Below are 56,401 nucleotides of genomic sequence, written 5' to 3'. Positions count from 1 at the left end.
CGCTTTTACTATTAAATGACCACTTATCCAGTAGCGCCTGACCGTCATAAACCATCATGCCGCTTTGAGCAACGCCTGACTTGAACAATAGTGTGGCAACATATGCTATCACGCCAATAATCATCGATCGCGTCAATACAGACTTTGAGTCAGAACCAATGACAAAGCGATATTTGGAAAATGGCGTTTCAGGGCAGTCTTCCAGACCTGACGTCGTTCCAAAGTATAACCGAGCCCCCAGCACACTTGATTCCGCGTAGCCAACCTCAGATCTTTCAAACGCTATGCCCAGCACGTTCTCAATCTGCGTAACTAAACTCTTCTCATCGATGCTCGACCAGATGTTGAAGTAGAATTCGACATCCACCATCCCTCTTCACCTTGCTTTTCAATGATCTTTGCTGACAAATAGGGTTCCGTCAGATATACAACCTAAAGCCAATACGCCCACTCATTGACATGAGACTTCTCTCACTTTTATAACCTAGTCGCCTCTATCCACTACGAATGGATAGGTTTCCGCCTGCGTCCCCTGATTATAATACCCCCTAGCCTACATCCAACTACGCCAAGGAAACGCTATGAGTGACGCGTCTTTAGTTGCGCAATTGCAACGTATTTTTGATGATGAGATTCCTCTTACCCGTGCGATGGCGTTACGCGTCGATCAGTATGACGGACAGGCGCTGGCGCTGTCGGCGCCGCTGGAGAACAACATTAACGATAAGGCGACTGCGTTCGGCGGCAGTCTGTATTCCATGTGCGTACTGTCCGGCTGGGGTCTGCTGACTCTGACCCTGAAGTCTCATGACCTCAAGGGCGATATTGTGATTCAGGACAGCCAGATTCAATTTCTCAAGCCGCTGCGATCAGAGCGTTTAGCCGTGCGCTGCGCCTTCGCGGAGCCGCAGCAGGTGGATGAGTTCGTCAGCATTTACCAGCAACGGGGCAAAGCGCGTCGGGAGCTGGTGGCGGAGATTCTTGCGGACGGCGAAACAGCGGTACGCTTCACCGGACGTTATGTGGCGCTGAAGGCGGATTGAGGCGGCGCGGAGCCATGTCCAAACGCCCAACGATCACCGATCTCGCCCAAGCCGCAGGGGTCAGCCCGGCCACCGTGGACCGGGTGCTGAATAACCGCTCCAAAGTGCGAGAAGCGACGGCGCAACGAGTGCTGCTGGCGGCTGAGGATATTGGCTACCACGCCTCCGGATTACTGAAAAAACGCTTTCAGGAAACCAAACCCCGCAAAACCATCACACTGCTGCTGCAACGCAGCGCCGAAGCCTTTTATCAGGCGCTGGGAACCGCGCTGGTCAACGCCGCCGCGCGGCAGCGGGATTATCAGATCCAGGCCCATTTGATTTTCATGGACGAAGTCGCCCCCGCCTACATCGCAGGACAACTGCGGCAGGTAGCGGAAGCATCGGACGCGGTGGCGCTGGTGGCGTTAGACCATCGCTCGATCAACCAGGTCATCGAGCAACTGGCCGCCCGGGGCAAACCCGTCATCACCCTGCTGTCGCAACTCTCCACTCAGGCCTGCGCCGGGCATCTCGGTCTGGATAGCCGCAAAGTGGGACGCAGCGCCGCCTGGGCGATTTCACGATTGGCGAAGAAAGAGGGAGAGGTTGGGATACTGCTGGGCAGCCATCGCTACCTGAATCAGGAAATATCCGAGATCAGCTTTATCAGCTACTTTCGCGAGCTGGGCCGCAATTTCCGTCTGCTTGATCCAATCCTCAATCTCGACGAAGACCGCCTCGCCGCCGAGGCCACCGCTAATGTGCTGGCGTCGCATCCTGATCTGGTGGCGCTGTACAGCGCCGGCGGCGGCATGGCGGGGATGATCTCCGCACTACGCAGCGAAGCTCCTGACCGCGATTTGGTGGTGGTCTGCAATGAGCTGACGCCCAGCACCCGAGAGGCCCTTAACGAAGGGTTGGTGGACATGGTGATCGCCACGCCGGTGGAACGTTTGGCCGCTGAAACCCTGGCCTTGTTCGTGCGCGCTTTCAACGCCAAAGGCGAACAACGCTTTGCGCCGGTCCTGCTGGCCCCGGAGCTCCATATTCTGGAAAACATTTAGCGCCGCCAGAATCAAAAGAAAAGCCAAAAGAAAAAGCCCGCACGCTTTTCGCGTCGGGCTTTTTCATGGCCGTATCCTAATCGTTGCGACGGGTCAGCTGGTCTTCTTGCGTTTGTTCTGCCGGTGCTGATCCACCACCACCGCGCACACGATAATGGCGCCTTTGATGATGTCCTGATAATAGGCGTCCACTCTCAGGAAAGTGAATCCGGACAGCATGACGCCCAGTATCAACGCGCCGATAACCGTCCCGGTGATGCGTCCGCGTCCGCCGGACAACGACACCCCGCCGATTACCGCCGCCGCGATAGCGTCCAATTCGTACATCAATCCCATGCCCGCCTGCGCGGTTTTGATGCGTGCGATCGCCACCATCGCCGCCAGTCCCGCCAGCAGGCCCGCAATCATGTAGACCTTGATCAGGTGCGCGTCGATGTTGATGCCGGAAACCCGCGCCGCCTGGGGATTAGCGCCGATGGCGTAAGTGAACTTGCCGAAACGGGTGTAGCGCATCACCACATGGAAAAACGCCGCGACCAGGAGAAACACCACTACCGGCGCCCAGCGTCCCAGGCCACTGCCTAGCATGGTGAAGCTTTCAGTGAAACCGGAAACCGGGCTGCCGTCTGTGTACCAGCGCGCAATGCCGCGAGCCGACACCATCATGCCCAGAGTGGCGATGAAAGGAGGAATTTTGGTTTTGGTAATCAGCCAGCCGTTGATGAAGCCGGCCAGTGCGCCAATCGTCAACCCTACCGCCAGAGGCACGACAAAAGGCATGTCCACCAGCGCGGGATAAATAATCTTGGGCCAGTTGCTGTCCTGGGCGAAAGTCGCAGCAATCATGGCGGTCATCGCCACCACCGAACCGGAAGACAGATCAATGCCGCCGGTAATAATGACCTGGGTGACGCCGACGGCGATGATGCCAATCACCGACACCTGAAGAATAATAATCTGCAGACGGCTCATGTTGGCCAGAAAGCTCTGCCCGACGATGAACCAGCCAAGCACCTCAAACAAGGCGGCGATGCCGAAAAGCACCATCAAAATGCTCAGTTCAGGGGGCATGCGTTTCTTTGACGCGGGAGTCAGGCGTCCGTTATCCGTCGACATGGGACCACTCGTTGTTGTCGTTGCCATTTCAACCTCTCTCAATATTAGTCACTAGCGGTTTACTGCGCCGCCAGATCCATAATCTTCACTTGATCCGCTTCCGCCCGGTCCAGAATGCCGGTGACGCGCCCTTCATGCATAACCACGACCCGATCGCTCATGCCGAGTATTTCCGGCAGCTCGGAGGAAATCATCACCACCGCCACGCCTTTGTGGGCCAGCTGGGTGATCAGGCTGTGTATTTCGGCTTTGGCGCCGACGTCGATGCCCCGCGTAGGCTCATCCAGAATCAGAATTTTCGGATGGGTCAACAGCCAGCGGCCGATCAGCACCTTCTGCTGATTGCCTCCTGACAGGTTCTCGATCACTTCGTCCATGCCCGGCGTTTTCACCCGCAACTTATTGCAGATCTCCACCGCCTCTTTCGCCAGTTCCGCTTCCGCCACGAAGCCTTTCTTGACGAAGTTCTGATGCAGCACCGCCGACTGAATGTTTTCCTGAATGGTCAAAGGCAGAAAGCAGCCCGTCTCCTTACGGTCTTCCGTGAGAAACGCCATGCCATGCTGAATCGCTTCGTTGGGAGATTTAATCTGCACGAACTCGCCGTTGATCTGAATCGCGCCGCCGTCGGCGGGGGCGACGCCAAATAAGGCTTCGGCGACGTTGGAACGGCCAGAGCCAACCAGTCCCGCGAAGCCGACGATCTCGCCCGCGCGTACGTCAAAGGAGACGTTACGGAATACGCCTTCGCGGCTCAGGTTCTTCACCGACAACACCACATCGCCGATAGACACTTCCTCTTTGGGAAACATCTGCGACACTTCCCGCCCCACCATCATGCGAATGATGTCGTCGCGAGTGACGTTGGAGGACAGATGCGTGCCGATGTACTGGCCGTCGCGAAACACCGAAAACTCATCGGCGATTTCGAACAGCTCATTCATCTTATGGGTGATGTAAACGATGCCAATGCCCTTGGCGCGCAGATCGCGAATAATGTCAAAAAGGTGGGCGACTTCGGTCTCGGTGATCGCCGACGTCGGCTCGTCCATGATCAGCACGTCGGAATTGAAAGACACCGCTTTGGCGATCTCCACCATCTGCCGGTTGGCGACCGACAGCTCGCTGATTTCCGCTTCTGGATCAAGATTAATGTTAAGACGGTCGAACAGCGCCTGAGTGCGTCGACGCATCTCATCATGATCGATCAAGCCAAAGCGGCCCTTGGGTTCGCGGCGAATCCAGATGTTTTCCGCCACGGTCATGGGATTCATCAGCAACAGCTCCTGATGAATCATGGCGATGCCGGCTTCCTGTGCGTCCAGCGGCTTTTCCAGCCGCACCGGTTCGCCGCGCAGCAACACTTGTCCTTTGTCGGGCTGATAAATGCCGGCGATAATCTTCATCAGCGTCGACTTGCCCGCGCCGTTCTCCCCCATCAACGCATGCACCGTCCCGGGACGAATCCTGAGGGAGACATTGTCCAGAGCCACCACGCCGGGAAACTCTTTACGGACATTGGCTACTTCGAGCACGTATTCGTAATTGCGATGTTGGGGAATTGCGCTGTTCACAGACACCGCCTCCACTACTGATGCGCTAGTCATAACGCAATCCCTCCGCATTGCCTAAGGTGGAAAATCGACTTACTTGCTCAGGTATTTATCCAGATTAGCCGGCGTCACCAGCTCAAAAGGCACCCAGACTTTTTGATCTACATTTTCACCTTTGGCGAGACGAACGGCGGCGTCAACCGCGCCCGCGCCCTGGCCTTTGGCGCTCTGGAACACCGTGACGTCCAGATCGCCCGACTTCATGGCGGCCAGCGCATCAGGGGTGGCGTCGATGCCAGCGACGACAACGGAGTCCATCTTGCGTCCCGACGCTTTCAACGCCTGGATGGCGCCGATCGCCATTTCATCGTTGTTGGAGATGACCGCGTCAAACTCCAGCCCGGCGGATAGCCAGTTGGTCATCAGATCATTGCCTTTCAGACGCGACCACTCCGCGGTTTGCTCCGCAACGACCTTTATGCCGGAACACTCTTTGCGCTTGATAACGTCATGAATATCCTTTGTGCGCTGGATCGCGGCCTGGTTGGAAAGCTCTCCCATCATGACCACCACATTACCCTTGCCGCCCAACAGACGACACACTTCTTCCGTCTGCAAGGTGCCGGACACTTCTTCATTGGAAGCGACAAACGCCTGATTGTCCGGAAGCTGGTTAACGTTGATAGGTTGACGGTTGACATAAATGAGGGGGATGCCGGCGGCTTCCGCGTCGCTGCTCATGGACACGGTGGCGTCGGTATCGACAGGGTTGACGATGATGGCGTCCACGCCTGACGCAATAAAGTTCTGAATCTGATTGAGTTGCGTGCCGACTTCGTTCTTACCGTCCTCAATCTGTACATCTACGCTTTTATCCTTAGCGGCGGTTTCAATGCCGTTACGCAAAGCGGTCAGGAAGTTATCATCGAATACAGCCATGGATACGCCAATTTTAAGATCAGCGGCCGCAACGGAGCCGGCAAACATGGCTGACGCCAAGACACTCAAGGCTAACTTTTTCATCTTATAATTATCCTCTTTGATTTCGAGTACCCGTTGCACTCACTTTTTTATTGTTGGTTCCGGTTTGAATCACATCGGCGCAACGCGTATTGTGGTCATTTTCTGTGCGTCCGCATAGGCCACAGATCTAACCGCCGCCGTTTCGCCTCAGTGCAGTTCCGACTCCTTGATATCGAGATTTTTATTCCAGATATTTATACGATGGAACATATATTCCAATTTGCACCCGCTGCCCCAATTTGTCAACCCTTTTTCCGCACCCCTGAGCGTTTTCCCTCAGCCCCCGCCGTATAAAGGCCGCGGCGACGGCTCGCTATAAACGGAATATTTATTTCATCGCAGTTTCATATGGACTGACTTTCCTCTAAAACGGCCTGCCGCCGAGCGCTCACAACCTGCAACACTCTCCCATTGATGTAATCACCTCAGGATTCGCCCTGCCTTTTTTCAAAAATGATGTTTTTTGAGGTGATTTGATGTCTCAGTGATGGGATTGATTGACGCCCAGACGAGGGACGATTTAATTTTTTCGCACAAGTCCTGAGCGCCGCCGACCTGCAAGGTCACGCGCAAGTTAAGGACCACAGTAACGTCAATAGTGACGTCCCCGACGCACACAGATAACAACAACAGGGTAAACCGACTATGTCCCATCCCTCTCCCGATTTGCTTCGTTTCGCGTTGAATCACATGGTATGCCCATCCCTCACGCCGCTTGCGTTGCTGGACGCCGCCGCGTCCCTAAGTGTCGACGCCGTTGAACTGCGCAACGATATAGGCGACAACAGCCTCACCAACCTTGAACAGGCTAAAGCCGTTAACGCCAAGGCCGCGGCAATGGGCATTGAGGTTCTTAGCGTCAACGCCCTCTACCCTTTCAATATCTGGAATGACGAACGCGTCGCACAAGCGAAGGAGCTGGCGCACCTGGCCGCCGCCTGCGGCGCCAAAGCGCTGGTATTGTGCCCCTTAAACGATGGAACCCAGGTAGAACCCAGCGCCAGCAAAGACAAAGAACTTCGCCAAGCGCTGCAGGCGTTAAAGGAAATACTGGAGCCACATGGCCTTCAAGGCTACGTCGAGCCGCTTGGGTTCCCCGTTTCCTCTCTGCGTTTTAAGCAGGAAGCATTGGCGGCCATTGACGCCATAGATGGGGCGGATTGCTTTCAGTTGCTCCATGACACCTTCCATCATCGCGGCGCGGGCGAGCAGCGCCTGTATCCCCAACGCACCGGACTGATCCACATATCCGGCGTTGAAGATCCCGCGCTCAACTTCACCGACATGCTGGACGGCGACCGCGTACTGGTCGGCTCCAAAGACAGGCTGGGCAATGTCGAGCAGCTTCAACAAATGCTGGTCGCCGGCTATCGCGGTCCCATCTCCTTCGAACCCTTTTCCGAAACCGTGTGGAGTCTTGCGGACCCGCTCAACGCCGTGAAAGAGAGCATGGCGTACATCCGGCAGGCGCTCGCCCAATAACGCTTCCGACAGGACTTTTACATCACCGAACACAAGAGGCGTCCTGATGAAAATAGCCCTTGATCCTTACATGCATCGTCATTTACCGCTGCCTGCCATATGTCGTCTGACCCGGGAGTTGGGATACGACTATATCGAACTGTCGCCGCGGGCGGATTTCCTGCAATGGTGGACACGCCCCCGGGTTTACCCGGAGCGAGCGCAATCATTCAAAAAAGCCATGCGCGACCACGGCGTCGCGTTGGCCTCCCTGCAGCCCATGTACCGCTGGTCCAGTCCTTACCCGGATGAATGGGAAGTCGCCATGGACAACTGGAAGCGAACCATTCAGATAGCGGTGGAGATGGACTGCGATCTGCTCATTTCCGAATTCGGCCGCGGCGGCTCTCCTGAACGCTCCGCCGCCGATCACATCGGCCTGCACACGCCGGAAGCCTGTGAGAACGCCTTCTGGCGCGCCATGTCGATAAATACTGGCATTAACGGCTACAAAGCTACAAAGAGGATAATGCAATCATGTCTCTTAGAATCGGAATTATCGGCGCCGGCGCCATAGGAACGGATCACGCCCGCCGCATCACAAATACATTAAGCGGCGCGCAGGTAGTCGCCGTCACCGACGTCAATCCTGAGCAGGCCCACGCCCTGATAGACGGGCTCAAGTTAAAGGCTCAGGTATATCGCGACGGCCATGAGTTGATTCACGCCGAGCATGTCGATGCTGTCCTCGTCACTTCCTGGGGACCGACTCATGAAGAGTTTGTGCTCTCAGCGATCGCCGCAGGAAAATACGTCTTCTGTGAAAAACCGCTTGCCACCACCGCAGACGGATGCCGTCATATCGTGGACGCAGAGATCAACGCCGGTAAACGGCTGGTCCAGGTTGGCTTTATGCGTCCCTATGACAGCGGCTATCGACAGTTGAAACAGGCCATCGACGCTGGCGAAATCGGCGCGCCTTTGATGATTCACTGCGCTCATCGCAATCCCTCCGTCCCGGAATCTTACGTTACGCCCATGGCGATACATGACACCCTCATTCATGAACTGGATGTGCTGCGCTGGCTGCTGGATGACGACTACGTCAGCGCGCAGGTCGTGTTTCCCCGCAAAACCCGGCACGCTCACAGTAAAGTGGCCGATCCCCAGATCGTGCTGCTGGAGACTCGCAAAGGCGTGCGCATTGATGTGGAGATTTTCGTAAATTGCCGTTATGGCTATGACATTCAATGCGCGGTGGTCGGTGAGGAAGGCATCGCCAATCTGCCGGAGCCGCAGAGCCTGCTGATGCGTAAAGACGCCATGCATTACACCCAGGTGCTGACAGACTGGAAACAGCTCTTTATCGACGCCTACGACAGCGAGCTGCAAGTCTTTATCAAGGATATCCAGAACGGCGCGCTCAGCGGCCCTTCCGCCTGGGATGGATTCGCCGCCGCCGTCGCCGCAGACGCCTGCATCACGGCTCAAGACAGCGGGCGTATTGAAACCATTGAAATGCCTACTCGTCCCGCTTTCTACGCCTGACGTCACTCTTACCCGGCATAGCGCCTTGGGCCCGGTTGGGCTCAAGGCCTCGCCCTATTGGAATATTTATTCCACAGAGCGTTAGAAATCCTCCCTGTTCCACCTACTTCACCGATAAAAGTTCATCTCCACGATGCTGAGGGAGATCGCCTTACTTAAGTTTTGCGCCGCTTGCGCCAGGGCTTACGGCCCATTCTCCTCGTAAAAAAGAAAGTATTTTCCATCTATTGTCATTATGGAATTTTTATTCTATTCTTTTGAGAAAATGAAATGTCGGCGATGTCTGCGTCAGTACGGAGACAGGCCGGGGGAATTCGATGTATGGTTATGGGAGCCGCAGTTCCCGGCCACGGGAGATAAACAATAATATGAGTACAGACAAAACTCTGGACCTGATCTGCCTCGGCAGAGCCGCCGTCGACATTTACGGCGAACAAATCGGCAGCCGACTGGAAGACATGAGCAGCTTCGCCAAATACCTCGGCGGCTCCTCCGGCAACATCGCATATGGAACCGCCCGCCTGGGCCTGAAATCCGCCATGCTGACCCGCGTCGGCGACGAACACATGGGTCGTTTCGTGCGTGAAGAACTGGCGCGGGCCGGCGTCGATGTCAGCCATGTGGTCACCGACAAAGAACGTCTGACCGGTCTGGTGCTTCTCGGCATCAAAGATAAAGACACCTTTCCACTGATTTTCTATCGCAACGACTGCGCCGACATGGCGGTGGACAGCGGTGACTTCACCCCCGAATTTATCGCTTCCTCCAAGGCTCTGTTGATCACCGGCACCCACTTCTCCACGGATCAGACTTACTTCGCCAGCATGACGGCGCTGGAATATGCAAAAGCCGCCGGCGCCAGGCGGATTCTCGATATCGATTACCGCCCGGTGCTGTGGGGCCTGACCAGCCTCGGCGATGGCGAAACCCGCTTTATTTCCAGCGAAGGCGTCACCCGGCATTTGCAAAGCATCCTGCCCCACTTCGACTTGATTGTGGGCACCGAGGAAGAAGTGCACATCGCCGGCGGCAGCACGGACACTATCACCGCCCTGCAGGCGATTCGCGCGCTGACCGGCGCCACCATCGTCCTGAAACTGGGCGCCCAGGGCTGCACCGTGCTTGACGGCGAAATTCCCGCCAGCGCGGAGGCCTTCGAGGTGCATTCCGGCGTGCGCGTGGACGTGCTCAATGTGCTCGGCGCCGGCGACGCCTTCATGAGCGGTTTTCTGCGCGGCTGGCTGCGCGGCGAATCCTATGAGCGCTGCTGCGCCTACGCCAACGCCTGCGGCGCTCTGGTGGTGTCCCGGCACGGCTGCGCCCCGGCTATTCCCAGCGAGGAAGAGCTGGATGACTATATGGCGCGGGCGCAATCCATTCCCCGTCCGGATCTGGACGAACGGCTGAACTATCTGCATCGGGTCACCACCCAGCGCAACAGCGCCCAGTGGAGCGACCTGTGCATTCTGGCTTTTGATCATCGCAAGCAACTGTTCGACATGGCCCGGGAAGAAGGCGCAGACCTGTCCCGCATCAAGCAGCTAAAACGCTTGCTGGTAAAAGCGACGGAGTTGGGGGCCAAAGGCATTGGCGACAGTCAGGTCGGCGTCCTGGTTGACGACACCTATGGACAGGACGCGCTCAATGACGTCAGTGGACGCGGCTGGTGGATTGGTCGCCCGGTGGAGTTTCCCAGCTCACGCCCCTTGGAATTGGAAGGCGGCCGCAGCGTGAGCGCGCGCCTGAAAACCTGGCCCAAAGAGCATATCGTCAAATGCCTGGTGTTCTACCACCCGGAAGACTGCATCGACCTGCGCATGGCGCAGGAGCGTCAGGTGCGCGAACTGTACAAAGCCTGCTGCGACTCCGGTCATGAAATGCTGCTGGAGCTGATTCCGCCTCGTGACCAGGACGTTACCGACAATGTTTATATCGACGCCATGGCCCGCTTCTACAACCTGGGCGTCAAACCGGACTGGTGGAAACTGCCGCCGCAATCGCCCGCCAACTGGCGCCGCATCAGCGACCTGATCGCACAACGCTCTCCCCATTGCCGCGGCGTGGTGATGCTGGGTCTGGACGCGCCGGCGGAAGAACTGAAAAAAGGCTTTATGGACAGCGCCGGCTTCGATATCTGCAAAGGTTTCGCCGTAGGTCGCACAATTTTCAGCGTCCCCAGCCGCAAGTGGCTGCGCGGCGAATTCAACGACCAGGAGCTGATCGACGCAGTCGCCGTCAATTACCTGGAGCTGGTCGCCTGCTGGAAGCAACGCAACAGCCTGCAGCCCTAGACGATTACCTTATTAATCAGGCAGACAAATAGCTTCCTTCTATTTGTCTGCAACGACAGGAACTGCACAGGTCAGGTCCTGTCTCCCGTGAAACAGACAGAGATGGCGAACGGACCAAGATCCGGATCAGCAAAGACGAGAGGCTAAGCCGAATGAAAACAATAAGACTGACCATGGCGCAGGCGGTGATAAAATATATGATCGCGCAAAAGGTCGACGTGGATGGCGAAATCAAACCTTTATTCGCAGGGATGTGGGCGATCTTCGGCCATGGCAACGTCGCCGGTCTGGGGGAAGCGCTGCATCATGTGCGCGACGCGCTTCCCACCTATCGCGCCCACAATGAACAGGGCATGGCCCACGCTGCGATCGCCTACGCCAAGACGCAGAATCGTCGTCAGATGATGGCCTGCACTGCATCCGCCGGACCCGGCTCGGTGAATATGGTGACCGCCGCCGCCGTGGCGCATGTCAATCGCATTCCTGTGCTGTTCCTGCCCGGCGACACCTTCGCCACCCGCATTCCCGACCCGGTGCTGCAACAGGTGGAGAACTTCCACGACTACACCCTGACTTCCAACGATTGCTTCAAACCGGTGAGCCGTTTCTTCGATCGCATCACTCGCCCTGAACAATTACTGGCGTCGTTGCCGCAGGCCTTGCGTGTCTTAACCGACCCTGTCGAGTGCGGACCGGTGACGCTGGCGCTGCCGCAGGATGTGCAGACCATGGCGTTTGATTACCCGGAAAGTTTCTTTGCGGAGAAAATCCACCGCCTGCGTCGTCAGGCGCCGGACGCCACAGAGCTGGCTGACGCCATCGCCATGATCAAAGCCTCGAAAAAGCCGTTGCTGGTCGCCGGCGGCGGCGTGCATTACTCCGGCGCGCTGGCGGAGCTGGACAGCCTGGCCTGCACTTATGCATTGCCTGTAGGGGAGACCCAGGCGGGCAAAGGCGCCCTGCCCTGGGATCATCGTCAAAACATCGGTTCGCTGGGCGTCACCGGCGCCGCCTCCACCAATGCGCTCGCTGCGGAGGCGGATCTGATCATCGCCGTCGGCACGCGTCTGGGCGATTTCGCCTCCGGTTCCCGCGCGATCATTGACCCCGACGCCAGATTGCTAAGCATCAATGTCGCCTCTTTTGACGCCGTCAAACACAAGGGGCAGCCCCTGGTGGGCGACGCCAGACTGACGCTGGCGCAATTGCAGGATGCTCTGGGCGACTGGCGCCCCGACGGAGAGTGGATTGAAAAGGCAGAACGCTTACGCGCGCAGTGGCATAAGTCCGTGGACAACGCCACCGCCGATCATCAGGAGGCCCTGCCTACGGACGCAGAAGTGGTCGGCGCGGTCAATCGCGCTGCGGGAGAAAAAGACATTGTGGTTTGCGCCGCTGGCGGTCTGCCGGGGGATCTGCAAAAGCTCTGGCGCACCCGCTATGACAGAGGCTATCACCTGGAGTACGGCTATTCCTGCATGGGTTATGAGCTGGCGGGAGGGGTCGGAGCCAAAATGGCGAAGCCGGATTCGGAAGTGTTCGTCATGGTCGGCGACGGCTCTTATCTGATGCTCAATTCCGAAATCGCCACCTCAGTCATGTTGGGGCAGAAAATCATCATTGTGGTGCTGGATAACCGTGGCTTTGGATGTATTCATCGTCTGCAACAAGCCTGCGGCGGTCCCGGTTTCAATAACCTGCTGGACGATTGCCTTACCACTGACGGCGGCGCACCCAAAATCGACTTCGCCGCCCACGGCGCCGCGCTGGGCGCCAAATCGGAAAGCGTGCGCAATATCAAGGAGCTGGAGGCCGCCCTGGAGCGCGCCAAGGCGTCCGACATCAGTTATCTGATCGCTATCGACACCGATCCCCTGAAAGTCACTGAAGACGGCGGGGCCTGGTGGGACGTGGCGGTCGCGGAAGTATCCGAACGTCCGCAGGTCGAAGAGGCCCGCCGCCGTTACGAGAGCTTCAAAGCTCGTCAGTTCAAAAATCTGTAATCACTTTTGGCGGAATATCTGGAGACTTCTCATGAGCGTACGTATCGGCATCAACCCTCTGACCTGGACTAACGACGACCTGCCCTCCCTGGGCGGCGACACGCCGCTGGAAGTGTGCCTCAGCGAAGGCAAACAGGCGGGCTTCGCCGGCTTTGAGCTGGGCCACAAGTTCCCGCGCACGCCGGAAGCGCTGGGACCGATTCTGGACCATCACGGACTGCGTCTGGTGTCCGGCTGGTTCAGCGGCCAACTGCTGGAGCGCAGCGTGGAAGCGGAAATCGCCGCCATTCAGGATCACCTGCATCTGCTGAAATCCCTTGGCGCTACGGCGATGGTGTATTGCGAGGTCACAGGCTGCGTGCATGGCGATCAAAGCACGCCAGTGTCTCACCGTCCACGTCTGGCGGAAGACCAGTGGGAAACCTTCGGCGCCAAGCTGACGCAAGTGGCGGATTACTGTCTGGAGCAAGGCGTTAAAATCGCCTATCACCATCACATGGGCACCGTGGTGGAAACCGAAGAAGAGATCGACGCGCTGATGGCCAACACCGGCGACTCCGTGGGCCTGCTGCTCGACACCGGGCATCTTACCTACGCAGGCGGCGATCCCATTGCGGTGCAGCAACGCCACGCGGATCGCATCAACCATGTGCACTGCAAAGACATTCGCATGCAAGTGCTGGCGGACGCCAAAAACCGGGATCTGAGTTTTCTGGATGCGGTGCTCAACGGCGTGTTCACGGTTCCCGGCGATGGCGGCGTTGACTATGCGACCCTGTTCAAAGGCCTGCAAGCCAGCGGCTATAAAGGCTGGCTGGTGGTGGAAGCGGAACAGGACCCCGCCGTCGCCCATCCGCTGACCTACGCCACGCTGGGCGCCAACAACCTGAAGCGGCTATGCGCCGAGGCGGGCATTACGCTATCGGAATAACCGCCACTATCCCCTATTAATCAGGCAGACAAATAGCAAAATCCGGCCCGGCATGGGCCCTGCATCTCCGATGACGCGCGCCTCTGCGCAGGCGCGCCGCAGCAAATGAAAAAGGTATTCGACATGCAAACTCTTGGTAACTTCATCAACGGCGTTCGTTGCGACAGCGCCTCGGGCCGCGTCGGTCCGGTTTTTAACCCCGCCACCGGCGAGCAACGCCTGAACGTCGCCCTGTCCAGCGCTGACGAAACCCGCGCTGCCATCGCGGCGGCGGAAACCGCGTTCGCCAGCTGGAAGGAAGTCACGCCGCTGCGCCGCGCTCGCGTCATGTTCAAATTCAAGGAGCTGATGGAGAAGCACGCTGACGAACTGGCGGAGTTAATCACGCTGGAGCACGGTAAAGTATTCTCCGACGCCCAGGGCGAACTGGTGCGGGGCCTGGAAGTCGTCGAATTCGCCTGCGGTATTCCGCACCTGCAAAAAGGCGAGCACAGTCTCAATGTGGGCCGTGGCGTCGACAGCTACAGCCTGATGCAGCCTTTAGGGGTTTGCGCCGGCATCTCTCCATTCAACTTTCCGGCCATGGTGCCCATGTGGATGTTCCCGGTGGCGATCGCCTGCGGCAATACCTTTGTGATGAAGCCATCGGAAAAAGACCCGTCAGTTCCATTGCGTCTGGCTGAACTGCTGAAAGAAGCCGGCCTGCCCGACGGCGTTTTTAACGTGGTGAACGGCGACAAAGAAGCCGTCGACGTGCTGCTGACCGACGAGCGCGTGCAGGCGGTCAGCTTCGTCGGCTCCACGCCTATCGCCGAATACATCTACGCCACCGCGTCCGCGCATGGCAAGCGGGTGCAGGCTCTCGGCGGCGCTAAAAACCACATGGTGGTCATGCCGGACGCCGATCCTGAACAGGTCGTCGGCTCATTAGTAGGCGCCGCCTACGGTTCCGCAGGGGAGCGCTGCATGGCGATCTCCGTCGCGGTCTGTGTGGGCGATGAGGTGGCGGACACTCTGGTCAGCCGCCTGCAAAGCGAAATCGATAGCATGCGCGTCGGTCCCGGTCTGGGCCTGCCGGAAGAAGCCCACATGGGACCGCTGGTGTCGAAAGAACACGCCGCCAAGGTGCGCAGTTATATTGGTTCGGGCATCGAAGAGGGCGCCGCGCTGATTCGCGATGGCCGCGACTTCGTCTGCGCCAGCAATGAGAAAGGATATTTCGTCGGCCCCACGCTGTTCGATCATGTGAAGCCGAACATGCGCATCTACAAAGAGGAAATCTTCGGACCGGTATTGTGTGTAGTGCGCGTCGACAGCTACGCGGAGGCCATTCGCCTGATCAATGAACACGAATACGGCAACGGCACCGCGATCTTCACCCGCGACGGCGACACCGCCCGTCAGTTCTGCGAAGAAATCCAGGTCGGCATGGTCGGCGTCAACGTCCCCATCCCCGTCCCCATGGCCTTCCACAGCTTCGGCGGTTGGAAACGCTCCCTGTTCGGCCCCCTACACATGCACGGCCCGGACGGCGTACGCTTCTACACACGCATGAAAACCATCACCAGCCGCTGGCCAACAGGCCTCCGCGCCGGCGCCGAGTTTTCCATGCCGACGATGAAGTAGACGCTTCCTGGCGGGTATAAGTTTTAAGTATCCCGGACTGGCCAACCATTCCGGGATACTGCAAACTATCCGTCCCGTCGACGTTTACCCGAAACGTCGCGTCAACTCACCACCCGGAATACAGAGACAACGCCCATGCAGCAACGAGATTTGGAATTCTTCCGCCCCGTATGGAGACGCGTAGCAATTACAGTGTTCTGCTTGTTCTGGGCGACGCTGGAATGGGCTACCGGCGAGCCTCTGTGGGGCATGATCGCCAGCGGCGCAGCGCTTTACTGCTATTGGCAGTTGTTTTATACATTTGATGCGAACACAGCCGAGAAACAAGGAAATAAAACGGACGCTAATGACTGAGCCGTCCGCCTCCATTCTGCTTACCCTCTTCCGCTACCTCTCTGCTTGTTAATGCAACTTCATCACCGCCGTCGTTACCAAACGATATATCAGGTGTAGTTAGCATTAGCTCATTTCACGCCCTCAAACCCCTTAACGAAGGTTTGGAATATGAATCCCAAGCAGAGAATCAATGCACTTTTAAAAGAGTTTTCTCAAATAAATGATCTCCCAGAGTTTCAACTTAACGAAGAAAATGTCTGTGGATTTCAGTATGTCAGCGACACAGTCATAACGCTGTTCCTTCCCGACGATCAGAATCAACTGGTATTTCTAAGCGACTTAGTTTCCCTGGATGAGCTTAGCTCTAATGCGTTAATTAAAGTCCTTGAGTACAGCTTCCCTGGCCTACGAACCAAAGGCGCGGCGATCAGCGTCAACCCGGAGGAGCGCTCATTGGCGTTGAGCTTTGTACAGGAAATAGAGGGGCTGACCGCCATACTGTTTTCCAACATACTCAAAAACTTCATTGAAACCGCCGTGCACTTCCGCGCCGTGATAGCCGACTATCAACATGAAGCGCCAACCGGGCAGGCTCCAGCCCCTAGGCCCAAAGCGCCATCTCCTAACCCCATGCACATGATCAGAGGCTAGAGAACCATGCAAACCAGCGGCGTTAACCAACAGAGCGGCGTTCATCACATCGATACCGCTGCAACCCAACAGTCGTCATCAACTTCGCAAAACCATCCGCGAACCATGAGTCTTGGCCAGGAAACGACCCAGCAGACTGGAACCTCCATGGCCTCCACCTCCTCCACACCGCTTACCAACAGCAGCCGCCTTACCGGAAGCACACCCAGTGACGTTCCTCTAGTCCGCATCAATATGGACGACGCCAACGCACATAATAATGCAAGAGCAGAAGCGCATGGTTTGCAGGAGAGCGCCGGGAGCAAGAAATATGAAGGGCTCAATACCACAAACCAGGCGTTAAGGTGGATCTCCACCCTGGCGCTGGAAAATACCAAAGGCGCAGTGGAAGTCCAGGCGACGGTTCATGAAGGCAAGCTGCTTATCAGTTGCAATAAAAATACAGCCGGGTTGCTTGAAGGGTTGAAAGCGTCTTTTCAAGACCTTGACAAGATAACGGGCAATGAACGCAACGACCGTCACCGACAAAACATCTCAAACCAATTACTTGATGACAGTGGCTTCGCCAAATTTAAGAGCGCAGCCGCCACGCAGACTGAAAAGGTGTCCGCCAATGACTTGGGACGTCAAATGTCGGACGCGGAGGCAGGGCGAGTTAAGCAGCAGGTAGGACCCATTCTCGATACCATTCAAAATGCAGCCAAGGCGCTACAAAGCGGCGATGATAGCCAGATCAAGCAATATGTGAAAGTGGTCGATAGCCAAGTGCATCCAGATAAAAACAAGTCTCTGGTTGACGGCGGCACTAAAAAGAACGATGAAGGCAAAGCCTGTATGCACGCAGAGCAATCTCTTTACGACTATCTCGCCAAGAATTTGCCTTCAGATAAAAGTGAAGGGCCGCTGTTGATCCCCGTAGCGGGGGTAAAACGCCCCTGCGCCGTGTGCGATCATGTTGAACGCTCCGCCGCCTCATTGCAGGATTCGCCTTTCGGGGAAAGCGGAGAGCTTTACCTGCACCGCGCCAGCAACCGACCGGGCGTCGTGTTTCCAGGTATTCAAGGCATTTCCGAAGGCGCACTGGGAAGCAAAAGTAACGTCGACACCACAGTAAATAACCTGCTGAACGGCCAGATTAACGCGCAATCTCACCAGGTTATAAATGGGTCGACCGATACAGACTCAGAGCACAACAGCAGCGACTCTGAGAGTGAACACAAAGCGAATCACTAATCAGGCAGACAAATAGCACATTCGGGAAGCGTTCTTCGAACCGCTTCCCGAGAAAAATACCGACAGCCGTAGTGACTTTCACCCACCTGAACTGGGCTTGATAACCTTGGTCCACAGGAAGTAAGCGCCAATGGCCAGCACCGCAAAGAACACCAGCTTGCCGATCAGTTTGAACGCCCACCAGGCGACAACAATGGCTAACACGCACCCGACAAGAAACAGCAGTTTTTTTAACATCAAAGGTTCTCGAAAACAGTAGAAAGTCTTGCGCCATAATGGCTGATGCGAGCGGAGATTTAAATACAAAATCTCCAGCGAACGCCGCATATTACAACCCCGGCGCCCGATTCATTTCCTTGTAGTAAATATACTTGCTGGAGACTTTGCCCGTCGCGGCGAACCATTGCTCCAGATAAGGCCCCATCCAGATCGCATCGCCCTGCTCCACCAGATGCCAGTCGCTTCCCAGACGGTAAACGCCCTGCCCCTGCAGAAAATACAGACCATGCTCCATGAAATGCATTTCCACGATGGGCAACGTGGCGCCGGGTTGAAACTCAAATACATTGACGCCCCAATCCCATGCCGAATCCTCGGGTAACAAGGTTTGCAGTAAGGCGCCGTCATCGCCGAGAAACGGCTTCGCCGCAGTTTGCGTCAGGGAGCTGACAAAAGATGAGACAGTCCCGGTCGACCCAGGCACAGGCGCGTACTTTTTCTGGAAAGCCAAGATCCGTCCTGTGTCGTCAGAATTCTTTAACTCAAAGCGCTCGCCCGCCTGCAAGTGCGCGAAGCCGTCCTGCTGCAGGCGGTGTGTGGCGCCGCCAAAAGTCAGTTCTATTGCGCCTTCCAACACCAGCAACAGAAATTCATCCGATGGGCTCTCCGAACAAAAACTGCCGCCAGCTTTCATATTCACCAGAAACTGACAGAACTTCGCCCCCATCTCCGGAGACGCCGTATAAATCACCTGACAGTTTTTCCACTGCGGCAAGTTCAACGGCACGTGAGAGTCGGGACACATCAGGGAATAATTACGGGATAGTTTGCTGCGGGTAGCGCCGGTCAGGGACATTTTTTCGCCTTATCTTGTTCTATTGTTCGGTAACACGTTCAATTCAGTCTCAATTCACCACACTTTCAGCGCACTGCTCAGGCTGCTGCCGTCTGTACTTGTGCGACAGTATATGACCAAGCCGAATACTTGGACGCTCCACTAATTGGTATGAGAAATACGCCATCAGAACAGTGATGATAATGCACGCTGACATATAGACCCCCATATGCAGAGATGCGACATCTGAAGCCCAGCTCTGCGTCCTTAGCGTGGCGACCAGTTTTATCGCCAAGGGATGAAAGAGATACACTGAGTAACTGATCATCCCTAACCAGATAGCGACAGGAGGAGCTGTGTTGAACAGTTTATACCCCACCAAAAATAACGCTACGCCCAATATATGTCCCGCAGCGAATCGTACAGGCTGGCCGTTAACATCCATCCCTAAAAGATGAAGTCCCCCTGTCAGTACTGGAACCGCAAGTACGCATACCGGCCCGGTTAGCAGCATCGTCATGTCGCGAGGCGATAAAGTCTTGGTTAGCAGCGTCCTAAAGATAGTCCCGGTCATCATGAGGGACAGGGCGTAAGGAATATAAATCAGCTCCTTATTCACCTCAGCAAACGCAGGACTAACTTTTGTCGCTATCGAGAGCACGCAAAACGTACTTAGCGCGAGAAAACAAAAGCTAAGCTGATAGAAACGATCATGGAGCACACCCGAGAAAAAGAGAAGTCCGCAGAGCCCATAAAACACCACCTCAACTTGCAGAGTCCAATACACGCCCAGAATATGAGGCTCCGCAAAAAAGGTCTGCAACATGGTCAAGTTGGCGGCGATATTTTCAGACGGGTATATTTTTCCTGAAAGCAAATAAGCCAGAGCCAAAGCACTTAGGATAGAAACCCAATAGGCCGGATAGAGTCGAAAAAAGCGACGCACGCCAAACTGTTTCAAAGCCCCATGGCCCGCGGAGAAGCTATAGGGAATCACAAACCCTGAAATGAGAAAAAAACAAACCACGCCAACGCGCCCCAGATCAATAGACCAGGCCAGATCAGCGAGAAAGACGCCATGAGCGGCGATATCAGGAATTTGAGTGAAAACTTCCGAGCTATGCTGCCAAACCACCAAACAAGCAGCAATACCTCTCATTGCATCAATATTTCCAAGCCGTTCATGCGCCATTCGAATCAATCCTTCTCAATCAAAAACAAAAGCAGCACTCGGCGATCAACAGAAGGACCAGGTTTGGCAAACTCATCCAGCGACGCGACACCATAACGAAAGCGAAGCCTCTGTGGACAGATCAGATCTGAACTTCTACTGATGAAGTCAGACGTCAAACCGCACAATTCTGTTCCTGGAGACAAATCCCGCCCGGGCGATGGCTGTCTGTGCTGCGATATTTTCTCTTTCTGTAGAGCAAATGGGACGTCGCTGGGTTTCTCTGATTCGGGAGGCCAAGGTCCGGATCACTTTTTCAGCGATGCCTTGTTTTCTGTGCTCCCGCGCCACAATCACGCCAATATCCACACAATCGGATTGAAAGATCGGATCATGCCTCATTTCCCCACTGGCGACTAATTCGCCTTCCCGCCAGTAGCCCAAAAGTTGCCTGCGCTCGATCAAGCCCCCTAGATAATAATTCAGCCACTCCTCCGGCGCTTGAATATTATGCGCGGTAAAAGCCACAAACTCTGAGAGCTGTTCGTTGCTGGCGAACGCCATCGGCAGTAGGTCTGACACACTCTGCGTCGCTGTGACGTTAACGTCGTATTCGTACATCAATGCATTCACTTGAAAACTGTTGAACACATCCAGGCACGCCGATAGATATGCAGGCTCAGCAGTGCTGACAAAAGCTCCTGCAATTTTTGAATAGCCTTTTCCACCCTGTTCGAGAATGCGGCGCAATGTTGGCGCGTACTGGTTTTGGTGGCTGGATGGCAGAAAAAGCTGCAATACATACCCCTCACTGTTGACGCAGGCGTATCCCGTCAGCGCACCGCCGTCGAACAAGCCAAGATGCTGCGAAAAAGGCAGGAACCCGTTCAACCACATGCCATCGAGAGGGGCGGCGCACCCCTTCAGATAGGCGATTTTTAGCGGCGTCAGGGAGTCATTGTTTTCAATAGACGTAATTTTCAGCATGTCACTCATCCTTATGTTGGCGACAGAGATCCAATATGTTTCGCGTGAGCTGCTTCTGCACGGCGTCGAGCGGATATTTGTCGTAGATCGATAAATAATGCAGGGCGACGCCATCCAGCATGGCCAGGATGATTCGGGCGTTATCGCGACTTTTCTCAACCCCCAAATCCTTCATCCAACGGCTCACCTGTTTCAGCAGCATTTCCGCTCGCTGCTTCGCGGCGGCGTCCACAATTTTGCGCAACTCGGGTGTGTGCAGAATGGTTAGCTGGAGCTTTAGATAAGTCTTTTCCGTTTTTAGAAACGTAAAAAACACCTTCAGGAAACTAGCGACAGACTCAGAAGCACTGCGTTCTTCCGACAACTCAGAGGATACCGACGCCATTCTACTGGTAGCGTCTTCCACCAAGGCGATGAGCAGCTCTTCCTTGCTCTTGAAATAGTTGTATGTCAGTCCTTTGGAAACTCCAGCCTGCTGCGAGATTTGCTCAATCGTTGTGGCGAAGTAGCCGTTTGCTTCAAACAGCGTCATTGCCGCCTGCAGTAGCTTTATTCTTCCCGTCTGCGGTCTCACCAAACCTCCCATTAATCATCTTAACTGACCACCCAGTCAGTTAAGATAATGAGGCGCGACATCATTTCTGTCAAGCTGATGTGCTTATATCAACTTGATTCAGCCTAATTTTTTGCGGCGAGGGGCCATTCAACGCCGCAAAGGAAGGTGACGAATAGAGTGAGTTGATATGACGCCGCCAGCGCTCCGCCCAGTATTCGAAGCGGGGTTCGTTGATGACATTAAACGCGGCGAAACTTTCCAACGGGGTAAGGCCCACATACCTCTGCGTGATATGCATCGCCGTCAACACTTGATCCGCCGCCAGCCCGGCCAACACGCCTCCCTCGGGGTGAAAGGCTCTTTCCGGAGCGTTCCAGGTGGTGGAAAGCAGGTAGCGTCGTCCTTTGAGTAAACCACCCTCGCCATACCGCTCTGCGCCGGCGAAGAAAACGCCATGCCCATACACATCGTCGATGTAGCGCTTTAACGCCGCGGGGGCGGAAAACCAGTACACGGGAAACTGAAGAATAATCAAATCCGCCCATTGGTACTTTTGCTGTTCTTCAGCGATGTCATAGCCGCTGATGACTTGCGAGGTTCGCACTTCTGCAAAGGGTTGCAGCGTCTTTTCCGCGACCTTGACCAGACCATCGTTATAGCTTCCACCCGCCACACCGGCTTTAGGTTCCGCTCCATTTACAATCAATACCTTATTCATCCGTCATGCTCCTGTTATTCGGCGCCGCCATTCATAGCTCATGGCGCCTTGGCTATATAAACAGGTTGTAGATTAGCGAGGCGGGCATTATTGTTTAATCTCGAATTATCTTTTTCATACTTTGAATATTCGCAACAATGATCCGATCCCTGCATGCCCTCCGCGTTTTTCTGTCCGTCGCCAAACATTTGAACTTCGCCCAGGCTTCCGCCGAGTTGCATTTGTCCGCATCGTCCGTGTCCCGACAGATAACAGAGCTGGAGAAAGAGCTGAATGTGGCGCTGTTCACCCGCAGCACCCGCATGGTGGCCTTGACCCAGCAGGGCCAGCGTTTGTATGAAGAGGCGGCGCCGCTGGTCATCTCTCTGGATGAAGTCAGTGATTGTCTGCGCCAGCAAAAAGAGGAAGTGGGCGGCAGAGTGAGTCTGTCCGCTCCCTGGTGGTTCGCCTCTTATTTTATCGCCCCGGCTCTGGCGGGCTTGAGGGACCATTACCCCGATCTGACGGTGATTCTGGATTGCGATGACCGCGTCATTGATCCCAACGAAGGACTGCATGATATCTACATTCGCTTCGGCAGACTGAACGACTCCCGCCTGTTGGCGAAAAAGTTCGGCGTCTACGAATTCTGGCTGATAGCCTCACCCCAATATATTGAGAAATACGGTGAGCCCATACATCCCAAAGATCTGCATGAGCATCGTCTGCTCGCCTACCGGTTTTCATCGCCGCACAGCAGTTGGATCTTTGATGATGGCGCGTCGCAACAACGCATCGCCATGCAAAGCCCTTATCTGCTCACTAACAATACCGAAAGCATCCTGCACTGCGCGTTGAACCACGGCGGCATCGGCCTGCTGGCGGATCATGGCGTATTGAACTCAGTGAAACGCGGCGAATTGATACGCCTGATGCCAAACTACGCCATCACACCCAACCGGTTTGAAAATGGCATGTATCTGGTTTACTCAAAAGACAAAGCGAAGATTAAACGCGTCAAAGCCGTCATTGATTACTTGGCTGAGCATTTGCGCAGTTAAGATCGCATGACTGCAAGGTCGTCATGCAGAATCTGAAAGGGTTAGTCAGGCGGCATGCGATGTCGCCAGGATAGCTAGACGCGAAGAAGTGGGCGCCATAGGAAACTATGACTACCCTGTTTCTTCATAGGCTCTGTTTTGAGGCGCGATCAGAATGAAATCTCATCCCTTACTTCTTGCATTGGCTTTATTCGCACTCTCTATTTTGGCGTTAGCTCCGATCATTGTTCTGCTCTTTTACGCCTTTGTGGAGTTGGGCTTGTTTTCCTGCGCGATGGTTAGCGCGGTATTGAGCGCGCACTATTACTGTAAAGTCAGTGGAAAGCCTCTCGCCAAGGCGGAGCTCGGCGCCTTCGCGGTGTTGGGCGCAGGCTATTGCCTGTTATTGGAAGCCTGCGCTTATTTTATCTTTCAGGCGTCAGACCAAACATTGAACGCCGAACGGCTGATCGCGTACGGGCTAGCGGCCTATCTGATATATCTGGTCACTATTATTTTCTGCGCCCGCGTATCCAAGCACGCAAATGAGCCAAACAAGCCAGCCAGACTTCTCCCCCACACGCTCATTGACCGCTGGATAGAGCGCCTCAGCAAGCCGCTCGATACACTGAGCAATGACGAACTCATACGGAAGATTGCTGGCTCTCCATCGGGAGGGATAAAAGGTTTTATACTTGGCGCAGCGTTTATGTGGCTGCTGATCAATCTATTTTTCCCGGTAAGCAATCACGTCAGCGCAATCATCAGCATGCTTCTATTGAGCTTCCTGTCGCTTCTGTTGATATCCGTGTTGAGCAAAAGAAACTTATTATTGGAAGAATTGAGAAAGAGACTGAACAGCGTGCCTGACAGCGCTTCGTCCGAACCATCATCGACGCAATATACTTAATGAAAACCCGCATACTATATATCGAAAATCACCCCGTCTTCGCCGCCTCAGCGCAGGATGTCTTTTTATCGGACTGTGAGATCACCGTGGCGCCGGATATGGCGTCCGTGTTGGCCGCACTGGAATCACAACGCTTTGATCTGGCGCTGGTTGATTTCGACCTGGATGACTGCAAAGGCGATGAAGTCACGCGAGTGATTCGTGAGCGCTTTCCCCAACTGAAAATCATCGCGGCGTCATCTCATGCGCAGGGTAACGCGAAAATTCAGAAGGCGGGCGCTGACGCGGTTTGCGGGAAAATGGAGTTCAGTAAAATCAGGGAAATAATAGAGCAGGTTTTAGAACGCCCTATATAAGCGGCTAAGTGAAACGCCATAGCGATTCCACAGATCGCACTCAAATTATTACACCTGGCTTCTCGTTAGCTTGATATCGAAGACGCCATACACGATAGAAGCCATTCCCAAAAGAAGAATGACAAGCGCCTCCGCGCTATCTTTCCCGCTTGCGACAAATTTATCGCCCATGATGCTCTTCACCGTGAACAAGTCGGACGCTCCCCACAGGAAAAGTATTCCACCCAGAACAATCATCGATATTGCAAACAGCCTTCGAAGAAAGGCGCCCATTCTTATACTCCCTTTTTACTCGCTTTACTTCCGATGCCTGATGTCCTCGCCAGCCATCGGAGGGGCATTCACAGTCCCTATTTCAACATCCTGATTTTTCGATATAACGTTCTTTCACTAACGCCGAGCAGTCTGGCCAGAGATGCATTGTCGCCCCTGCGTCGGTCGAAGACGCTTTGCAGATAACGACGCTCAGCCTCATCGCCTGTTCAGCCCGGTTGCGCAATTCACGGATGTTACCGGGAAAGGACTGTCTCCGCAGCCAATACTCCGCATTTTCTGCAAAGTGAAGAATACGTTGTTTGTTGAGACTATCGAGCAGATGCCGGGGCGGATCGAGCTCATCGCCGCCAACTCAAACACGACCTGCTGACGCTCTTCCTGTGGGGCGTCGGCTACGTACCCTACCTGACGATCTGGCGCTGGACGCTGGCCCCTTACGTAGGTTGGCCAGTGATGGCGTTATGCGTGTACTTGTGGGTGATGTGAGCGTTTGGAAGCTCTTGTAAGAGAGACGCAGAAAAAGCCTGCTCAGGCGGGCTTGAATCTGGTTAGAGAACCGCGACTCTTTTATCCAACATTGAACGCTGAAGCCATTATTTGTCGATCAGCTCGGCTGATACCGATGTTTTTAGCCACCGATTCCCACTGACTAACGCTGTGCAGCACTTCATCTTTTATCGCATTCGCTTCACTGACGCTTAGTCGAAAAAAGTCGATCACATCCACCGCTAAGTCGTAGTCCAGGCTATTGTCATTATCAGTAATATTCAAATGCAGTCCATTAGAGGGTGTAACAGGATTAATATCGTAAGCCGGAGATAAAACCCATCCCCCCTTTTGATAGATAAACCCATGGTTACGCAAGTGATCATCCGCATTGGAAATCGCAATGTTAAATCAGCAAGCGTCCCCAACGATCAGGACAAGAGTCCAGAAATGCGCGAAAGTTATTTGAGTTTGAGCTATGTTGCTCGCCAGAGAACAAATGGAGGTCAGGGTCTATTTGCTGTGCGCTGGGAAGCTTCAGCCACCCCTCATCATAATGAAAGCTGAAATGCTCTCTATTCTTGGTGACAGTAGAGCGGAGTCTCCCAACCAAAACCGGTTCATCGAATTCCTCCCAGTCAGCAAATACAAAGACTTCAGTGTTCATTTTTGCTTACTCAGAAGCTTAATATCCTGTAGCTTGCGCCCCAATTCATCGTCACTGGCCACTTTCACCAAGTCCTCTACTAATCCCAGTACGCCTAATACAGCCACATAATGCCCCATAGACACTTTGGCGTCTCCTTGCTCGATTCTGCGAATGGTTAACCGGCTGAGCCCAGTCCGCTCGGAAATCAGAGTCTGAGTATAGTTTCTGCGCTTTCTGGCCAACTTTATGTTCTCACCTAACTGGGAGAGAACCTTTTGGTTCTTGGGAAAAACAATAGCGCTTCTTTTCTCACCAAGCATATCGAGTGATCACTACAGTTATCAAAAGGTGGTAATTTGATAATTATAGGAACCACAAAAGGATATAGCAAAGAAGATTTTTGACCACTAAAGCTACCAAATTCTCAGAAAAAGATAACCATAAGTCTCAGAATACTGAATTGGAATCGCGCCAGCCATTAGCGCCAATAACTGGTTCAAAAGGAAAGGCCGTTAAGCTACAAGGCGGGATGGTACTGAGTCCGCCCCCGATTAAAGGGGCGGACTGGGTGGGTTTAGTTTAGAAGCGGCACACCAGGGTCCAGCTGCCGTCGCTGCCTGGGGTGGATTGGGTCCACCAGCCTGCGCGGTAGACGACCTTGTTGTGGGACATCAGGTCGCCTGTGCCCGCGTGGTTGGGATTGCCCTGCCAGTCGCTCTGGGTCCAGTTGGGATAGACGTTCACTTTGCTGGGATCGACGTTGGCGTCGGCGCAGGAGCCGCCGTCGTTACCGCCATCATCACCACCGTCGTCTCTGCCATCGCCATTATCGCCGCCGTCCAAAGAGCCTGCGGGCAGTTCCGGATGCTCTTGTTTCAGGGCGAAGGTGGCGCCGCCGATTTTCACTCTCCAGCTGGAAGGCGTCGACATCGGCAGGTGGTAGTTGAGCGTGATGTCCATGCTCTCACCGTCCGCCAGGGCCTGATAGTTTTTCAGGGTGAACGCCACCTTATGGTGATCGTTCTCCAGGCCGCCAATGTTGTTGCCGGAGCTGTTAGCGCCGCTGGCGATAACTTTCAGGCCTACGCCGCTCTGATCGCTGATGGTGTCGGGAATCGCCGTGGGCACATTGAACTCAAAGGTGGTTCCGCCAGGGATGGTCTGCCCCGAGTTGTTGGTGATCTTCAGTTTGGGGTTGATCGGGTAGTTCTGATCGCCCAACTTGAAGCCGCTGATGCTGTACTTGATGTCCAGACTGGTCGCCGGCACATCGGAGCCGACCTGATCACCGTAAGGAGCCGCGTTTTTGAATGCGTCGTAGAACTGGGTGGTCAGGGTGTCGCCCATGAAGTACTCGCCCTTGTCCTCGTTCCAGTCGTAGTCGCCGGCCAGCTCCCAGAACATGACGCCGCCGATGCCGTTATCAACCACGTAATCAGCCTTAACGCCAATGGACTCCTCGTCTTCGATAGACAGGAACACCCGTTTTTCCGCATTCCACAACCAGGGCGCCACTGCAGTCGCGTCATAGTGACGGCTGTAGGAGCCGGTCAGCACATCAGTAGGATCGTTGGCCGGGTCAAGGCCATAATCCGCGATATAGCTGCCCGCTACGCCTTCCGCCAGGTTCTTGGCGTGCCACAGCGGGTTGGAGCCGGCGCCCATCTCATTGCCCTGTTTGTCCAGGTCATGCCAGATGTTGTCGATACCCACAGCGCCATGGCCGCAGTCGTTCTTATCGCCGGTTCCGGTACCAGGAGGACAGTTATTCTGGTCTGGCGCAGACGCAGTGCCCCACATCCCGTTGTCGCCGCCGTTCACACCCTGCCAGCCACGGCTGTAGTACGGCACGCCGATATTAATCCGGCCCGCCTGCATGGTTCCGCGGAAATACTTGTAAGCCCAGTCGGTATTGAGATAACCAATACGCTGATACTGTGAGGTGCTGTAGTAGTTCCACGCCTTTAGCTCTACGTCTTCGCCGGTGTCATACAATGCCGCGTTGGGGCCGACGAACTGGTTCCAGGCGCCGTGCAGGTCGTAAGTCATGATGTTGACGTAGTCCAGATACGGCGTGATCTGCATCACTTCCATGCCCCGCAACAGGTAACCTGAAGAGGGTGAGGCGATGGTCAGCATGTAGTGCTTGCCGTCTTCCGCCGAAGCGGCGTCCAGCTTCTCACGCAGGGTTTTCATCAGTTCCACGTAGGAAGCCATCAAACCGGCGCGTCGGGCGTTGGCGATGGAGAAATCATCCGGGTTGCCGGCGTCATTCATGCTGGTGGGATATTCGTAGTCGATATCCACCCCGTCAAAGCCATAGGAGCGCAGGAACGCCACCACTGAATCGGCGAAGGTGTTGATGCCCTGCTGGTTGATGCTGTTATCCGCGTTGGTGGTCATGGTGTAGAAACCGCCGCTGTCGACGCGCTTGCCGTCTTCATCGAAATAACCGCCGGTTTCCGCCCAGCCGCCGACAGAGATCAGGGTCTTCACATTCGGATGCTGTTTCTTGAACTTGTTCAACAGGTTGAAGTGGCCCTTGTAAGAATAACTTGGGTCCATTTCCGCGCCTTCCACGCCATCCCAGGTCAGGCCGGTGGCGGCGTTTTCCGGGTTGTTCACATTGCCCACGGAAATCTTGTTGTTTCCGTCTACATGAGCAAAAGCGTAGTTAATGTGGGTCAGCTTCTCCCAGGGAATATCGCTGGCGAGATAAGAGGGTGCGCCATTCTTGCCAGTGCGCCAGGACGTGAAGTAACCGATGATGCGGCGAGGATGATCTGCGCCCATTTTTTCACGGCCGTTTTCGTCGTAGATACTGCAGTACGGCACATCAACGCCTGGCGTCTGATACAGACCTTCCGGACGACAGTCTTCACCGCCAGGGTCGGTTCCGCCATTCACTTTGATAGCGACTGCCGGAGCCATGCCGCCCAGGCCTTTGTCATCAATCGCCTTGGCCGAAATACGGTGCGCGCCGGACTCGGCTTTCCAGTCCATTTCATAGGGCGCCGCGTCGTCTTCGCCGATCAAGGCGTTGTCTACATAGAACTCCACCTTGCTTACAGAGCCGTCTTCATCGGTCGCGTCGACGCTGATATTAACGCGGTCGTCCACATTGAACTCTTCCCCTGCTTTCGGGGAAGTGACGCTGGCGGTCGGCGCCTTGTTGTCCGGCGGCGTATCATCGTCGGAGACTTTAATGCTGGCCTTGCCGGACGTCGCGTCCGCATCGTCGTCGTCCACTGCAGTAGCGCTGACAGTGTGCTCGCCCAGCTCCGCTTTCCACTCTACGGAATAAGGCGCGCTGTCGTCCTCACCGACCACTTCGTCATTCACCATAAAGGTCACTTTGGCGACGGAGCCGTCCTCATCGGACGCGTCTGCGGATAACATGACAATGTCGCCGACGGCGTATTCAGAGCCGGACTTAGGCGCTGTCAACGTCACGCTGGGCGGTTTGTTATCAACAGGGCCGCCGTCGTCGCACTGCCCCAGGGGCTTCCATTCCTGCCAGTCGCCGGAATGAGTTTCAGGATCAGCGCCCTGCGACCAGTAGGCCGCCTCATAAGCGCTGTTTTTGTGCTTCACTTTCGCGCCGCCGGTGTATACGGCGCCGCTGTCCCAGTCGGAAAGACCCGCACAATCATAGGCGAACGCCGATTGACTGAGGGCTCCCGCAGCAATCAAGGTGGCGGTCAGCAATTTCATTTTCATAATTTACAGTCCTTTTACGGTCGCGGGCTTCATTGTCCCGCTGTTTGTTGTTTTTCATCAGTCACCACGGTGACGTCGAAAAAGTTCTCCACGCAGCGGCGATAGTCGCCTTGCGCCAGCGCGAAGTACGGGGTCTGATAGCCGACCAGCTTGCAGGCGAAAGATTTGCCTTCGGGCATGTCCGGGTAGTAACCCCAATCCTGATCCCAGTACACCTGCAATGCGCCGGAGCCCTGAGTGTCGAAGCTTTTCTGATCTTTACAGCCCAGCTCTTCGCCAGCGCCAATGGGGACGCTGAGCGCCTCTGCGTGGTTGCGGTAGTAGTCAATACGATTGACCGACTGCGGCTTCTCATACCCGTGGCCGCACTCAATGCCGCCGTTGATGATATTGGTCGTGGCGCCGAACCCCGGTTTGATACCCGACTGCGCATCATGGGCGTTAGGGGCCCAGGTTCCATCCACCACATGCAACATGCTGGGCTTGGGAGACGCGGGATAAACAAAGAAAAATACGGCGGAAGCCAGATTCAGCCAGGTATCAGCGACTTTTTCCGGATCGTTCAACAGCACTCTCACGTCACCGAACATGGCCTGCGAGAAGGGACCATAGTTATAGTTGTAACTGAGCTGTTTGGCGCCACGGCCAAAGTACTTCAGATAGTCGCCGCTGGCGTCTTTACCGCAGGGCCAGGTTTTGCCCTGCCAGGTGTCTGGACTACATTCCGCGTTGTAACCGCATCCTGAGTTATTGGCGTCGCACCCGGCTTCTCTAACGAACACCAGGCCTTGACGCCATTCAGGTATGGAGGAATTGCCGTCATGACCGCCGGTTTCCTGCGTGAAGTGAGCGAACATGGTCGCCAGGGATTTACGGCAGATGGCGTCGCTGTCGCGGCCATCGTCATAAGTTGAGCAGAAGCCTTCGAACTTTGCGACCGCCCTTAGGAAGCGGGTATAGGTGTAGGACTCATGGCGTTGCGGGAAGGTATCTTCAAACTGGGCGTCGGAGATGATGCTCTCCACCCGCTTGACGTTGGCCGGGTTGGAAGCCGCGCCGGGAACAACCGCCTCTACGACGCTGTTGTCCTGGGTTTTGACGGAATCTTTGACTTTGTTGAAGAGAGGCGTATCAGTGAGGCTGGCTTCCGCTGCGTCCAGCGCAGAGGCTTTCATGCTGTAGCCGCCGCCCGGTAGAGGTTGCGGCAGATCGCTGGCGCTGTCGTCGCCATCTCCCGGATTATCGCCTCCATCGCCGGGGCTGTCGCCACCGCTGCAGGAGGCGTCGCAAGGTCCCACTTGCTTCCAGGGGCCCCACTCTCCCGAGGCGGCGGGATCATCTCCCTGGGTCCAATATCTGGCCTGATAAATCGTATTGGCGGTGTGCGCCTGATCGCCGCCCTGATAAACGGCGTTGCTTTTCCACTCCGGCACAGCAGCCATGACCACTGCGCTGGATAGACAGAAAACAGAGGCTAATATCCCCATTCCGAATCTAAATTGAGTACGCATAGTTATTTCCTTGAGGCAAAACGTCCCGGCGTTTACGGGACTCCTTATTGGATTTTTGTAATAAGCGGCCCAGGCCGGTTTACTGGGCTGCGCCTTGCACGCCTCGTTAGGGCTATATTGGACCGCCTATACCGTACCACTTATATCAATGGACCTACCTACCACATGAGATTACTTATTATTGGTATCTCAATGGTATATATTAGTACACGAATTGGTATCATCCAGAAAGGTATTTTTTCTATGCAATTTGGCGGATGAAGTGAGTGGCCGCCAAGGCCGAAAGTCAATACGCAACAGTTTGTTTTATTTGGTTTTAACTTAGGGGAATCGTTATTTATTTGAGGCGAGTTAGTAGGGAAAACAAAGCGACGGGCATAAGAGGCCCTGCCTCTTATGCTTTTTTATTCTGAAAGATTACACCTGAAATGCAGTGGAAAGAGTTTTGAGTTCGTCCGCCAGACGACTTTGCTCGCCGGCGGCGGCGGAGATTTGATCCCCCGCATCCGCAGCAACCTGAGACTTTTCGCCAATCGATTGCATCTTGGAGGCGATATCGCCGCTGGCCTGCGCCTGCTGCTCTACCGCCGCCGCAATCTGCAAGGCGCGTTGATTGATATCGTGGATCGCCGTCAACACGTCATCCAGCACCTTGCGCACTTCGCCTGCGCCTACCACGCTTTTGTTGACGGAATCTTTGCTCGCCTCCACTTTCAACACCGCACGGCCGCTTTCGTCCTGGAAAGCCCGGATCATGTCTTCAATTTCCGTGGTTGAACTCTGGGTGCGTTGCGCCAGCGAACGCACTTCGTCCGCCACCACGGCGAACCCCCGTCCTTGCTCACCGGCGCGAGCGGCTTCAATGGCGGCGTTCAGGGCCAATAGATTAGTCTGTTCAGCGATGCTCTTGATCACATCCACCACCTGGAAAATGCGTTCGCTGCTGTCGCGTAAACTGCGAATGGAGGCGGACGCCTCGTCTACCTGCGCCGCGACGGTATCGATGGTCGCCGCCGCATCCGAAATCAGGCGATTGGCTTTATTCACCTGAGTATCAGCGGAGCTGGCTGCGCTTGAGGCGCTGGACGTGTTCTCTGCGACCTCTTTGATGGATGCGCTCATCTCCTCAACAGCGGAGGCGACCATGAGCGTATCCTGCTTCTGCGTTCCCAGACTATCCGCTGTGGTGGCCACCGTCACGGCGCTTTCCTCCGCCACTGAGGCCAGCTGTCCGCTGCACGAGGAGATCCGGTGCACCGCGTTGCGGAAATTATCCAACATGTCGTTCAACAGACCGGCGATTTCCCCCAGTTCATCTCCCGCCAGAACTTTCGCACGGCTGCGCAAATCCTTGCGAATGGATACGGCGCGCATGGTCTCCATCAAACTACTCACCTGCTTGCGCACTCCATTTGTCAGAAAAGCCGCCATGCCCGCCACCACACTCAGGGAGACAAGGGTGAACACACAGTTCCACCATAGCAAACTCAGATCATCGCTCTTAACCTGCTCGGCCAGCGCCAGAACATCATCCGTGAGCCGGTCTTCTATGTTTTTCAGCAAATTGATGCGCCCAGTGGCCTGTTTGAACCAGTCCGCCGCGTCCTGCTGCAACTCACCATTCAACGCAAGGCTGCGGTACCGCTCCACCTGCTCCGCCGCATCGCTTTGCAGCGTGCGCTTGCGATACTCAACCTGTTCAGGCTGGGCGAATTGATCGAAGGTTTCCAGGTAAACATTTTGTTCGCTCACCAGCCGTATAAACCTTTCATAGTTCCCAGGCGCAAAACTTCCCGCCGCGAAGGTATTGCTGAGCACGGCGCGCTCGATTCCCGCCCGTTCCTTGCCCTGCAGAAAATTGTAATAAGCCATCAGCGCCGAGCTGATCTGAGGCGTCACCGCGTCATCGGCGACAGTGGCCGCGGAGGAAAGCAGCAGAGCGTTAATCCTGGTGTAGTAGCCGATGGCTTCTGCGGCGGGAATATTCAGGCTGTCTACCCGTTGCCGGATCTGCGGCATTTGCGCCATCAAGTCATCGACGGTTTTCATCAGCGCCAGCAGTTGCGGCCTGACGATCATAGCGCGATGTTTTTCCAGAAAGGCGGATAATTCAGAACGACGCTGGTCCGTCAGAGCGCGCTGTTCTTTTAGCGTATCGCTGAACGCCTTGCCTCCCGACCCCAGATAGCCCGCGCTGGCCCCGCGTTCTTTTTGCAATTCGTGGGTCAGAAAACTGCTTTTCCCCGCCAGCGCCACCATATAGGTGAGATCATCCGCATGCCGATATTCCCGCAACGAGTCAGAGATAATCATATAGGCCAGTATCAACAGGCAGGCGACAGCAGGAGCCACCAGTAATATAAGCTTTTGAAAGAAATTGAGTTTCATGGGCAACTCCGTCCGCTGGGGAATATCCATCAAGGCCGATAATCTGACGCGCGGACGCTCAAAGCGGCCGCAACGTCTTTAACAATAGACTATCCGCTACGCTCATGCGCTTATTCAGCCATGAACGCAGGCAATCAATACTCCTATTCAGCTTTTGTTAAGGCAGTGGCGACTACAGTCCCCCCTCCTTGCGGGCAGGAATACTCCTTTCCTCAGTGGCGACCGTGAACACATCCGCAAGTAGGCTTATATAACCGCTCTTGATTTTCAGCAGGAAGAAAATATGTCTGAACCATTAATACCAACAACCCGTAAAGCCTTATTGGCAATCTCGATGATAGCGCTATCCAGCTATTCTTTTGCTGATCCCACCCCAGCCAAAGATCTTTTAAATAATGAAACGATGAATACTCTGAGCGGCGTTTTGGGTCGAGGAAAAGTATTACGGACCGGAGAGCTAAAAGAGGTTTGCTTTAGCGGAGAGTTGGTCGTACATGATATTAACGGAATCAAACAACGTCCTATCCGCAAGTTGGGCTTCACGTTACTGGAAAAAGCGCCTGAAGAATTATTTCAAGCATCGACAGGCGAACTTCTTGGCGCTGGTGAATCACAAGAAGAAATCAAGCAATTCCTGGAATTTATACATCCAACCCCCACCAGTCTGACATTCCTGGCGAGCGCAGAATATAACTCTAGCTGGATAAAACTAGAGGTTAATAGTTCATCGCCCAAGATTAATGAAGTTGGCGAACAGGCGCGGTTGCAGTCCAGTGACGAGTTTGTGAAGCGCTGCGGCGATAACCTGATAAACTATGCCAAGATTGGCGGTCGCTTCTACTTTGCAGTGCGTTTGGACTTTCCCAATCAAAAAATGGCGGCTCATGCCGAAGCAAGTGCGCCAGGGAATTATAGCCATGTTGATTCCGATACTTTAAAAGGCTGGATAGACCAACAGACAGCGAAACTCAGTCCTAATATAAATATAACCACAAGCGTCCTGCAACGAGGCGGAGACAAAGAGCTGCTTTCGGAGGTAGAGAACTTATTAAAAGAGCCAAAGGACTGTCTGGTTAATGGCGGCAATACTAATAAGTGTCATGCGCTGATGAATACCGCAGAGGAGTATGTTAAAGCCGGCGCACTGGACACCTTTCAAATGAAGCCAATTGTTACAGAAATTGACTCTGACCATTATTATAGATTTCCAGTCGATATTAATATCGGAGGCAGTCTTCCAGAGTACGACTTATATACAGCCCGTAGTAAACTAGCAACTAACTGGAAAAAGCAATTTGAATATAAGATGGCCCTTAGCGCTTTGCTTTATCAAAATATTGACGGGATAGTCAACGAGCACTGGGAAAGCTATTTTCAGGACTATGATCAGGCGCTAAGTGACGTCGACCATAATATAAACATGTTGAGTGAAGCTATCTCGATATGTAAGGCAGCGCAGGAAGCTTGCTACGCTTCATCCATCAATACTATCGCTAACCTTATACCAGTATCCTTGCCGTTAAAGCCTGCTTCCGTCTACCCAGGCACAGTTTACATTGGCGACACTCATCCAATGGAGCTGAGCTGCCAGGCCCCCGCAGGCTCTGTGATCACAGGGTTTGGCGCCAGAGTTAGAAACGATAACGTAAGAGGAATAAAAATAGCCTACCGAACCATAAATGCTGACAATACTCTCGGCAAGACGCACTACAAACAATGTGGCTCAGGGGTAGAGCTGTTCGCAGAAGTTCCTGACGGCGATGTATTGACAGGTTTAGGAGTAGGAGCGCATAGAGATAATCTTACCTCCATCAAGTTGTACCAGTCTCGATGGAACTCTGAAAGCAGAATTCTCAACTACAGCGGGGAGGCCCCATTTGGTCGAATCTATCATTCAGAGAAGACGATCATCCCACACAATCTCCAGACTCCTAACTATTTCGTACAATCCTCTAGGGCTGCAATCTCCTATATTGGCCTAAAAGTCACTAACGACAACATCTCTGGGCTGCGTTTGGGGTATAACTGGATGGAATAGGTTCACTCACATCATCCCAACGCTGACGCCATAAACTTTGTTTTGTCATTGCGGAGGGGGTTTAAAGGCACGTCAGCGAGCGGCGCGCCTGCCAGACCATTCGTTCGCTGACGCCGCAGCCAGTGTTCCTGCCGCTGCAGTATCTCCCGGTATTGCGCCGGGGGCATGCCGGTCCAGCGTTGGAAGGCGCGGCTTAAGGCGCTTTGTTCAGAGAAACCGACCTGCGCTGCAATGGCGGCGAGGTCGAGTTTGGTGGTCTGCATCAGCGTCAGGGTCTGCATGAATTTACGACGGTCCAGTAATGTGCGGAAGCTGGCGTGCTCGCTTTTCAGCTGTTTGCCCAGCTCAATGGGCTCCATGCCCAGTCGGGACGCCACCATTTCCATACTGGGAAACAGCTCCCCCGGCAGTTCCGCCAATACCCGATTGACCTGGGCGGAGACATTGTGCGAGCCCGGCCCGAGCATTTTCAGCAGGCGCTCTTTCAAGGCTTCGAAAACCAGACTGTCGCCCACGCAAAGCGTGTCGCGGTTAACGCCTTCCAGGGAAAAGCGCACGGAATCCACCGGGCTGTGAAAGCTTACCCGACAGCCCAGTTCTTTCTCATACTGCACCGGGTCGCCCACTGGCGCATGCCTGAAGGTGACCAACGTCGCCCGCGCCTTGATGCCGGAGATACGGCTGCCCAGGGCCTTCCAGCAACTGATGAACGCCTCCACCAGATGGTCCAGCATGAGCTTGCGCGGCCAGTTATCCTTGAAAACACAGGTGACGGCGTCTTCTTCCACTATCAACTGTAACTCTCCAATGGAGCTGACCGCCCGCTGCGCTTTGCGCAGCACGGACAGCGCTTGCTCCACGGAAGGCGCAGAGCTGACGATATAGCCTAGAATGGAATAAGTCGAGGCGTCGATTTCCGCCCCGAACTTTAACCCCATGTAGGGATCGCGGGTATCCGCCAGCGCCCGGGCGGTGAGCTCGTTGAGCATGCGCGCAGGAACCCAGCAACGTTCGTCCAACAACTCCCTCAGCCCCTTCACCGCCCCCACCAACGCCTGCTCGTCGAGCCGGCTCTCTCGTAGATAAGCAAGATATGAAAACACGAAGCTACAGTGGATAGATGGCTCAACACCCTGTTTTACGAACGACATAGACACTTCCTTACAACAACTAAAACTTGATTACGTCCTTATGATCACGCGTGATGGCAGGCGACACGGCGTTGGCCGTCCGCTACCGAGCGCAGTTCTGGTTTGGTCTCTTCACAAACCTGCGTCGCCATGGGACAACGGGTGACGAAAGGACAACCCGCCGGGGGATTGATGGGCGACGGCAAATCCCCTTCCAGCAACAGCACGTCCTTGCCGCGTTCCAGTTCCGGGTCAGGAATCGGCACCGCAGAAATCAACGCTTTGCTATAAGGATGCAGCGGCTCCCGATACAGATCGCGACTGTTAGCCACTTCCATGACATGCCCCAGATACAACACCATGACCCGATCGCTGATGTACTTCACCAGGTTAAGATCATGGGCGATGAAGATCAGCGACAGTCCCAGTTCCCGCTGCAGCTTTTTCAGCAGGTTGACGATCTGCGCCTGAATGGAAACGTCCAGGGCGGACACCGGCTCGTCGCAGATAATCAAATCCGGCTCCAGCACCAGGGCGCGGGCGATGCCCACGCGCTGGCATTGACCACCGGAGAATTCGTGAGGGTAACGATTAACCTGGTTGGCGTGCAGGCCGACCGTTTCCATGATGCTGACCACTTTCGCCTCCCGCTCCGCAGAAGACATAGACGGATAGTGGGTCTTCAACGGCTCGGCGATGATCTCTCCCACGGTCATGCGTGGGGACAGCGAGGCGATGGGGTCCTGAAACACCATTTGCAGCTTCTGGCGTCGCTTGCGCAACTGTGAGGGCGAGAGTCCGAGCATGTCCTCTCCCTGCCACACGACTTTGCCCTGCACGTTCTGCAGCATGCCGAGAATCGCGCGAGCCAGAGTGGACTTCCCGCATCCGGACTCGCCTACGATGCCGAGAATTTCCCCTGGATACAGATCGAAGCTGATGTGGTTCACCGCCTTCAGTTGCAACGCCTCTCCCCGCCACGGCCAGACGCCGCTACGCGGCAAGTCGAAGCGGACGCAGAGATCCTGAACTCTTAATATGGGGTTGGCGCTGCTCATTGGGCGGCTCCTCTCATCATGTCGGCATTACCTTTGTTCTTATATTGCAACGTCTTCATACGACATCTCCGCGTACTCCGGCCTCCAACTCCATGCGCGCGCCGGCGGCGGGCGGCTCTTTTCTGGGCGGGGGCGTCCAGGGCTTATGGCACGCCCGCAAACGAGATGCTGGAAACGTCTCCAGCGCAGGGACTCGCGCCTCGCACTGTTCACCCGCCTCACAGCATCGCTCCGCAAACGGGCATCCCGCTGGCGGATTCAACAGATTCGGTGGATTGCCGGGAATAGAGTAAAGCTCATCGCCTTCGTCATCCGGCCTGGGAATCGCTTTCAACAGTCCCTGGGTATAGGGATGGGACGGCGTTTTGAAAATATCCAGAGTGGAGCCGTACTCCATCATGCGCCCGCCATACATGATCATCGTGTGATCGCAGGCGCCGGCGACAATACCCAGATCATGGGTGATCAGAATGATCGATATGCTGAGTTCCCGCTGCAGTTCTTTCAACAAGTGCATAATCTGGGCCTGAACCGTTACGTCCAAGGCAGTGGTCGGTTCGTCCGCGATCAGCATCTGTGGATTGCAAAGCAGCGACATGGCGATCATCACCCGTTGTCGCATGCCCCCCGAAAATTCATGGGGGTACATGTTCACCCGCTCCCGCGCCTGCGGAATGCGCACCGCGTCGAGCATACGGATGGCTTCGTTGAGCGCGTCCTTTTTCGTCATCCCTTTATGGTGCATCAATACTTCCGACAACTGATCGCTGACCCGCATAAAGGGATTCAATGAGGTCATTGGGTCCTGAAAGATAATGCCGATTTCTTTCGAGCGGATGCGATTCAGCTCCTGCTCGCTGAGGCCAATCAGCTCGCGTCCGTTGAACTTGATGCTGCCGGACACCTGGGCGTTGTTGGCCAGCAGGCCGAGGATGGCGAACACGCTCTGGCTCTTGCCGGAGCCGGATTCGCCGACAATGCCCAGAGTGGCGCCCTTTTCTACGGTGTAGCTCAGGCCGCTGACCGCCTTGACCGATCCTTCGGGAGTGCTGAAGGACACGCTTAGATTTTCTACTTGCAACAATGACATAACCTTCGCCTCAATTACCCTTGGGATCTAATGCGTCGCGTAACCCATCGCCGATGAAGTTAAAGCAGAACAGCGTGGCGATCAGCAGCGTCATGGGAAACGCCAGCATCCAGGGGGTGCTGCGCATGTTGTCAGCGCCTTCCGAAATCAGCGCGCCCCAGGAGGTTTGCGGTTCAGAAACGCCCAGGCCGAGAAAAGAGATGAATGACTCGAACATGATCATTTCCGGCACCAGCAGTGCGGCGTAAACGATAACAACGCCCAGCAGGTTGGGAATGACGTGACGCAGGATAATCACCATGGGATGCACGCCAACGGTGAAGGCGGCCTCAATAAATTCCTTGCGCTTCAGGCTCAGAGTCTGCCCCCGCACGATACGCGCCATGTTCAACCAGCTCACCGCACCGATGGCGACGAACATCAACAGCACGTTGCGTCCGAAAATCGCCATCAATACGATGACCAGAAACATAAACGGAAACGCGCTGAGCACGTCCACCAAGCGCATCATCAGGCTGTCGACTTTACCGCCGACAAACCCGGATATAGCGCCGTATAAGGCCCCGATAACCACCGCCACAAACGCGCCTAGCACGCCGATCATCAACGAGATCCGGCTGCCCTGCACCGCTCTCTGGTATAGGTCGCGACCCACATGATCAAGGCCGAAGTAGTGTCCATTTTCGAGGCTGGGCTGGCCCTGTTCGTAGATATTGCTCAAGCGTCCCCAATCAATGGTTTCGTTGCTCCAATCTGAGGCATAGTGCCCTAAAAGTGAGAACGCCAGCAGCAGCGCCAGCACGCCCAGGCTGATCAACGCCGCTTTGTTGCGCGCGAAGCGCCTGGCCGCGTCCGCCCACAGGCTGCGGCCTTTGTATTTGCCCATGTTGGCGGCCATCGCCGCCACGCCTTTGTCTTTGCCCATCAACAGCATGATTCGTATTCCTTGTTATCCGGTTCGCTAAGTTCGCCGCTATCAGTAGCGGATGCGCGGGTCGAGCACGGTGTAGAGGATGTCCACTAACGCGTTGAAGAAAATAGTCAACGCGCCCACCAGAATGGTGACGCCGAGAATCAGGGAATAGTCGCGATTGATCGCGCCGTTGACGAAGTGCTGGCCGATGCCGCCGGTGGAGAACACTTTATCCACCACCACGGAACCGGTCACGATCCCAACGAACGCCGGCCCTAAATAGGAAATGACCGGAATCATGGCGGGCTTAAGGGCGTGACGCAGAATAATATGACTGCGCGGCAGTCCCTTGGCGCGGGCGCGCTGGATAAAGGTGCTGTTGATGGTTTCGATCATGCTGCCGCGGGTGATGCGGGCGACCTGCGCCACATAAGACGTGGCCATGGCGACGATGGGCAGAATCAGGTACTCGATGCGCCCCCCTTCCCAGCCGCCGGCGGGCAGCCATTTCAGATACACCGCAAAGACCATGACGCATAGCGGCGCCAGCACAAAATTGGGCAGCATGACCCCGGACATGGCGAAGGTCATTCCCGCGTAATCGGGCCATCGGTTCTGATTGAGCGCCGCCACCACGCCAATCCCGATACCAAGAACCACGACAATCACGAAAGAGAGCACCCCGATATAGGCGGACCTGGGGAAGCTCGCTGAAATCAGTTCATTGACCGTATGGTCTTTGTATTTGAAAGAAGGCCCCAAGTCCCCTTGAACCAGATCGCCAAGATAATAGAAATACTGTTTCCATAATGGCTGGTCTAAATGGTATTTGGCTTCGATGTTTTTCATCACCGCTTCCGGGACCTTGCGCTCATTGGTGAAAGGTCCGCCCGGCGCGGCGTGCATCAACGTAAATGAGATAGTGACGAGTATCAGCAGCGTAGGAATCGCCACCAACAATCTTCTGATGATGAAGCTCAGCATGTTTTTATTTTCCCACTAGAGTAGAGCCGCCTGTGTGCGCAGGCGGCTAAAACTGACTTATTGCGCCTTGATGTACATATCTTTGGCGTAAGCAATGTCCAGAGGATTATTAGTGGCGTATCCGCCGAGCTGAGGGCTGACCATACGCAGGCCGCGGTAAAAATAGATGGGGGCGACGGGCATTTCTGCGGTGAGGATCTGCTCCGCTTTCTCGTAGAAAGGCGCTGGATCAGTAGAGTTGCGCGCGTCCGCGAGCAGTTTGTCGAATTCTGCGTTATTCCACTTGCCGTCATTGTTGCCGCTGTTGGACAACATCAGGGTCAGGAAGGTGGAGGCTTCGTTATAGTCGCCGTTCCAGCCGTAACGGGCCACTTTGAAGTTGCCGGCGGCTTTTTCCGTCAGGAAGGTTTTCCATTCCATGTTGGTGGGCGTCACGATAGCGCCCAGTTTTTCTTTCCACATCTGGCTGATGGCTACAGCGATGGATTTATGGCCTTCGCTGGTGTTGTACACCAGGTCGAATACCAGTGGGTTGTCTTTGTTGTAGCCGGCTTCGTTCAGCAGACGAATCGCTTCGGCGTCTCTTTCCGCCTGGGTCAATTTGCTGATTTCAGGCGCGACGTAATGGAAGCCGTTCACTTCTGGAGGCGTGATGCTGTATGCGGGAGTTTGCCCGCCTTTGGTGATGTACTTAACGATGATGTCGCGATCAATGGCGTAGCTCAACGCTTTACGCACGCGTACGTCGTCGAAGGGTTTTTCCTGCAAATTGAACTGATACATGTAGGTGGCCAGCTTGGGCACGGAGATCAGCTCGTCGTTCATGTCTTTCTTGATACGCTCCATCTGGGACACCGGCACCGTGTTAGTGTGGTGCATTTCGCCGGCTTCGAAGCGCTGCATTTCGGCGACCGTATCGTCGATGGGCAGGTACACCACTTCGTTGACGATGGTGTCTGCATTGCCCCAGTAATTTTCATTACGCACGGCGACCATTTTCTCGCCGACGCTCCACTCTTTCAGCTTGTAGGCGCCGTTGGAGACTATGTTGCCGGGCTTGGTCCAGTCGCCTTTGTATTTTTCCACAGTTCTCTGCGGAGAGGGAAAGGTGGTGTAGTGGGACACCATGATGGGCAGATAGGTCACTGGCACTTCCAGAGACACCTGCAGGGTGTAATCGTCCAGCGCTTTCACGCCCAGATCGGTAATCGGTTTTTCGCCGTTGACGATGGCGGTGCTGTTGGCGACGCCGGCGACTTCCATGTAGTACGCATAGTTGGAGCCGACTTCCGGATTCACCGCGCGTCTCCAGGAATAAACGAAATCATTGGCGGTGACGGGTTCGCCATCGCTCCACTTGGCGTTCTGACGCAACTTGAAGGTCCAGGTCTTAAAGTCTTCGCTGGCGCTCCAGCTCTCCGCCACCCCGGGCGTCAACTGACCATCGGGACCACTGCTGGTCAAGCCTTCAAACAGATCGTTGACGATAGCGCCGCCGACACTGTCGTCCACCAGCTGAGGATCTATGGAGCCGGGCTCCGAACCATTACCCCTTATCAAAACCTGCTCCGCGGACAACGGCTCTCCCGTGACCGGGTGCATTCGCGTCGATTTGCTCCCAGGTTGCTTCGCCCCCGACCTGGTCTCCATCTGACTGACTTGGGCGGCTTCCGCTTTTGGCGCGACGGAAACCGGCTCATCACCAGAACCGCCACAGCCTGACAGGGTAAAGGCGGCGGCCAACATGGTCGCGCCGGCAAACAGGTGTAATGTTTTCATAGATACTCGCAAACTCCTTAGCTGGTTATTTTATTCCTGTACGGTTACGTGCATTGCGCATCGCCACGCAACCCGCCATTGGCCCCCTGCTCACGCAGGGGCGCCTGACGACGTAAGTAAAACCGCTCCTGAACGGACGATGACTCAGATATGTCGGGTGAATGTTTTCAACAAGAAGAAAAGCAGAGCCAGAGACTTCATGACTTCCCGTCCTGAAGCGCCTCTTTTTCTTTGACGAGAACATCCCTTTTTTTGTGATCGATCCAATCGGTCACCAGTCCATCCAATACATTTAACGGAACGGCTCCGTCACGCAATACAATATCATGGTACTCGCGAATGTCGAATTTCTCACCTAATTCCTGCTTGGCTTTTTGTCTTAGAGACTGGAACTTAAGCATGCCGATCTTGTACGCAGTGGCCTGCCCGGGCATGACGATGTAACGCTCAATGGACCTGACCACGTCGCCGTGGGCGTTAGGCGTGTTCTCCGCCAGATAGTCAATCGCCTGCTCCCGGGACCAGCGCTTGGCGTGTATGCCGGTATCGACCACCAGACGACAGGCTCGCCACAGTTCCATCGAGAGACGACCAAAGTCCGCATAAGGGTCTTTGTAGAAGCCCATTTCTTTGGGTAACAGTTCTGAATACAGCCCCCAACCTTCGATGTAAGCGGTGTAATCGCCGAACTTGCGGAAGGTGGGCAGATTGTCCAGTTCCTGGGAGATGGAAATCTGCATGTGGTGACCGGGAATACCTTCGTGGTAGGCCAGCGCGTCCAGTTCATAAATGGGCATTTCGCTCATTTTGTAGAGGTTGGCGTAATACAGGCCCGGACGATCCCCTTCCAGCGCCGGCGCTTCATAAAACGCCTTGCCCGCTTCCTGCTCCCGGAACGGCTCCACCGCTTTGACCTTCAGATCCGCTTTGGGCAGCGTCAGAAACAGTTTGGGCAGGCTGGCTTTCATGTCGTCGATCAGCGCCGTGGCTTTCTGCAGATACGCCTGCTTGCCCTCTTCCGTTTCCGGGTAGTAGAAGCGTTTGTCCTCACGCATGAAGGTGAAAAACGCCTGCAGATCGCCTTGGAATTTCACCTGCCGCATGATCGCGCGCATGTCATCGTGGATACGGGCGACTTCTTTGAGGCCCAGTTGATGAATCTCCTCCGCGCTCATATCCGTGGTGGTGATGCGACGCAGAGCGTTGGCGTAAAACGCCTCGCCGTCCGGGAATTTCCAGACTCCGGCTTTGTCGTCCGCGCGCTTTTCCAGGTCCGTCAGATAAGCGATCAACTTTTCGTAGGCCGGCTTTACTGAAGTCAGCAACGCTTTGTTCGCATCCGCCATCAGTGCCGCCTTGCGCGCCTCGGGAATATCCGCAGCGCCGACCTTTTCAGCGAAGTCCGCCAGCAGCGCGCTGTCTTTCTCGCCGGCGAACGGCTTGCCGGTAATAATATTGCGGCTGGACTGAATCACTTTGGGAAACACAAAGCGCGGCGGAATCACGCCTTTCTCCGCCCGCAGCGCCAGCTGCTCAATCAGTTGATCGAACAGCGCGGGAACGCCATTAAGACGACTGATATAAGCCTCCGCATCTTTGACGTCATCAATGCTGTGCTGGTTGATCAATAGAGAAGGCGCGCCGGAATGGGTTCCAAACATCTGATTGACCGGGTAGTTGTAGTGACGCCAGCGGTAATCTTCAATCTCAGCTTCCAGTTGCTGCTGCATCAATTGATAACTCAATTGATTCGATGCGTTCAGGCGGGAGAAATCCAGCGCCAGAAGATCCTGCAAATTCGACTTGGCGATGCGCAGCGACTCTTCAGAAAAGGCTTCGCTCATGTCGTCCCATTGGTCATAGTCGGTTTTAATGCCCAAGTAGGACTGAAAGGTGGGGCTGCGCGACACCCAGCCTTTAAAAATTCGATCGAACAAGGCTTGCGCCTGTTGGTCCGCCGTTTCTGTCTGCGACATCGCAGTTGTGCTCCCTGTTTCCCCGGCCCACGCCGCATTGGTGGCGACGCCTCCCCCCAGACTCAAGGTGGATAGCAGCACGCAGGAATACAATTTTATCTTCGCTTTATACATCCGTTGGTTTCCATGTTCTCATACATTCCCCACCCCTTAACCGCAGGGACAGGGCGCTCGTTGCTCTTATCGTCCCGAAGCCGGCCAGCTTGCGCAAGTCTCGCCATTTTGAAAACGGCTACTCGCCACGGCGCCCTATTCAAGGTTGCACAGACTCGCCGGACAACTGCATCCAATACTGCTTTTTATCCGGTTATGCAAGCAACAGCGCCTTGACACCGGCTCATATTCCTTATGCTCGTATCGCCCAGCCAATAACGATTCTTTTTATCGGCTAGAAACTGGGATGAATATTGGGAAAAGCACGGTATTGGAGGCGCATTAAACGCAGTAGAATCCGCTTCGTGAACCAATCACGAGCGTTATTACTGGAAAGTGTTAAGAACTTAAAAGGAAGTAATCTTATGACTATTAAGAAACACCTGATCAAGACTCTGGCCGCCCCTCTGGCGTTCTGCGCCGCTACCGCCTCCTCCGCCGAGGTCGCCTATTTCGAGTTTACCGACGTCGAGCCGGAACAGACATTTGTCATTCAGTTAACGGACAAAGCGAAAATTCAGCAGGCGCGGGACATTCTGGCTAACGGCCAGGAGGACTTTTATCACGTCATGGGCTATGTCACCCCTTCTCCAGCGCCTTACAACCCAAGATGGCAATATCATATGGACACGGACACCATCAGCTTCTTCGAGTTCGCCATAGAGGTCTGCGACGCCTCCATGCAATACGTTCAAGAACACCTCAACGAAGTCGGCGGCGCCTTTTTACCCGGCAATATCTGGTGCCCCTGGAGCTCCAAACTGGTGAGAGAGGTCGGCGTTCCTACCCAGGAATAGCCCGCTCAGCCCATCTTCAATGCAACGGCCCGAATTCTCTTCGGGCCTTTTTGCTAACGCCTCGCCTGCCCTCGTACTGCCATGCCGTCATATGGCTGCAACAAGCCCCATCCACGATTCAGCTATAGTTATTAATATGGCAATGGTATTGGCATGTTAATGATCAGCCGCGGGAGACAGGGACTGCCATGCGCAGGCCCTGTCATTGCAGACAACATGCGCAGGCCCTGTCATTGCAGACAAATAGAAGGAAGCGATTGGTCTGCCAGATTAATAAAGTACGACGCACTATCTCACTTACACCCCATGCTCTATTGGCTTCGACTGTTTTTATTGCTGGTTTGCGCCGCCACCGTCATGGCGGAAGAGCGTCAGCAGGTGATTCTGGCCAACGGGGAGTGGGAGCCTTTCCTTTCCGAACGCCTGCCTCATTACGGGTTCGCTTCGCACTTGGTGACAGAGGCTTTCGCCATCGTGGACGTGCAGGTGGAGTATCAGTTTTTCCCCTGGGCCCGCGCGGAAGCTATGGTGGAAAGCGGGCAGATCGACGGTTCACTGCTATGGACGCAAACGTCGCAGCGGAATGAGTTCGCTTTTTTCAGCGATGTTGTGGCCACTCAGGATGAGGTGCTGTTCCACCTGCGCAGCCATCCCTTAGAACCGAAATCGCCAGCCGACTTGCGCGGTGAGTCCATCGCCGTGCCCCTGGGGTCCAAGCTCGGCGTTTGGAAAGAGGTGGTGGAGTCTGGGCAGGTCATGCTGGTCGGAGTGCGGGACATTGAAGTGGGAATGAATATGTTGTTGCGGCGACGGGTAGACGCCTTCCCTCTGGCCAGAGCCGTCGGTTACGCCGCTTTGCGCATGCACTTCCCACAAAAGGAGCAGGCACGCATCACCCATTCATCCACTGTTTTCGACCAACATGAGTACCGGCTCATGTTGTCCCGCAAGCGCCCGTTGAGCGCCAGACTCATATTGCAATTCAATGAAGGGCTGCGCCAATTACGCGCCAGCGGACGTTATCAGGAAATGGAAGCCGATTATTATCGCGGCGCCTACGACGCCCCCAATTCAAAAGCGTTGACCAGTGGCGACTGAACGATCCCGGTTCAGGGAAACCGCTTCATAAAGCGCCGGTCAATCACGTCTTTCCAGCGCCACACCCAGCGGCCCGCCACACTGACGCCCCCGCGCGCGCCCACAGCGTCACAACCGCCACAGGCGAGCAAACTTAAAAATCGCCGCTGAGGACGATATGTCCGCATCGGCAGGCCTCGCAGCAAACGGTGCAAATTATCAAGTAAAAACGGCGCCTGACGCACTGCGTACACCCCCGCCCGGGGTGTGGGAGAGGCGTCAATCCAGGCGCAGTCTCCAACGGCGAATACCTCAGGAAACGCAATGCTTTGCAAGCTGGGGGCGACGCGGATAAAGCCCTCTGCAGTCAAGGGTAACTCCGTCTGTATCAACCAGGACGCCGCTTTACCTTGCGTACACCAGAACACATAGTCCGCAAGTAACGTCCGTCCTTCTTTATCAATCAGGCGTTCAGAGGTTACTTCCGCAACATCGAAGTCTACCTGCGTCATCACGCCATAGCGGTCCAGCCGGCGATGCAGCCAGCGCTGCATCCGCTTCGGATAATCCGCCACAGGCGTACTGCGCGCCGCCAGGGTCACACGATGAGCGGCCGGCGCAGACTGTAGCGCATGCGCAATGGCGAACGCCAATTCCACGCCGCCAGCGCCGCCGCCCACTACCACAATATTCCGCCCTACTGGATCAACGCACAGGCTTTCATAGACCTCACGCCAGCGAGGCCAAAAGTCGGCGATGGGTTTGACGGGAATCGCATGCTCAGACGCTCCCGGCGTATCCAAGTCCGGAACAGCGCCGATATTGATGGAGAGATAGTCGTAGCGCAACGCCTCTCCGCTTTCCAGAAACGCCATGCGCCGGGCGCAGTCCAGTCCTTTCACCCGTCCTTCGATGAACTCCGCTCCCGCGTGACGACACAGGGCCCGCACATCGATATGCGCCTCTTCATACTGATAATGCCCCGCCACCAAACCCGGCAGCATGCCGGAATAAGGGCTCAACGACCGCTCGGACACCAGCGTCACATGCACATTCGGCAGGGGGTCGCGCATCAACGCCAGCAACAGCAAGGCATGGGTATGGCCGCCGCCAAGGAGCAGCAGGGTCAGAGAGTCTGATTGTTCAGCCGTCACAATAGTCCATCCGCGCGTCAATGAATCATCACTTCCGTTATCCCTGAATAATAGCTGGCCAGCAACCCAAAATACGCAGCAATCTTGAGACGCCCATGCAGTCAGGTATGGCAAAAGTGCACGCAGAGACCATGGCCAAAGGTTTGGTTGCGCTGGTGAGCCAGCTCCAGATCGGCGCTGAACGCATGACTGCCTTAGGCGTTAGTATGGCGGCCCCTGTCGCCTGCAACAAAAACGAAGCGGGCAAAGCCAGGAACCGCCGGGTTGAATTGGTGAAAAGGTAGTCTGAACCGGTCGTCCTGGCAGTCCTCAATAGCGGACTTTCGCATCGCCAGACACGACCTTTTCTTTCTACTCCGTTCGCCCTGAGCCTGTCGAAGGGAGTTTCAGAGGGCTAATCCATAGGCAATGACCTTTAATCAATATCCGGGAAATCGGCTACTTTTCCTGAGTCGCCCTGGAGAGCCCTTCGACAGGCTCAGGGCGAACGGGGGAGATGAGGATAGGCTCTGACAGGCTCAGCCCACATGGGGAGATGAGGACAGGGAAATTCAGAATGCCTGATAAATCAGGAGAATTTCCCCGTCCATAGTGCATGGCGGATAATCGATCAAGGGTTACCTAACTAAGCATCAGACGATCAAAGCCAACCGCAAAACCAACTCCTTGCTTGTAAGCGCCGCCGCCCACGACCTGTTTCTGCGCTCCCAACTTGGGTACGGAGATTTCGAAGCCATCCTCCATGTAGTAACTCAGCCCACGCTTCACGGCGCTGAACACTTCATATTCTGAGGTTTGCAGCGACACCATCTTCTCCGCCAGATCGATCAGCTCTTGCCGAACGGTTGGCGTAGTAGGATTAATGACCTCGACGCCAAATTGAAAAAACTCCCGGTAGCGACCTTCCTGGGGCCGTTCATAGCGCCAGCAGCGCTCGAAATACCAGAGCCGCACGTTCTTTCTGCGTTTGAAGTGTTTATCCGCCACCAACTGCACCGTCGCCGTCCCTTCCGGACGCAGACATAAAGAGCGACCTTTCTTATCCGGAAACACATACATCTGCCCCAGTACTTCCTCGCCCGCTTTGTCCACATAGACTTGAGAGGGTTCGATGGAAGGCAGTATCACCTCTTCAAAACCACTCGCTTCCGCCAGCGCAATCATCTGATTCAGCAAGACTCTGCGCTGCTTCGCCGTATCGCCGCTGATAATGCGGACGCCTTTGGCCATACCTTCAATTTTATATTCCATAACGAATTCCCATTCACTGATTTAAAAACAATAAAAAAGCCCTCGCAGCAACGCTGGGAGGGCTTTCTCAGTGAACGGGCTTAACTTTCAACCAAGCAATAGCTCTCCCAGCCGACGATGCGACAGTGAATGCAGATGCTTTGGATGAAAGTTGAAAGTAATCATGCCGGACATTATGCGTCCGAACAGAAGGATGTCAACCCGCCGGGCTAACGCCATGCGCCGGAGCAAAAAAACAAAGAAAAGGCGGCGCCTCATAGACAGAGATCGCCGCCTTGGTTTTCATCTAGTCGAGTCGCGCTTTAGTCAGTCGTTACTCAACGCGTTGCGCTGCGGCGATAAAGAACATCGGTCGCTCCAACTCGACTTTCAGTTCCGGGCACTCCTCGATTTGCTCCGCGCTGGGACGCCATTCCTCCAGATGCTTCAGGGTGAAGCCGGCATTAATCAACATCGTCAGATAGGTTCCCAGAGTGCGGTGTTGTTTCACTACGCCATCGGCCAGCCAATCAGTGGTCCTTGGCCCTTCCACCAGATACTGATTGATAGGCCAAAGGGTATTTTTATTCTGGTCCTCCGCCCAACCAGGGTTCATGGGGGCCGTATAAATCGGATGTTCCGCCGAGAAGATCATCCAACCGCCAGGTTTCAGACTGCGATACGCCTGTTCAAAAAGACCTTGCAGGTTGGCGATGTAGTGCAACGTCAGCGAGCTATATACCAGGTCGTAGCAGTTCTCGGGTAGAGCCAGCGTCTCCAGGTCCTCTCGGGCGTACTCAATATGAGCGTCCGACGTCATCTCTTTCGCCTTGGTCAGCATATTCTGAGAGACATCGACGCCCAATACGCTAGCCGCAGACTGTTCACGCGCCCAACGGCAGAACCAGCCAAAACCGCAGCCTAAGTCCGCCACGCTGGCGTTAGCCAAGGGCGGCATCAGCGCACGGATGGAGGCCCACTCCGGCGCTCCGTCCAGCCCGTTCAGAGACCGCGGCAGCTCGCTGTAGCCTTCAAAAAAAGAGTCGGTGTCGTAAATATTTTGTGTCATCAGTATGTACTCCGTTTGAAAAGAAGCCGGCAACGAACGGGATACAACTTCCTACAGGCGTGACAAAGCCCCGTCCGTTGATACGGCGGGGCTGATTTCGCAATTACGCGAACTTAGATTTGCTCACGAATTACGGACGCCCCACCAGGAACGCCCTCAATTCGCGACACAATATGAATATCGATATAAATCATCGCGCGATTATTTCAGGGGCAAAAAACGGAGTCAATAAAACCCGCCATCTGACACATGCGGCGATCTGACGCAAAAGCCCCTACCAGACCAAGCCCTTCACGCCATGTTCCCCTGATCCAGGTACTGAATCATCCGTCCTTCTTTCTTCTCCAGTTTGAAGTCGCTGCTGGTAAGACGAAACTGCACGATATAGTCAGAGACACACTGGGTGTCGTGTATATCGCCAGGTAAAAATACCCTGCAATCACCGGGGATCAGGGTATCGCAACCTCTACTCACCAGCCGGGTTCCGCCGCGCTTATCCGTAATAGACTGATAGGTGGACATTTCCAGGGCGCCATGCTGTAAGGCGTACAACACCCAGCCGGCGCCATGGTCATGAGGCGCCCGATACAGCCCCCGAGGTTCGGTATGGGCCAGCAGTCTGTATCCGTGCTCTGGGTCGGTATACAACTCGACCATATCGGGCCGATCCGCGTGAATCCGCGCCAGCCAAGGCTCTTCAGTGGAAGCTTTCGCCAGATTCTGCAGCAAGCGGCGGAGCCTTATTACATTACTTGTAGTCAAGCCATCCCAGCCCTCGCGAGCCAATTCGATAAAGTGATCAAGTGCGGTAGGTTGCATAAGTCCTCCAATGGGTTAAACAAGTCTTATTGATGCGTCTTAATAGTTAAAGCTAACTTTAGGTTAGAGTTCTTATTCCGTCCCTTTCTCTGTATTCCCTGAAATGCCAGTACCCGCGCACAGCAAGACCAACGCACAGCACTAAGGAGACGCAGGCGTACACACGATGTAATCCGGTTTCAGCCAGTTGCGGGGTCAGCGCGCCGAGCGCCGACGCGTTGGTGACGCTATCGAACAAAGCGCTCATCAGGGCCGCGCCGGTCAGCATTCCCAGATTGCGCGAGAGATTCAGCAGGCCGGATACCTGTCCTCGTTGTTCCGGAGCGGCCCGAGCCATTAGTTGGGTGTTGTTCGCGACGGTGAAGGACGCATAGCCGATGGCGGTCACCATAAGACAGGCGATATAGCCGATGACGCCCGTCGCGGCGCTCAGATGAGCGAGGCCCAGGGAGCCGAAAAATAGAAGCAGCACGCCGATTGACGCCATGTTGCTGCAAGTTTCCTGTTTTACGCGGCGACCGATAAGGCTTGAGGCAATCATGACGCACACAGGGCTGCAGCCCATTACCAGTCCGATCATGGACAGATTCAAGCCGAGGGAAATGAGATAAAACGGCCCAATCACCAAGGCGGTCATTACCGCCGAAGCCACAATGAACTGAATCAGATAACTCAGGCCATAGCGATAATCGCGCAACAATGAAAGGTGAAGTAAAGGAGAGGGCTTCGCCCGTTCAACCAAGACAAAAGCGACCAACAGAACAAGCGCAAGCCCCGCCATAAAAAAGCGCAGCAACGCCTCCTCAAGTTTGAGCTTAATCCCGAACGAATAGATGAGCACAATCATCGCCAGCAGGGCGGAGCCCATCAGGTCAAACGGTTTCAACGCCTTATCCGCCCCTTGGCTGGCGCGAGGAAGATAACGCATAGCGAGGAACAGAGTAAGCGCTCCCAAAGGGAGGTTGAGCCAGAACACCCATCGCCAGTCTGCGAAGCCAGTTATCAGGCCGCCTAGAACAGGACCCGCAGCGGTGCCCACGGCGGACACGCCCCCAACCCAACCCATTACCCGCCCGGTGTGATCCGTCGGCGCAACATCTCTCACCAAAGCCAGATTCAGAGATATCACAAGCGCGGCGCCGATGCCCTGGACTCCACGGTACGCCGAGAGCATCCCTATGTTTTCCGTCATTCCGCACAAGGCGGAGCCCACCATAAAAATACCCAGGCCAGCGATAAACAATGGGCGACGGCCGTAGGTATCCCCCAGACTTCCGGCAATCACCAGGAAAGAAGACAGCGCGATCATGTAGGCGATAACCACCCACTGGACCTGGGCGTAGTTGGCGTCAAGGCTAGACACCAGTTCGGGCAATAGAATGTTGACGCTACTGATCGCCAGGGCGGTGAGAAAAGTTGACAGCAGCAATGCGACCAGCGCGCCACGATATTCAGAGAGAGGCTCCACACTGTTGGCCATAACGACTCCACTTCCTCTTTAACTACCGTATTGAGGAAGCTACTATGCAAGTTAAAGTCAGCTTTAGGTCAACACCTTTATGAAAAACTGTAATGAGCTGGATATCGCCGAAGTGGCTAAGCTGTCCGGCTTGCCAGCTTCCACCCTTCGGTACTACGAAGAGAAGGGGCTGATAAAGTCCATTGGGCGAGAAGGGTTAAAGAGGATTTTCCGCTCCACGGTCATTGACCAGTTAGGTTTGATTTCCCTGGGCCAATATGCGGGCTTTAGCCTGGAAGAGATTGGGGCCATGTTCTCCCACGATGGGAAGCCCAAAATAGACCGGGCGCAACTCATCGAAAAAGCCAGCGAGCTGGACCAGCTCATTCAGCGAATGGAGACGATGCGGGACAGCATCATCCATGTCGCTAATTGCCCTGAGCCCAATCAGCTTGAATGTCCCCGCTTTCAAACGTTAATCAGATCGGCGGCGCGTAAGCGACACAGTGAAGGCCGCTTGAAAAGCAAGCCAGGGAAATCACAGCAAGGGAAAGGAGAAAAAGATTAAGCCGGCGGAGCGGAGAGCCCCGCCGGGTTTATGAGAAGCAGGATGAGAATTACATCCGCTCCAGGGTTTCGATGCCCAGCAAATCCAAGCCTTGTTTGAGGGTCTTGGCGATGAGCAATGACAGCATCAGACGCGAGCTACGTACCGGTTCTTCCGCTTTCAGAACCGGACAGCCTTCGTAGAAGCTGGCGAACTCTTTAGACAAATCATAGAGATAACCACACAGAATGTGGGGACAGCCTTCTGACGCCACAGAATGCAGAATTTCATTGAACTGCAGCAATCTGACCGCCAACGCGCGTTCGATGGGCTCCACCAGTTGCAGATCGCCCTCAAAGGTCAGATTACCAACTTCGCCTCTCTTGAAGACATTCACTACCCGGCTGTATGCGTACTGCACGTATGGCGCGGTGTTGCCTTCCAGGCTAAGCATAGCGTCGAAGCTGAAAATGTAATCGCTGGAGCGGTTCTTGGACAGATCCGCATACTTCACCGCCGCCATGCCGACGACGTGAGCGATGCGATTAAGCTCTTCTTCCGGCATTTCCGGATTCTTTTCTTTCACGACCGCATAAGCCCGGCCTTGCGCTTCGGTGAGCAGATCCGCCAATTTGACCGTGCCGCCATCCCGAGTCTTGAAAGGCTTGCCGTCCGTACCCAGAACCATGCCGAACGCCATATGCTCCAGGGACATATCCGGGCTGACGAAGCCTGCCTTGCGGCCAGCCGCATAGACCTGATTCAAGTGCAATGACTGCCGCGCATCGACGAAATAAAGCACCCGATTCGCCTTCAGAACCCGCTCTCTGTAGCGCAATGCCGCCAGGTCAGTGGTGGCGTACAGGTAACCGCCGTCAGACTTCTTCACGATCAGCGGCAACGTCTCATCGTCTTTGCCTTTGAACTCATCCATAAAGACGCACTCAGCGCCGTCGCTGTTAGTCAGCAGGCCTTTCTCGCGCAGATCATCGATAACATTCGGCAGGTCTTCGTTATAGGCGCTTTCAGGCATTACGTCCGCCCGCGTCAGGCTGACATTCAAGCGTTCATATACGTCTTCACAATGCTGCAGGGAAATATCAATGAACGTTTTCCACAGCGACACACACTCTTGATCGCCAGATTGCAGCTTCACGACGTACTGGCGCGCGCTATCCTTGAATTCAGGATCTTCATCAAAACACGTCTTGGCCTGACGGTAGAAGTTTTCCAGGTCAGCCAGCTCCATAGACAGAGTCTGCTGGTTCTCCGCCTTCAACTTGTTCATGTAGGCCAGCAACATGCCGAACTGGGTGCCCCAGTCCCCCACGTGGTTCTGACGAATCACCCGGTGGCCCAGGAACTCCAGGGTTCTGACGACAGCGTCGCCGATGATGGTGGAACGCAGATGGCCTACGTGCATTTCTTTCGCGAGATTAGGCGCGGAGTAATCCACCACGACGGTCTGTTTGGGGCTGTCCAGAGGAATGGTCAGGCGCGGATCGGCCAGCACCTGGCGCAGGCTCTGACTCATCCAGTCTTTACTCAGGAAAATATTGATAAAGCCTGGGCCGGCGATTTCAACTTTCTCGGCCATGTCGCCCAGATCCAGAACGTCCAGGACTTTGGTGGCCAATTCGCGCGGATTCATTTTCAGCGCTTTGGCGACGCCCATCACGCCATTGGCCTGATAGTCGCCGAATTGAGGCTTGCCGGACGGCTTCACGATCGCCGGAGAGCCTTCTGGAGCGCCCGCCGCATGCAGCGCCGCGCTGATTTTCTGTTCAAGCAATTGTTGCAGATTCATAGGAAGATCTTCGTTACTCACAGCAACGGGAGTCCGCCGCTGAAACTGATGGAAATGGCGGCCATGATACCGCAGTATCCGGTCAAGGAAAAATCCGCAGTTATCCGGGTAAGACAGAATGTCGTGAATTGAAGGGAACGCCCAGTGCGGCGGTGCGCCAGGCGTAATAAAGAAATTAAGACAATGGCTTATTCCGGTTCGTATATGCGAATGACGGTCGAGTAAGTAACGTCAGAGCCATAACGTGATTCAAACTCTTTATTAACTGCTTCCGCTAAACCTTCATAGCTGATATGGCCAAACAACGATTCAACTTTATACGGCGAACGAGATTCTACAGGAGTATTTTCCGCGCCTTCCAAGCCGCACTTCCAAGGGTTGCTCAAGTCCTCTTGCTTCAATTTATGCAGTATCTGGACGGCCGGACCATTTAGCAGAAAACCGTTTTTTTCGGATATATGAGTTATCGCCACTTTACCCTCTCCTACCGACGTTATCACATAGGGCGCATCTAGAGTGGGATAGAAGTGATAGCCGTTAGCGCCAGCATATAGTGCGCCATTTTCATCCATACAAAAATCAATATCTTTAACGTAGACAGACTCGCCAAGTTTCAATTCAGGAAACAGAGAAACCCTATCCAGATGTATAAAGCCATACTCAACATTATTTTCGACTTGAAACTGTGCGGATGCGGTAGTGGAAATTGCTAAAAGTAGCCCTGCTAGTGTTTTGGTCATACTGACTTTTCCTTTTTTAATACATACTCCTCACCTGTCCAGGTGAAGGCGAATCATACCTGTTATTAAATATTTTTCATACTAATCAATCACATGGAAAGTTCATTATGTGCACTAAAACGACGCAATAGGTCTGTCGCTTATCCAGCCCCCTTATATTAATCAGGCAGACAAATAGCTTCCTTCTACTTGTCTGCAACAACAGGACATCCATGCGCCTGAGCATTAACATGGCTATAGCATTGCCATATTAATGCTTCCATCTCGTTCTCCGAATGGCTTTATATACAAGCGCAATGAAGTTGGACTCAGCTCAGTATCCCGGTTTATGCAGATCAAATCAGCGAATCACCAGATAAAAGGCGCCGCCGCCTCGCTGCACCAGCAGGAGCAGCTTGCTCTCACCTGCATCCACCACTTTTTGCAGATCCCTTACGGCATTTACCCGGCGATTATTGGCGCCGATAATAACGTCGCCTGGGCGCAGTCCGCTGTAGGCGGCGTTTGAATTCGGCGCCAACCCGGTCACCACGACGCCAGAGCCGTCTGGGTTATCTTCAAACGATGCGCCTTCAAGCAGCTTGTGGATACGGGTGGCGCCTGCAATGCTGTTAGGCGGCTCCTGCAAAGTCACTTTCACGATTCTCTCATCGCCTTCACGCAAAATAGTCACGCGCAGTTTATCGCCAATTTTGCGTTGTCCGATCTGGCTGCGCAGATGGCCTGCGCTACGAGTGGCTTTATCGTCTACGGCGACAATAATATCTCCCGTCTTCAGGCCGCCCTTTTCCGCCTCCGAGCCCTTGGCGACGCTAGTGATCAAAACGCCGCGCTGACCATTGCGCAGCTTGAAAGCCTGGCGCAGATCCGGGGTGATGTCCTGAATCCCCACCCCCAGTTGCCCGCGTTTTACCTCACC

At 54.9% G+C, this 56,401-nt stretch carries 54 protein-coding genes and 1 pseudogene (2 of these 55 cut by a window edge); 21 read left to right on the top strand and 34 right to left on the bottom strand.

All coding sequences use genetic code 11. The features are described from left to right. Window positions 1–370, bottom strand: partial view of a hypothetical protein gene (locus tag AC2IBB_RS06740; RefSeq protein WP_486332125.1) — the 5' portion only. 86 nt of this gene lie to the left of the window's left edge; the window shows 370 of its 456 coding nt (coding positions 1–370); its start codon is at window positions 368–370; the stop codon falls past the left edge of the window. Between the two features lie 211 nt (window positions 371–581). On the opposite strand from AC2IBB_RS06740, the gene AC2IBB_RS06735 reads away from it, so the two are divergent. Further along, window positions 582–1,043, top strand: a complete 462-nt coding sequence (locus AC2IBB_RS06735; protein ID WP_486332124.1) for a thioesterase domain-containing protein — start codon at window positions 582–584, stop codon at window positions 1,041–1,043. Window positions 1,044–1,057: 14 nt separating this feature from the next. Continuing rightward, on the top strand, window positions 1,058–2,089 hold the full coding sequence (locus AC2IBB_RS06730; RefSeq protein WP_486332123.1) for a LacI family DNA-binding transcriptional regulator: 1,032 nt from the start codon (window positions 1,058–1,060) through the stop codon (window positions 2,087–2,089). Window positions 2,090–2,182: 93 nt separating this feature from the next. Here the strand turns inward: AC2IBB_RS06730 and AC2IBB_RS06725 are convergent, their stop codons facing one another. The 3 genes from AC2IBB_RS06725 to AC2IBB_RS06715 are packed head-to-tail and all read right to left on the bottom strand — an operon-like array spanning window position 2,183 to window position 5,781. After that, a complete protein-coding gene (locus AC2IBB_RS06725) occupies window positions 2,183–3,232 on the bottom strand; it encodes an ABC transporter permease (protein WP_486332122.1) in 1,050 nt (349 codons plus the stop codon). A gap of 32 nt (window positions 3,233–3,264) precedes the next feature. Continuing rightward, window positions 3,265–4,812 carry a sugar ABC transporter ATP-binding protein gene (locus AC2IBB_RS06720; protein WP_486332121.1) on the bottom strand — a complete coding sequence of 516 codons (1,548 nt, stop codon included), beginning with the start codon at window positions 4,810–4,812 and terminating at the stop codon, window positions 3,265–3,267. 39 nt (window positions 4,813–4,851) lie between these two features. Then, window positions 4,852–5,781, bottom strand: coding sequence for a sugar ABC transporter substrate-binding protein (locus AC2IBB_RS06715; RefSeq protein ID WP_486332120.1), 930 nt, complete (start codon window positions 5,779–5,781; stop codon window positions 4,852–4,854). A 645-nt stretch (window positions 5,782–6,426) separates the two neighbouring features. On the opposite strand from AC2IBB_RS06715, the gene AC2IBB_RS06710 reads away from it, so the two are divergent. The 10 genes from AC2IBB_RS06710 to AC2IBB_RS06665 all read left to right on the top strand — a co-directional run bounded on the left by AC2IBB_RS06710 (window position 6,427) and on the right by AC2IBB_RS06665 (window position 17,861). Next, window positions 6,427–7,263: a TIM barrel protein gene (locus AC2IBB_RS06710; protein WP_486332119.1), complete on the top strand. Its 837-nt coding sequence runs from the start codon at window positions 6,427–6,429 to the stop codon at window positions 7,261–7,263. A gap of 46 nt (window positions 7,264–7,309) precedes the next feature. After that, on the top strand, window positions 7,310–7,819 hold the full coding sequence (locus AC2IBB_RS06705; protein ID WP_486332118.1) for a sugar phosphate isomerase/epimerase family protein: 510 nt from the start codon (window positions 7,310–7,312) through the stop codon (window positions 7,817–7,819). Beyond that, window positions 7,780–8,790 carry a bifunctional inositol 2-dehydrogenase/D-chiro-inositol 1-dehydrogenase gene (gene iolG, locus AC2IBB_RS06700; protein ID WP_486332117.1) on the top strand — a complete coding sequence of 337 codons (1,011 nt, stop codon included), beginning with the start codon at window positions 7,780–7,782 and terminating at the stop codon, window positions 8,788–8,790. The genes AC2IBB_RS06705 and iolG overlap by 40 nt, the downstream gene beginning before the upstream one ends. 368 nt (window positions 8,791–9,158) lie before the next feature. Then, window positions 9,159–11,081, top strand: a complete 1,923-nt coding sequence (locus AC2IBB_RS06695) for a bifunctional 5-dehydro-2-deoxygluconokinase/5-dehydro-2-deoxyphosphogluconate aldolase (protein ID WP_486332116.1) — start codon at window positions 9,159–9,161, stop codon at window positions 11,079–11,081. A 152-nt stretch (window positions 11,082–11,233) separates the two neighbouring features. After that, on the top strand, window positions 11,234–13,084 hold the full coding sequence (gene iolD / locus AC2IBB_RS06690) for a 3D-(3,5/4)-trihydroxycyclohexane-1,2-dione acylhydrolase (decyclizing) (protein ID WP_486332115.1): 1,851 nt from the start codon (window positions 11,234–11,236) through the stop codon (window positions 13,082–13,084). Between the two features lie 31 nt (window positions 13,085–13,115). Continuing rightward, the gene (gene iolE / locus AC2IBB_RS06685; protein WP_486332114.1) at window positions 13,116–14,015 is read left to right on the top strand and encodes a myo-inosose-2 dehydratase; all 900 of its coding nucleotides are present in this window, start codon (window positions 13,116–13,118) and stop codon (window positions 14,013–14,015) included. A 123-nt stretch (window positions 14,016–14,138) separates the two neighbouring features. Next, complete coding sequence (locus AC2IBB_RS06680) at window positions 14,139–15,641, top strand: CoA-acylating methylmalonate-semialdehyde dehydrogenase (RefSeq protein WP_486333927.1); 1,503 nt, start codon at window positions 14,139–14,141, stop codon at window positions 15,639–15,641. Window positions 15,642–15,776: 135 nt separating this feature from the next. Continuing rightward, window positions 15,777–15,995, top strand: a complete 219-nt coding sequence (locus tag AC2IBB_RS06675; protein ID WP_011395105.1) for a hypothetical protein — start codon at window positions 15,777–15,779, stop codon at window positions 15,993–15,995. Window positions 15,996–16,145: 150 nt separating this feature from the next. Then, window positions 16,146–16,628, top strand: a complete 483-nt coding sequence (locus tag AC2IBB_RS06670) for a CesT family type III secretion system chaperone (protein WP_486332113.1) — start codon at window positions 16,146–16,148, stop codon at window positions 16,626–16,628. Window positions 16,629–16,634: 6 nt separating this feature from the next. Beyond that, the gene (locus tag AC2IBB_RS06665; protein ID WP_486332112.1) at window positions 16,635–17,861 is read left to right on the top strand and encodes a hypothetical protein; all 1,227 of its coding nucleotides are present in this window, start codon (window positions 16,635–16,637) and stop codon (window positions 17,859–17,861) included. Between the two features lie 78 nt (window positions 17,862–17,939). On the opposite strand, the gene AC2IBB_RS06660 is transcribed toward AC2IBB_RS06665, so the two are convergent. The 6 genes from AC2IBB_RS06660 to AC2IBB_RS06635 form a co-directional block, all read right to left on the bottom strand. Next, window positions 17,940–18,098 (bottom strand): hypothetical protein, encoded by a 159-nt coding sequence (locus AC2IBB_RS06660; protein WP_486332111.1) that lies wholly within the window; start codon window positions 18,096–18,098, stop codon window positions 17,940–17,942. Window positions 18,099–18,189: 91 nt separating this feature from the next. Then, window positions 18,190–18,936: a (S)-ureidoglycine aminohydrolase gene (gene allE, locus AC2IBB_RS06655; protein ID WP_486332110.1), complete on the bottom strand. Its 747-nt coding sequence runs from the start codon at window positions 18,934–18,936 to the stop codon at window positions 18,190–18,192. 49 nt (window positions 18,937–18,985) lie between these two features. Continuing rightward, window positions 18,986–20,107 carry an acyltransferase family protein gene (locus AC2IBB_RS06650; RefSeq protein ID WP_486332109.1) on the bottom strand — a complete coding sequence of 374 codons (1,122 nt, stop codon included), beginning with the start codon at window positions 20,105–20,107 and terminating at the stop codon, window positions 18,986–18,988. A gap of 147 nt (window positions 20,108–20,254) precedes the next feature. Beyond that, window positions 20,255–21,073, bottom strand: a complete 819-nt coding sequence (locus AC2IBB_RS06645) for a GNAT family N-acetyltransferase (RefSeq protein ID WP_486332108.1) — start codon at window positions 21,071–21,073, stop codon at window positions 20,255–20,257. A gap of 1 nt (window position 21,074) precedes the next feature. Then, the gene (locus AC2IBB_RS06640) at window positions 21,075–21,647 is read right to left on the bottom strand and encodes a TetR/AcrR family transcriptional regulator (RefSeq protein ID WP_486332107.1); all 573 of its coding nucleotides are present in this window, start codon (window positions 21,645–21,647) and stop codon (window positions 21,075–21,077) included. Window positions 21,648–21,717: 70 nt separating this feature from the next. Then, entirely contained in the window at window positions 21,718–22,347 is a 630-nt protein-coding gene (locus AC2IBB_RS06635; RefSeq protein ID WP_486332106.1) for an NAD(P)H-dependent oxidoreductase, read from the bottom strand. 137 nt (window positions 22,348–22,484) lie between these two features. Between AC2IBB_RS06635 and AC2IBB_RS06630 the strand changes: the two genes are divergently transcribed. From AC2IBB_RS06630 to AC2IBB_RS06620, 3 genes are all read left to right on the top strand, one after another. Continuing rightward, complete coding sequence (locus tag AC2IBB_RS06630) at window positions 22,485–23,387, top strand: LysR family transcriptional regulator (protein WP_486332105.1); 903 nt, start codon at window positions 22,485–22,487, stop codon at window positions 23,385–23,387. A 154-nt stretch (window positions 23,388–23,541) separates the two neighbouring features. Beyond that, window positions 23,542–24,276, top strand: a complete 735-nt coding sequence (locus AC2IBB_RS06625; RefSeq protein WP_486332104.1) for a hypothetical protein — start codon at window positions 23,542–23,544, stop codon at window positions 24,274–24,276. After that, complete coding sequence (locus tag AC2IBB_RS06620) at window positions 24,276–24,632, top strand: response regulator (RefSeq protein ID WP_011395095.1); 357 nt, start codon at window positions 24,276–24,278, stop codon at window positions 24,630–24,632. Before AC2IBB_RS06625 ends, AC2IBB_RS06620 begins: the two co-directional genes overlap by 1 nt. A gap of 48 nt (window positions 24,633–24,680) precedes the next feature. Here AC2IBB_RS06620 and AC2IBB_RS06615 read toward each other — a convergent pair whose 3' ends face one another. From AC2IBB_RS06615 to AC2IBB_RS06605, 3 genes and pseudogenes are all read right to left on the bottom strand, one after another. After that, a complete protein-coding gene (locus tag AC2IBB_RS06615) occupies window positions 24,681–24,905 on the bottom strand; it encodes a hypothetical protein (RefSeq protein WP_011395094.1) in 225 nt (74 codons plus the stop codon). Window positions 24,906–24,982: 77 nt separating this feature from the next. Beyond that, window positions 24,983–25,087: a helix-turn-helix domain-containing protein gene (locus tag AC2IBB_RS06610; RefSeq protein WP_486333926.1), complete on the bottom strand. Its 105-nt coding sequence runs from the start codon at window positions 25,085–25,087 to the stop codon at window positions 24,983–24,985. Between the two features lie 68 nt (window positions 25,088–25,155). Beyond that, window positions 25,156–25,200: pseudogene (locus AC2IBB_RS06605) on the bottom strand (hypothetical protein); the annotation flags it as partial. A 71-nt stretch (window positions 25,201–25,271) separates the two neighbouring features. Between AC2IBB_RS06605 and AC2IBB_RS06600 the strand changes: the two are divergent. Further along, entirely contained in the window at window positions 25,272–25,394 is a 123-nt protein-coding gene (locus AC2IBB_RS06600) for a cyd operon YbgE family protein (protein ID WP_148212741.1), read from the top strand. 81 nt (window positions 25,395–25,475) lie between these two features. Here AC2IBB_RS06600 and AC2IBB_RS06595 read toward each other — a convergent pair whose 3' ends face one another. The 6 genes from AC2IBB_RS06595 to AC2IBB_RS06570 form a co-directional block, all read right to left on the bottom strand. Continuing rightward, entirely contained in the window at window positions 25,476–25,772 is a 297-nt protein-coding gene (locus AC2IBB_RS06595) for a HipA domain-containing protein (protein ID WP_486332103.1), read from the bottom strand. A gap of 28 nt (window positions 25,773–25,800) precedes the next feature. Continuing rightward, on the bottom strand, window positions 25,801–26,061 hold the full coding sequence (locus AC2IBB_RS06590; protein ID WP_486332102.1) for a hypothetical protein: 261 nt from the start codon (window positions 26,059–26,061) through the stop codon (window positions 25,801–25,803). After that, window positions 26,058–26,285: a helix-turn-helix domain-containing protein gene (locus AC2IBB_RS06585; RefSeq protein WP_238384971.1), complete on the bottom strand. Its 228-nt coding sequence runs from the start codon at window positions 26,283–26,285 to the stop codon at window positions 26,058–26,060. The genes AC2IBB_RS06590 and AC2IBB_RS06585 overlap by 4 nt, the downstream gene beginning before the upstream one ends. A gap of 337 nt (window positions 26,286–26,622) precedes the next feature. Continuing rightward, window positions 26,623–29,763, bottom strand: coding sequence for a chitinase C-terminal domain-containing protein (locus tag AC2IBB_RS06580; protein ID WP_486332101.1), 3,141 nt, complete (start codon window positions 29,761–29,763; stop codon window positions 26,623–26,625). Window positions 29,764–29,792: 29 nt separating this feature from the next. After that, window positions 29,793–31,274: a glycoside hydrolase family 19 protein gene (locus AC2IBB_RS06575; RefSeq protein ID WP_486332100.1), complete on the bottom strand. Its 1,482-nt coding sequence runs from the start codon at window positions 31,272–31,274 to the stop codon at window positions 29,793–29,795. A 417-nt stretch (window positions 31,275–31,691) separates the two neighbouring features. Next, window positions 31,692–33,662, bottom strand: coding sequence for a methyl-accepting chemotaxis protein (locus AC2IBB_RS06570; protein ID WP_486332099.1), 1,971 nt, complete (start codon window positions 33,660–33,662; stop codon window positions 31,692–31,694). Between the two features lie 283 nt (window positions 33,663–33,945). Between AC2IBB_RS06570 and AC2IBB_RS06565 the strand changes: the two genes are divergently transcribed. Further along, window positions 33,946–35,700: a hypothetical protein gene (locus AC2IBB_RS06565; protein ID WP_486332098.1), complete on the top strand. Its 1,755-nt coding sequence runs from the start codon at window positions 33,946–33,948 to the stop codon at window positions 35,698–35,700. 11 nt (window positions 35,701–35,711) lie between these two features. On the opposite strand, the gene AC2IBB_RS06560 is transcribed toward AC2IBB_RS06565, so the two are convergent. The 7 genes from AC2IBB_RS06560 to AC2IBB_RS06530 form a co-directional block, all read right to left on the bottom strand. Beyond that, a complete protein-coding gene (locus AC2IBB_RS06560; RefSeq protein WP_486332097.1) occupies window positions 35,712–36,851 on the bottom strand; it encodes an AraC family transcriptional regulator in 1,140 nt (379 codons plus the stop codon). A gap of 44 nt (window positions 36,852–36,895) precedes the next feature. Then, window positions 36,896–37,888: an oligopeptide/dipeptide ABC transporter ATP-binding protein gene (locus AC2IBB_RS06555; RefSeq protein WP_486332096.1), complete on the bottom strand. Its 993-nt coding sequence runs from the start codon at window positions 37,886–37,888 to the stop codon at window positions 36,896–36,898. 55 nt (window positions 37,889–37,943) lie between these two features. Next, complete coding sequence (locus AC2IBB_RS06550; RefSeq protein ID WP_486332095.1) at window positions 37,944–38,978, bottom strand: oligopeptide/dipeptide ABC transporter ATP-binding protein; 1,035 nt, start codon at window positions 38,976–38,978, stop codon at window positions 37,944–37,946. A gap of 10 nt (window positions 38,979–38,988) precedes the next feature. Beyond that, the gene (locus AC2IBB_RS06545; RefSeq protein WP_011395082.1) at window positions 38,989–39,912 is read right to left on the bottom strand and encodes an ABC transporter permease subunit; all 924 of its coding nucleotides are present in this window, start codon (window positions 39,910–39,912) and stop codon (window positions 38,989–38,991) included. 42 nt (window positions 39,913–39,954) lie between these two features. Next, window positions 39,955–40,875, bottom strand: coding sequence for an oligopeptide ABC transporter permease OppB (oppB, locus tag AC2IBB_RS06540; protein ID WP_486332094.1), 921 nt, complete (start codon window positions 40,873–40,875; stop codon window positions 39,955–39,957). A gap of 57 nt (window positions 40,876–40,932) precedes the next feature. After that, window positions 40,933–42,654: a peptide ABC transporter substrate-binding protein gene (locus tag AC2IBB_RS06535; RefSeq protein WP_486332093.1), complete on the bottom strand. Its 1,722-nt coding sequence runs from the start codon at window positions 42,652–42,654 to the stop codon at window positions 40,933–40,935. A 197-nt stretch (window positions 42,655–42,851) separates the two neighbouring features. Further along, a complete protein-coding gene (locus tag AC2IBB_RS06530) occupies window positions 42,852–44,744 on the bottom strand; it encodes a DUF885 domain-containing protein (protein ID WP_486332092.1) in 1,893 nt (630 codons plus the stop codon). Window positions 44,745–45,148: 404 nt separating this feature from the next. Here AC2IBB_RS06530 and AC2IBB_RS06525 point away from each other — a divergent pair, with 404 nt between their 5' ends. Together AC2IBB_RS06525 and AC2IBB_RS06520 are read left to right on the top strand one after the other, a co-directional pair. Beyond that, a complete protein-coding gene (locus AC2IBB_RS06525) occupies window positions 45,149–45,580 on the top strand; it encodes a BP74-related protein (protein ID WP_486332091.1) in 432 nt (143 codons plus the stop codon). Window positions 45,581–45,886: 306 nt separating this feature from the next. Beyond that, window positions 45,887–46,678: a substrate-binding periplasmic protein gene (locus AC2IBB_RS06520; RefSeq protein WP_486332090.1), complete on the top strand. Its 792-nt coding sequence runs from the start codon at window positions 45,887–45,889 to the stop codon at window positions 46,676–46,678. An 11-nt stretch (window positions 46,679–46,689) separates the two neighbouring features. Here AC2IBB_RS06520 and AC2IBB_RS06515 read toward each other — a convergent pair whose 3' ends face one another. After that, window positions 46,690–47,811: an FAD-dependent oxidoreductase gene (locus AC2IBB_RS06515; protein WP_486332089.1), complete on the bottom strand. Its 1,122-nt coding sequence runs from the start codon at window positions 47,809–47,811 to the stop codon at window positions 46,690–46,692. Window positions 47,812–47,906: 95 nt separating this feature from the next. Between AC2IBB_RS06515 and AC2IBB_RS06510 the strand changes: the two genes are divergently transcribed. Next, on the top strand, window positions 47,907–48,095 hold the full coding sequence (locus AC2IBB_RS06510; RefSeq protein WP_486332088.1) for an OmpA family protein: 189 nt from the start codon (window positions 47,907–47,909) through the stop codon (window positions 48,093–48,095). A 337-nt stretch (window positions 48,096–48,432) separates the two neighbouring features. On the opposite strand, the gene AC2IBB_RS06505 is transcribed toward AC2IBB_RS06510, so the two are convergent. From AC2IBB_RS06505 to AC2IBB_RS06490, 4 genes are all read right to left on the bottom strand, one after another. Further along, window positions 48,433–49,062 (bottom strand): ATP phosphoribosyltransferase regulatory subunit, encoded by a 630-nt coding sequence (locus tag AC2IBB_RS06505; RefSeq protein ID WP_486332087.1) that lies wholly within the window; start codon window positions 49,060–49,062, stop codon window positions 48,433–48,435. Window positions 49,063–49,375: 313 nt separating this feature from the next. Beyond that, window positions 49,376–50,110 carry a class I SAM-dependent methyltransferase gene (locus tag AC2IBB_RS06500; protein WP_486332086.1) on the bottom strand — a complete coding sequence of 245 codons (735 nt, stop codon included), beginning with the start codon at window positions 50,108–50,110 and terminating at the stop codon, window positions 49,376–49,378. Between the two features lie 291 nt (window positions 50,111–50,401). Further along, window positions 50,402–50,929: a hypothetical protein gene (locus AC2IBB_RS06495; RefSeq protein WP_486332085.1), complete on the bottom strand. Its 528-nt coding sequence runs from the start codon at window positions 50,927–50,929 to the stop codon at window positions 50,402–50,404. A gap of 58 nt (window positions 50,930–50,987) precedes the next feature. After that, window positions 50,988–52,409, bottom strand: a complete 1,422-nt coding sequence (locus AC2IBB_RS06490; protein ID WP_486332084.1) for an MFS transporter — start codon at window positions 52,407–52,409, stop codon at window positions 50,988–50,990. 79 nt (window positions 52,410–52,488) lie between these two features. Here AC2IBB_RS06490 and AC2IBB_RS06485 point away from each other — a divergent pair, with 79 nt between their 5' ends. Next, on the top strand, window positions 52,489–52,956 hold the full coding sequence (locus AC2IBB_RS06485; RefSeq protein ID WP_486332083.1) for a helix-turn-helix domain-containing protein: 468 nt from the start codon (window positions 52,489–52,491) through the stop codon (window positions 52,954–52,956). A gap of 49 nt (window positions 52,957–53,005) precedes the next feature. On the opposite strand, the gene argS is transcribed toward AC2IBB_RS06485, so the two are convergent. The 3 genes from argS to AC2IBB_RS06470 form a co-directional block, all read right to left on the bottom strand. Continuing rightward, window positions 53,006–54,742, bottom strand: coding sequence for an arginine--tRNA ligase (gene argS, locus AC2IBB_RS06480; RefSeq protein WP_486332082.1), 1,737 nt, complete (start codon window positions 54,740–54,742; stop codon window positions 53,006–53,008). Between the two features lie 188 nt (window positions 54,743–54,930). Next, window positions 54,931–55,482, bottom strand: a complete 552-nt coding sequence (locus AC2IBB_RS06475; RefSeq protein ID WP_011395068.1) for a hypothetical protein — start codon at window positions 55,480–55,482, stop codon at window positions 54,931–54,933. Window positions 55,483–55,822: 340 nt separating this feature from the next. Beyond that, on the bottom strand, window positions 55,823–56,401 hold the 3' portion of the coding sequence (locus AC2IBB_RS06470) for a DegQ family serine endoprotease (protein WP_486332081.1). 792 nt of this gene lie beyond the right edge of the window; the window shows 579 of its 1,371 coding nt (coding positions 793–1,371); the start codon falls outside the window, past its right edge — the gene reads right to left on this strand; its stop codon occupies window positions 55,823–55,825.

The sequence above is a fragment of the Hahella sp. NS-SX17 genome (assembly GCF_057367735.1).
This window is presented reverse-complemented; position numbering and strand designations above follow the sequence as displayed.

Bases quoted from the DNA above. Each gene is read 5' to 3' on its own strand.
- AC2IBB_RS06735 (WP_486332124.1), top strand. From the start codon at position 582: ATGAGTGACGCGTCTTTAGTTGCGCAATTGCAACGTATTTTTGATGAT.
- AC2IBB_RS06680 (WP_486333927.1), top strand. From the start codon at position 14,139: ATGCAAACTCTTGGTAACTTCATCAACGGCGTTCGTTGCGACAGCGCC.
- AC2IBB_RS06635 (WP_486332106.1), bottom strand. From the start codon at position 22,347: ATGAATAAGGTATTGATTGTAAATGGAGCGGAACCTAAAGCCGGTGTG.
- AC2IBB_RS06550 (WP_486332095.1), bottom strand. From the start codon at position 38,978: ATGTCATTGTTGCAAGTAGAAAATCTAAGCGTGTCCTTCAGCACTCCC.
- AC2IBB_RS06535 (WP_486332093.1), bottom strand. From the start codon at position 42,654: ATGAAAACATTACACCTGTTTGCCGGCGCGACCATGTTGGCCGCCGCC.
- AC2IBB_RS06575 (WP_486332100.1), bottom strand. From the start codon at position 31,274: ATGCGTACTCAATTTAGATTCGGAATGGGGATATTAGCCTCTGTTTTC.
- AC2IBB_RS06565 (WP_486332098.1), top strand. From the start codon at position 33,946: ATGTCTGAACCATTAATACCAACAACCCGTAAAGCCTTATTGGCAATC.
- AC2IBB_RS06730 (WP_486332123.1), top strand. From the start codon at position 1,058: ATGTCCAAACGCCCAACGATCACCGATCTCGCCCAAGCCGCAGGGGTC.
- AC2IBB_RS06665 (WP_486332112.1), top strand. From the start codon at position 16,635: ATGCAAACCAGCGGCGTTAACCAACAGAGCGGCGTTCATCACATCGAT.
- AC2IBB_RS06475 (WP_011395068.1), bottom strand. From the start codon at position 55,482: ATGACCAAAACACTAGCAGGGCTACTTTTAGCAATTTCCACTACCGCA.
- AC2IBB_RS06500 (WP_486332086.1), bottom strand. From the start codon at position 50,110: ATGACACAAAATATTTACGACACCGACTCTTTTTTTGAAGGCTACAGC.
- AC2IBB_RS06650 (WP_486332109.1), bottom strand. From the start codon at position 20,107: ATGGCGCATGAACGGCTTGGAAATATTGATGCAATGAGAGGTATTGCT.
- AC2IBB_RS06490 (WP_486332084.1), bottom strand. From the start codon at position 52,409: ATGGCCAACAGTGTGGAGCCTCTCTCTGAATATCGTGGCGCGCTGGTC.
- AC2IBB_RS06615 (WP_011395094.1), bottom strand. From the start codon at position 24,905: ATGGGCGCCTTTCTTCGAAGGCTGTTTGCAATATCGATGATTGTTCTG.
- AC2IBB_RS06675 (WP_011395105.1), top strand. From the start codon at position 15,777: ATGCAGCAACGAGATTTGGAATTCTTCCGCCCCGTATGGAGACGCGTA.
- AC2IBB_RS06525 (WP_486332091.1), top strand. From the start codon at position 45,149: ATGACTATTAAGAAACACCTGATCAAGACTCTGGCCGCCCCTCTGGCG.
- AC2IBB_RS06725 (WP_486332122.1), bottom strand. From the start codon at position 3,232: ATGGCAACGACAACAACGAGTGGTCCCATGTCGACGGATAACGGACGC.
- allE (WP_486332110.1), bottom strand. From the start codon at position 18,936: ATGTCCCTGACCGGCGCTACCCGCAGCAAACTATCCCGTAATTATTCC.
- argS (WP_486332082.1), bottom strand. From the start codon at position 54,742: ATGAATCTGCAACAATTGCTTGAACAGAAAATCAGCGCGGCGCTGCAT.
- AC2IBB_RS06695 (WP_486332116.1), top strand. From the start codon at position 9,159: ATGAGTACAGACAAAACTCTGGACCTGATCTGCCTCGGCAGAGCCGCC.
- AC2IBB_RS06715 (WP_486332120.1), bottom strand. From the start codon at position 5,781: ATGAAAAAGTTAGCCTTGAGTGTCTTGGCGTCAGCCATGTTTGCCGGC.
- AC2IBB_RS06705 (WP_486332118.1), top strand. From the start codon at position 7,310: ATGAAAATAGCCCTTGATCCTTACATGCATCGTCATTTACCGCTGCCT.
- AC2IBB_RS06630 (WP_486332105.1), top strand. From the start codon at position 22,485: ATGATCCGATCCCTGCATGCCCTCCGCGTTTTTCTGTCCGTCGCCAAA.
- AC2IBB_RS06670 (WP_486332113.1), top strand. From the start codon at position 16,146: ATGAATCCCAAGCAGAGAATCAATGCACTTTTAAAAGAGTTTTCTCAA.
- AC2IBB_RS06660 (WP_486332111.1), bottom strand. From the start codon at position 18,098: ATGTTAAAAAAACTGCTGTTTCTTGTCGGGTGCGTGTTAGCCATTGTT.
- AC2IBB_RS06545 (WP_011395082.1), bottom strand. From the start codon at position 39,912: ATGCTGTTGATGGGCAAAGACAAAGGCGTGGCGGCGATGGCCGCCAAC.
- AC2IBB_RS06505 (WP_486332087.1), bottom strand. From the start codon at position 49,062: ATGGAATATAAAATTGAAGGTATGGCCAAAGGCGTCCGCATTATCAGC.
- AC2IBB_RS06590 (WP_486332102.1), bottom strand. From the start codon at position 26,061: ATGAACACTGAAGTCTTTGTATTTGCTGACTGGGAGGAATTCGATGAA.
- AC2IBB_RS06495 (WP_486332085.1), bottom strand. From the start codon at position 50,929: ATGCAACCTACCGCACTTGATCACTTTATCGAATTGGCTCGCGAGGGC.
- iolG (WP_486332117.1), top strand. From the start codon at position 7,780: ATGTCTCTTAGAATCGGAATTATCGGCGCCGGCGCCATAGGAACGGAT.
- AC2IBB_RS06520 (WP_486332090.1), top strand. From the start codon at position 45,887: ATGCTCTATTGGCTTCGACTGTTTTTATTGCTGGTTTGCGCCGCCACC.
- AC2IBB_RS06645 (WP_486332108.1), bottom strand. From the start codon at position 21,073: ATGCTGAAAATTACGTCTATTGAAAACAATGACTCCCTGACGCCGCTA.
- AC2IBB_RS06530 (WP_486332092.1), bottom strand. From the start codon at position 44,744: ATGTATAAAGCGAAGATAAAATTGTATTCCTGCGTGCTGCTATCCACC.
- AC2IBB_RS06485 (WP_486332083.1), top strand. From the start codon at position 52,489: ATGAAAAACTGTAATGAGCTGGATATCGCCGAAGTGGCTAAGCTGTCC.
- AC2IBB_RS06620 (WP_011395095.1), top strand. From the start codon at position 24,276: ATGAAAACCCGCATACTATATATCGAAAATCACCCCGTCTTCGCCGCC.
- AC2IBB_RS06555 (WP_486332096.1), bottom strand. From the start codon at position 37,888: ATGAGCAGCGCCAACCCCATATTAAGAGTTCAGGATCTCTGCGTCCGC.
- AC2IBB_RS06720 (WP_486332121.1), bottom strand. From the start codon at position 4,812: ATGACTAGCGCATCAGTAGTGGAGGCGGTGTCTGTGAACAGCGCAATT.
- AC2IBB_RS06710 (WP_486332119.1), top strand. From the start codon at position 6,427: ATGTCCCATCCCTCTCCCGATTTGCTTCGTTTCGCGTTGAATCACATG.
- iolD (WP_486332115.1), top strand. From the start codon at position 11,234: ATGAAAACAATAAGACTGACCATGGCGCAGGCGGTGATAAAATATATG.
- oppB (WP_486332094.1), bottom strand. From the start codon at position 40,875: ATGCTGAGCTTCATCATCAGAAGATTGTTGGTGGCGATTCCTACGCTG.
- AC2IBB_RS06625 (WP_486332104.1), top strand. From the start codon at position 23,542: ATGAAATCTCATCCCTTACTTCTTGCATTGGCTTTATTCGCACTCTCT.
- AC2IBB_RS06560 (WP_486332097.1), bottom strand. From the start codon at position 36,851: ATGTCGTTCGTAAAACAGGGTGTTGAGCCATCTATCCACTGTAGCTTC.
- AC2IBB_RS06570 (WP_486332099.1), bottom strand. From the start codon at position 33,662: ATGAAACTCAATTTCTTTCAAAAGCTTATATTACTGGTGGCTCCTGCT.
- AC2IBB_RS06580 (WP_486332101.1), bottom strand. From the start codon at position 29,763: ATGAAAATGAAATTGCTGACCGCCACCTTGATTGCTGCGGGAGCCCTC.
- AC2IBB_RS06510 (WP_486332088.1), top strand. From the start codon at position 47,907: ATGCAGTCAGGTATGGCAAAAGTGCACGCAGAGACCATGGCCAAAGGT.
- iolE (WP_486332114.1), top strand. From the start codon at position 13,116: ATGAGCGTACGTATCGGCATCAACCCTCTGACCTGGACTAACGACGAC.